The 57,671-nt window shown below is 72.3% G+C and carries 48 protein-coding genes, 1 tRNA gene and 1 pseudogene (1 of these 50 running past the window's edge); 28 read left to right on the forward strand and 22 right to left on the reverse strand.

The genetic code is table 11. From position 1 onward, the window contains the following. Positions 1-270: pseudogene (locus tag GT045_RS15920) on the reverse strand (hypothetical protein); the annotation flags it as partial. A 99-nt stretch (positions 271-369) separates the two neighbouring features. Here GT045_RS15920 and GT045_RS15925 point away from each other — a divergent pair. From GT045_RS15925 to GT045_RS15935, 3 genes are all read left to right on the forward strand, one after another. Beyond that, entirely contained in the window at positions 370-1,074 is a 705-nt protein-coding gene (locus GT045_RS15925) for a response regulator transcription factor (RefSeq protein WP_202514894.1), read from the forward strand. Further along, complete coding sequence (locus GT045_RS15930; protein ID WP_161334558.1) at positions 1,071-2,474, forward strand: HAMP domain-containing sensor histidine kinase; 1,404 nt, start codon at positions 1,071-1,073, stop codon at positions 2,472-2,474. Before GT045_RS15925 ends, GT045_RS15930 begins: the two co-directional genes overlap by 4 nt. Before the next feature lie 134 nt (positions 2,475-2,608). Then, positions 2,609-4,081, forward strand: coding sequence for a cellulose binding domain-containing protein (locus GT045_RS15935; protein WP_161334559.1), 1,473 nt, complete (start codon positions 2,609-2,611; stop codon positions 4,079-4,081). Between the two features lie 148 nt (positions 4,082-4,229). Here the strand turns inward: GT045_RS15935 and GT045_RS15940 are convergent, their stop codons facing one another. Then, positions 4,230-5,279 (reverse strand): LacI family DNA-binding transcriptional regulator, encoded by a 1,050-nt coding sequence (locus GT045_RS15940; RefSeq protein WP_161334560.1) that lies wholly within the window; start codon positions 5,277-5,279, stop codon positions 4,230-4,232. A 503-nt stretch (positions 5,280-5,782) separates the two neighbouring features. Between GT045_RS15940 and GT045_RS15945 the strand changes: the two genes are divergently transcribed. From GT045_RS15945 to GT045_RS15965, 5 genes are all read left to right on the forward strand, one after another. Next, positions 5,783-7,099: an ABC transporter substrate-binding protein gene (locus GT045_RS15945; protein ID WP_161289227.1), complete on the forward strand. Its 1,317-nt coding sequence runs from the start codon at positions 5,783-5,785 to the stop codon at positions 7,097-7,099. Between the two features lie 102 nt (positions 7,100-7,201). After that, positions 7,202-8,194 carry a sugar ABC transporter permease gene (locus tag GT045_RS15950; RefSeq protein ID WP_161289229.1) on the forward strand — a complete coding sequence of 331 codons (993 nt, stop codon included), beginning with the start codon at positions 7,202-7,204 and terminating at the stop codon, positions 8,192-8,194. Positions 8,195-8,208: 14 nt separating this feature from the next. Further along, positions 8,209-9,129 carry a carbohydrate ABC transporter permease gene (locus GT045_RS15955; RefSeq protein ID WP_161334561.1) on the forward strand — a complete coding sequence of 307 codons (921 nt, stop codon included), beginning with the start codon at positions 8,209-8,211 and terminating at the stop codon, positions 9,127-9,129. A gap of 69 nt (positions 9,130-9,198) precedes the next feature. Next, complete coding sequence (locus GT045_RS15960) at positions 9,199-10,641, forward strand: GH1 family beta-glucosidase (RefSeq protein ID WP_161334562.1); 1,443 nt, start codon at positions 9,199-9,201, stop codon at positions 10,639-10,641. 125 nt (positions 10,642-10,766) lie between these two features. Beyond that, the gene (locus GT045_RS15965; protein WP_161289235.1) at positions 10,767-11,822 is read left to right on the forward strand and encodes a LacI family DNA-binding transcriptional regulator; all 1,056 of its coding nucleotides are present in this window, start codon (positions 10,767-10,769) and stop codon (positions 11,820-11,822) included. 100 nt (positions 11,823-11,922) lie between these two features. Here GT045_RS15965 and GT045_RS15970 read toward each other — a convergent pair. The 4 genes from GT045_RS15970 to GT045_RS15985 all read right to left on the reverse strand — a co-directional run bounded on the left by GT045_RS15970 (position 11,923) and on the right by GT045_RS15985 (position 14,698). Continuing rightward, positions 11,923-11,995, reverse strand: a tRNA-His gene (locus GT045_RS15970). A gap of 106 nt (positions 11,996-12,101) precedes the next feature. Further along, complete coding sequence (gene orn / locus GT045_RS15975; RefSeq protein ID WP_161334563.1) at positions 12,102-12,704, reverse strand: oligoribonuclease; 603 nt, start codon at positions 12,702-12,704, stop codon at positions 12,102-12,104. Positions 12,705-12,829: 125 nt separating this feature from the next. Next, on the reverse strand, positions 12,830-14,050 hold the full coding sequence (locus tag GT045_RS15980; RefSeq protein WP_161334564.1) for a helix-turn-helix domain-containing protein: 1,221 nt from the start codon (positions 14,048-14,050) through the stop codon (positions 12,830-12,832). Positions 14,051-14,428: 378 nt separating this feature from the next. Then, the gene (locus GT045_RS15985) at positions 14,429-14,698 is read right to left on the reverse strand and encodes a hypothetical protein (RefSeq protein ID WP_202515043.1); all 270 of its coding nucleotides are present in this window, start codon (positions 14,696-14,698) and stop codon (positions 14,429-14,431) included. 314 nt (positions 14,699-15,012) lie between these two features. On the opposite strand from GT045_RS15985, the gene GT045_RS15990 reads away from it, so the two are divergent. Beyond that, positions 15,013-15,540: a universal stress protein gene (locus GT045_RS15990; protein ID WP_161334565.1), complete on the forward strand. Its 528-nt coding sequence runs from the start codon at positions 15,013-15,015 to the stop codon at positions 15,538-15,540. Between the two features lie 194 nt (positions 15,541-15,734). Next, complete coding sequence (locus tag GT045_RS15995; protein ID WP_161287438.1) at positions 15,735-16,295, forward strand: GPR1/FUN34/YaaH family transporter; 561 nt, start codon at positions 15,735-15,737, stop codon at positions 16,293-16,295. Between the two features lie 85 nt (positions 16,296-16,380). Here the strand turns inward: GT045_RS15995 and glmS are convergent, their stop codons facing one another. Both glmS and GT045_RS16005 read right to left on the reverse strand, forming a co-directional pair. Continuing rightward, positions 16,381-18,198, reverse strand: a complete 1,818-nt coding sequence (glmS, locus tag GT045_RS16000; protein WP_161287439.1) for a glutamine--fructose-6-phosphate transaminase (isomerizing) — start codon at positions 18,196-18,198, stop codon at positions 16,381-16,383. Positions 18,199-18,243: 45 nt separating this feature from the next. After that, positions 18,244-18,501, reverse strand: a complete 258-nt coding sequence (locus tag GT045_RS16005) for a hypothetical protein (RefSeq protein ID WP_161287440.1) — start codon at positions 18,499-18,501, stop codon at positions 18,244-18,246. Between the two features lie 165 nt (positions 18,502-18,666). Between GT045_RS16005 and GT045_RS16010 the strand changes: the two genes are divergently transcribed. Continuing rightward, positions 18,667-20,232, forward strand: coding sequence for a metallophosphoesterase family protein (locus GT045_RS16010; RefSeq protein ID WP_161334566.1), 1,566 nt, complete (start codon positions 18,667-18,669; stop codon positions 20,230-20,232). Positions 20,233-20,434: 202 nt separating this feature from the next. Beyond that, entirely contained in the window at positions 20,435-22,033 is a 1,599-nt protein-coding gene (locus GT045_RS16015; RefSeq protein WP_161334567.1) for a beta-N-acetylhexosaminidase, read from the forward strand. 61 nt (positions 22,034-22,094) lie between these two features. On the opposite strand, the gene GT045_RS16020 is transcribed toward GT045_RS16015, so the two are convergent. The 10 genes from GT045_RS16020 to GT045_RS16065 all read right to left on the reverse strand — a co-directional run bounded on the left by GT045_RS16020 (position 22,095) and on the right by GT045_RS16065 (position 35,069). Next, a complete protein-coding gene (locus GT045_RS16020) occupies positions 22,095-23,864 on the reverse strand; it encodes an IucA/IucC family siderophore biosynthesis protein (protein ID WP_161334568.1) in 1,770 nt (589 codons plus the stop codon). Next, positions 23,861-24,385, reverse strand: a complete 525-nt coding sequence (locus tag GT045_RS16025; protein WP_161334569.1) for a GNAT family N-acetyltransferase — start codon at positions 24,383-24,385, stop codon at positions 23,861-23,863. The genes GT045_RS16020 and GT045_RS16025 overlap by 4 nt, the downstream gene beginning before the upstream one ends. Beyond that, positions 24,382-25,668, reverse strand: a complete 1,287-nt coding sequence (locus tag GT045_RS16030) for a lysine N(6)-hydroxylase/L-ornithine N(5)-oxygenase family protein (protein WP_161297878.1) — start codon at positions 25,666-25,668, stop codon at positions 24,382-24,384. The genes GT045_RS16025 and GT045_RS16030 overlap by 4 nt, the downstream gene beginning before the upstream one ends. Then, the gene (gene desA, locus GT045_RS16035) at positions 25,652-27,094 is read right to left on the reverse strand and encodes a lysine decarboxylase DesA (protein WP_161334570.1); all 1,443 of its coding nucleotides are present in this window, start codon (positions 27,092-27,094) and stop codon (positions 25,652-25,654) included. The genes GT045_RS16030 and desA overlap by 17 nt, the downstream gene beginning before the upstream one ends. 115 nt (positions 27,095-27,209) lie before the next feature. Then, positions 27,210-28,067 (reverse strand): siderophore-interacting protein, encoded by an 858-nt coding sequence (locus GT045_RS16040; protein ID WP_161334571.1) that lies wholly within the window; start codon positions 28,065-28,067, stop codon positions 27,210-27,212. Between the two features lie 42 nt (positions 28,068-28,109). Beyond that, entirely contained in the window at positions 28,110-29,156 is a 1,047-nt protein-coding gene (locus tag GT045_RS16045; RefSeq protein WP_161287455.1) for an ABC transporter substrate-binding protein, read from the reverse strand. A 234-nt stretch (positions 29,157-29,390) separates the two neighbouring features. Continuing rightward, positions 29,391-30,551 carry an acyl-CoA dehydrogenase family protein gene (locus GT045_RS16050; RefSeq protein WP_161334572.1) on the reverse strand — a complete coding sequence of 387 codons (1,161 nt, stop codon included), beginning with the start codon at positions 30,549-30,551 and terminating at the stop codon, positions 29,391-29,393. 5 nt (positions 30,552-30,556) lie between these two features. Further along, complete coding sequence (locus tag GT045_RS16055; RefSeq protein WP_161334573.1) at positions 30,557-31,513, reverse strand: hydroxymethylglutaryl-CoA lyase; 957 nt, start codon at positions 31,511-31,513, stop codon at positions 30,557-30,559. Further along, the gene (locus GT045_RS16060; RefSeq protein WP_161287458.1) at positions 31,510-33,441 is read right to left on the reverse strand and encodes an acetyl-CoA carboxylase biotin carboxylase subunit; all 1,932 of its coding nucleotides are present in this window, start codon (positions 33,439-33,441) and stop codon (positions 31,510-31,512) included. The genes GT045_RS16055 and GT045_RS16060 overlap by 4 nt, the downstream gene beginning before the upstream one ends. A gap of 11 nt (positions 33,442-33,452) precedes the next feature. Further along, positions 33,453-35,069, reverse strand: a complete 1,617-nt coding sequence (locus GT045_RS16065; RefSeq protein ID WP_161334574.1) for a carboxyl transferase domain-containing protein — start codon at positions 35,067-35,069, stop codon at positions 33,453-33,455. Between the two features lie 97 nt (positions 35,070-35,166). Between GT045_RS16065 and GT045_RS16070 the strand changes: the two genes are divergently transcribed. The 4 genes from GT045_RS16070 (at position 35,167) to GT045_RS38925 (ending at position 38,713) form a co-directional block, all read left to right on the forward strand. Continuing rightward, the gene (locus GT045_RS16070) at positions 35,167-35,766 is read left to right on the forward strand and encodes a TetR/AcrR family transcriptional regulator (protein ID WP_161334575.1); all 600 of its coding nucleotides are present in this window, start codon (positions 35,167-35,169) and stop codon (positions 35,764-35,766) included. 164 nt (positions 35,767-35,930) lie between these two features. Then, positions 35,931-37,088 carry an acyl-CoA dehydrogenase family protein gene (locus GT045_RS16075; protein ID WP_161287461.1) on the forward strand — a complete coding sequence of 386 codons (1,158 nt, stop codon included), beginning with the start codon at positions 35,931-35,933 and terminating at the stop codon, positions 37,086-37,088. A 34-nt stretch (positions 37,089-37,122) separates the two neighbouring features. Then, positions 37,123-38,004: an acyl-CoA thioesterase II gene (locus GT045_RS16080; RefSeq protein ID WP_161287462.1), complete on the forward strand. Its 882-nt coding sequence runs from the start codon at positions 37,123-37,125 to the stop codon at positions 38,002-38,004. A gap of 301 nt (positions 38,005-38,305) precedes the next feature. Then, positions 38,306-38,713, forward strand: a complete 408-nt coding sequence (locus GT045_RS38925) for a hypothetical protein (RefSeq protein WP_202528217.1) — start codon at positions 38,306-38,308, stop codon at positions 38,711-38,713. A gap of 67 nt (positions 38,714-38,780) precedes the next feature. On the opposite strand, the gene GT045_RS16095 is transcribed toward GT045_RS38925, so the two are convergent. Further along, the gene (locus GT045_RS16095) at positions 38,781-39,569 is read right to left on the reverse strand and encodes a phosphatase (protein WP_161287463.1); all 789 of its coding nucleotides are present in this window, start codon (positions 39,567-39,569) and stop codon (positions 38,781-38,783) included. Positions 39,570-39,647: 78 nt separating this feature from the next. After that, positions 39,648-41,267, reverse strand: coding sequence for a PucR family transcriptional regulator (locus GT045_RS16100; RefSeq protein WP_161334576.1), 1,620 nt, complete (start codon positions 41,265-41,267; stop codon positions 39,648-39,650). Positions 41,268-41,457: 190 nt separating this feature from the next. Here GT045_RS16100 and GT045_RS16105 point away from each other — a divergent pair, with 190 nt between their 5' ends. The 3 genes from GT045_RS16105 to GT045_RS16115 all read left to right on the forward strand — a co-directional run bounded on the left by GT045_RS16105 (position 41,458) and on the right by GT045_RS16115 (position 45,713). Continuing rightward, entirely contained in the window at positions 41,458-42,918 is a 1,461-nt protein-coding gene (locus tag GT045_RS16105) for a sodium:solute symporter (protein ID WP_161334577.1), read from the forward strand. Positions 42,919-42,974: 56 nt separating this feature from the next. Further along, positions 42,975-43,943, forward strand: coding sequence for an agmatinase (speB, locus tag GT045_RS16110; RefSeq protein WP_161287913.1), 969 nt, complete (start codon positions 42,975-42,977; stop codon positions 43,941-43,943). An 84-nt stretch (positions 43,944-44,027) separates the two neighbouring features. Next, entirely contained in the window at positions 44,028-45,713 is a 1,686-nt protein-coding gene (locus GT045_RS16115; protein WP_161334578.1) for a thiamine pyrophosphate-binding protein, read from the forward strand. A gap of 157 nt (positions 45,714-45,870) precedes the next feature. On the opposite strand, the gene GT045_RS16120 is transcribed toward GT045_RS16115, so the two are convergent. Then, entirely contained in the window at positions 45,871-46,722 is an 852-nt protein-coding gene (locus GT045_RS16120; RefSeq protein ID WP_345942660.1) for a methyltransferase domain-containing protein, read from the reverse strand. Between the two features lie 561 nt (positions 46,723-47,283). Between GT045_RS16120 and GT045_RS16125 the strand changes: the two genes are divergently transcribed. From GT045_RS16125 to GT045_RS16135, 3 genes are all read left to right on the forward strand, one after another. Continuing rightward, positions 47,284-48,045: an ABC transporter ATP-binding protein gene (locus tag GT045_RS16125; protein ID WP_161287915.1), complete on the forward strand. Its 762-nt coding sequence runs from the start codon at positions 47,284-47,286 to the stop codon at positions 48,043-48,045. Next, positions 48,042-49,412: an FtsX-like permease family protein gene (locus tag GT045_RS16130; RefSeq protein WP_161334580.1), complete on the forward strand. Its 1,371-nt coding sequence runs from the start codon at positions 48,042-48,044 to the stop codon at positions 49,410-49,412. Before GT045_RS16125 ends, GT045_RS16130 begins: the two co-directional genes overlap by 4 nt. Positions 49,413-49,527: 115 nt before the next feature. Continuing rightward, on the forward strand, positions 49,528-50,751 hold the full coding sequence (locus GT045_RS16135) for a sensor histidine kinase (RefSeq protein ID WP_161334581.1): 1,224 nt from the start codon (positions 49,528-49,530) through the stop codon (positions 50,749-50,751). On the opposite strand, the gene GT045_RS16140 is transcribed toward GT045_RS16135, so the two are convergent. Beyond that, complete coding sequence (locus tag GT045_RS16140; protein ID WP_161287918.1) at positions 50,723-51,424, reverse strand: response regulator transcription factor; 702 nt, start codon at positions 51,422-51,424, stop codon at positions 50,723-50,725. The genes GT045_RS16135 and GT045_RS16140 overlap by 29 nt on opposite strands. 108 nt (positions 51,425-51,532) lie before the next feature. Between GT045_RS16140 and GT045_RS16145 the strand changes: the two genes are divergently transcribed. The 6 genes from GT045_RS16145 to GT045_RS16170 form a co-directional block, all read left to right on the forward strand. Further along, positions 51,533-51,955 carry a hypothetical protein gene (locus GT045_RS16145; RefSeq protein ID WP_161334582.1) on the forward strand — a complete coding sequence of 141 codons (423 nt, stop codon included), beginning with the start codon at positions 51,533-51,535 and terminating at the stop codon, positions 51,953-51,955. Positions 51,956-52,148: 193 nt separating this feature from the next. Continuing rightward, on the forward strand, positions 52,149-53,492 hold the full coding sequence (locus tag GT045_RS16150) for a VanZ family protein (RefSeq protein ID WP_345942661.1): 1,344 nt from the start codon (positions 52,149-52,151) through the stop codon (positions 53,490-53,492). Positions 53,493-53,691: 199 nt separating this feature from the next. Then, positions 53,692-54,615 carry a serine hydrolase gene (locus GT045_RS16155; RefSeq protein WP_161334583.1) on the forward strand — a complete coding sequence of 308 codons (924 nt, stop codon included), beginning with the start codon at positions 53,692-53,694 and terminating at the stop codon, positions 54,613-54,615. A 287-nt stretch (positions 54,616-54,902) separates the two neighbouring features. Continuing rightward, positions 54,903-55,820 carry a serine hydrolase gene (locus GT045_RS16160; RefSeq protein ID WP_161334584.1) on the forward strand — a complete coding sequence of 306 codons (918 nt, stop codon included), beginning with the start codon at positions 54,903-54,905 and terminating at the stop codon, positions 55,818-55,820. A 76-nt stretch (positions 55,821-55,896) separates the two neighbouring features. Next, a complete protein-coding gene (locus GT045_RS16165) occupies positions 55,897-56,925 on the forward strand; it encodes an esterase-like activity of phytase family protein (RefSeq protein ID WP_161298292.1) in 1,029 nt (342 codons plus the stop codon). A 231-nt stretch (positions 56,926-57,156) separates the two neighbouring features. Next, positions 57,157-57,671 carry the 5' portion of an ABC transporter ATP-binding protein gene (locus tag GT045_RS16170; RefSeq protein WP_161334585.1) on the forward strand. 3,205 nt of this gene lie beyond the right edge of the window, so only the first 515 of its 3,720 coding nucleotides appear in the window; its start codon is at positions 57,157-57,159; its stop codon lies beyond the right edge, outside the window.

Here is a 57,671-nt window from a genome sequence, read left to right on the forward strand (position 1 = left end):
GGGGGAGGGGGGCCGGGTGCGGGCGGGGGTGCGGGTGGGCGCCGGCGCCGTGCGGGCCGGCCGCTCGTGCGAGGGGGTGGCGGAGGCGGAGGGTGTCCGGGGCGCGGCGGTCCGGTCCGGCGCCACCGCGTCGGCGGCGGTGACCGGCAGGGCGCGCGGCGGGTCGTACGCCGTCCCCGCCATCACCGTGTGCACGCCCCACCACGACAGCGTGACCGCCGCTCCCGTCGCGAGCAGCCAGGCCAGTACGTGTACGAGTCCTCTGCGCATCGCGGGCCATACTGCCCCAGGGACACCGCCGTGCGCACATGGCCCGGGTTGTCCACAGGCGCCCGCCCGGTGGTGCCCGTATGGCGTACGGTGCGGCGCATGGCAAGTGTGCTCGTGGTCGAGGACGACCAGTTCGTACGCTCGGCGCTCATCCGGCATCTGACCGACGCCGCTCACACCGTGCGCAGCGTCGGTACGGCACTGGAGGCGCTGCGCGAGGTCGCCCATCTCCGCTTCGACGTGGTCATCCTGGACCTCGGACTGCCCGATCTGGACGGTTCCGAGGCCCTGAAGATGCTGCGCGGCATCACCGACGTGCCGGTCATCATCGCCACCGCCCGGGACGACGAGACGGAGGTCGTCCGGCTGCTCAACGCAGGCGCCGACGACTACCTGACCAAGCCGTTCTCCGTCGAGCACCTCTCCGCCCGGCTCGCGGCCGTGCTGCGCCGGTCCCGCTCCGGCGGTGCCGAGGCCGCGCCCCCGGCCGTGCTGCGCGTCGGCGGCCTGACCGTCGACCCGCTGCGCCGCCAGGCCGAGCTGGACGGCGCCCGCCTCGACCTCACCCGCCGGGAGTTCGACCTGCTCGCCTTCCTGGCCGCCCGGCCCGGGGTCGTCGTGCCCCGCAGGGAACTCCTCGCCGAGGTCTGGCAGCAGTCCTACGGAGACGACCAGACCATCGACGTCCATCTGTCCTGGCTGCGCCGGAAACTGGGGGAGACGGCCGCCCGGCCGCGCTATCTGCACACGCTCCGGGGTGTCGGTGTCAAGCTCGAACCCCCTGCCGACGGGGAGCCGCGATGAGGTGGGCGCTGGTCAAGGTCTGCCTGGCGGTCACCACGATGGTCGTGGTCGCCTTCGCCGTGCCGCTCGGTCTGGTCGTCAAGGAGATGGCCCGCGACCGCGCCTTCTCCAGCGCCGAGCGGGAGGCCGCCGCGGTCGCGCCCGCCCTGTCCATCACCACCGACCGGGACAAGCTGGAGCGGGTGGTGGCCTCGGCCGGCGCCGGCTCCGGGATGGCCGTCCACCTGCCGGCCGCCGACGGCCGGGCCGCGCTCGACCTCGGCCGCCGGCGCGCCGCCGACGGCGACATCCGCACCGTGCGCAGACTCGGCCGGGCCTCCACCACCACCGTGCCCGGCGGCTCCACCCTGCTCCAGCCCGTCGCGCTGGGCTCCGGCGCCATCGCGGTGGTCGAGGTGTACGTGCCGGAGTCCGAGGTGACCAACGGCGTCGGCACGGCCTGGGCGGTGCTCGCGGCCGTCGGCCTCGCGCTGATCGTCGGCTCGGTCGCCGTCGCCGACCGGCTCGGGGTGCGCATGGTGCGCCCGGCCAGGCGGCTGGTCGCGGGCGCCCACGAGCTGGGCGAGGGCAAGCTGGGCGCCCGGGTGCCGGAGGAGGGCCCGACCGAACTGCACCTGGCGGCCGTCGCGTTCAACTCCATGGCCGACCAGGTCGTGCAACTCCTCGCCAACGAGCGCGAACTGGCCGCCGACCTCTCGCACCGGCTGCGCACGCCGCTCACCGTGCTGCGGCTGAACGCCGCCTCCCTCGGCGCCGGACCGGCCGCCGAGCAGACCCGGGCCGCCGTCGCCCAGCTGGAGCGCGAGGTCGACACCATCATCCGCACGGCCCGGGAGGCCAAGCCGCAGACGGCCGCCGCCGGTCCCGGCGCCGGCTGCGACGCGGCCGAAGTGGTCCGCGAGCGGATGGAGTTCTGGTCCGCGCTCGCCGAGGACGAGGGCCGCAAGTGGCGGGTGGCCGGCGTGGAACGGCCGGTGCGGCTGCCCGTGGCCCGCGCGGACCTGGCCGCCGCGCTCGACGCCCTGCTCGGCAACGTGTTCCGGCACACCGCCGAGGGCACCGCCTTCGCGGTCGACGTGCACAACGGGGAGGACGCGGTGATCGTGCTCGTCTCCGACGCGGGCCCGGGCATACCCGACCCGGCGGCGGCCATGGCCCGCGGCCGGGGTTCCGGCACCACCGGCTCCACCGGCCTCGGCCTGGACATCGTCCGCCGGCTCGCCGAGTCCACCGGCGGCGACGTCCGCATCGGCGCCTCGGTGCTCGGCGGCACCGAGGTGCGGATCTGGTTCCAGCTCGACGGGCGGGGGCCGTTGGGCCGAGGGCACCGGAGCGCGGTGCGGCGTCGCCGGCCGGGCCGGCTGGTCTCCACCTTTAACCGACCCCGATCGCTCCCTTAAGCGGACCATAAGCTCCGCGACCACCGTCCCGAACAAGCCGATTGTCCGAATCGGGCTCGCTAGCGTGCTGCCGCACCCCACAGGGCCGACCGACCCCTGTGCACCCCCCGTGAGCAGTGAAAGCAGGCACGCGCATGAGCACGCACCGGCGCAGGATCAGTGGCAGGAACAAGGCGATAGGCGGCCTGGTGGCCGCGGCCGTGGTCGGCGGCGCCGCGGTCCTGCTCACCGGCACCGCCAACGCGGCCGGCGTGAACGCCGCCTACACCAGGACCAGCGACTGGTCGAGCGGCTACACCGCCCAGTACGTCGTCACCAACAACAGCGGCGCGGCCGAGAAGACCTGGACGCTGGAGTTCGACCTCCCGGCGGGCGCGCGGCTCAGCTCCCTCTGGAACGGCGAGTCGAGCGTCAGCGGCCGGCACGTCACCGTACGGCCGGCCACCTGGGACACCGACGGCCTGGCCCCCGGCAAATCGGTGACCGTCGGCTTCGTGGTGAGCGGCAGCGGCGACCCGACCGGCTGCCGGATCGACGACGCCCGGTGTTCCGCCGACGGCGGCGCCACGCCCGAGCCGAGCGGCCGGCCGTCCGAGCCCCCGTCACCGGCCCCCACCCGGACGGACACCCCGGCGCCCACCGGAACCGCCACCCCCACGAAGAGCGCGACCCCGACGCCCACGGGCAGCACCGGCACCGGTACCGGCACCACAGCCTCCGCCGGCTTCGCCCCCTACGTCGACACCTCCCTGTACCCGGCCTTCGACCTCCTCGGCACGGCCGACGCCACCGGGGTGAAGAACTACAACCTCGCCTTCCTCACCGACGGCGGCGGCTGCACCCCCAAGTGGGGCGGCGTCACGGACCTCACCGGCGACGGCGTGGCCGCGCAGATCGGCGCGCTGCGCGCCAAGGGCGGTGACGTCCGCGTCTCCTTCGGCGGCGCCTCCGGCTCCGAGCTGGCCACCACCTGCTCCTCCGCGGACGCGCTGGCGGCGGCGTACGGCAAGGCGATCGACGCCTTCAAGCTCACCAAGGTCGACTTCGACATCGAGGGCGGCGCGCTGCCCGACACCGCCGCCAACACCCGCCGTGCCCAGGCCATCGCCGAGCTTCAGGCCCAGCACCCCGGCCTGGACGTCTCCTTCACCCTGCCGGTGATGCCGGAGGGCCTCACCCAGGACGGTGTGAACCTCCTCGCCGACGCCAAGGCCCACGGCGTGCGGACCGGCACCGTCAACATCATGGCCATGGACTACGGCGCCTCCTACAGCGGTGACATGGGCGCCTACGCCGAGCAGGCGGCGACCGCCACCCAGGCGCAAATCAAGAGTGTGCTGGGTCTGTCGGACTCCGCCGCCTGGAAGACGGTCACGGTCACCCCGATGATCGGCGTGAACGACGTCTCCTCCGAGGTCTTCACGGTCGAGGACGCCGGCCGGCTGGCGGACTTCGCGAAGGCGAAGGGACTGGGCGGGCTGTCCATGTGGTCCGCGACCCGCGACAAGCAGTGCGCGGGCGGCAGCAAGCCCACCGCCGACGCCACGTGCAGCTCGATCGCCCAGGACCGGTTCGCCTTCTCGAAGGCGTTCGCGGCGTTCCACTGACCCGGCACCGACGGGTCGCCCGAGCGGGGGCGCGGTACTCCGGGGGGAGGGCCGCGCCGCGCCCCTTCGGGCTGCGGCCCCCCGGCCGCAGCCCGGCCCCCCGGCCGCAGCCCGGCCCCCCGGCCGCACCCGGCACCCCCCCCGGCCGTCACGCTGACTCGCGTACCACCAGCTCGGTGGGCAGCACCACGCCCCGTCGGCCGGTGCCCCGGTGGGCGATCTCCTCCAGCAGCAGGCCGGCCATCGCCCGCCCCATCTCCTCCAGCGGCTGGCGGACACTGGTCAGCGGGGGATCGACGTGCCGGGCCACGACCGAGTCGTCGAAACCGACCAGTGCGACGTCCTCCGGCACCCGCCGCCCCGCCGCCCGCAGTTCCCGCACCGCGCCGAGGGCCATCACGTCGGAGGCGGCGAAGACGGCGTCGAGATGCGGGCGCCGGCGCAGCAGTTCCCGCATGGCCGCGCGTCCGCCCGACTCCGTGAAGTCGCCCGCCGCGACCAGATCCTCCTCGACCGCGGCACCGCTCTCGCGCAGCGCCTCGCGGTAGCCGTCGAGCCGTGCCCTCGCCACCTCCATGTCCAGGGGGCCCGTGATGGTGCCGATGCACCGGCGTCCCCCCGCCAGCAGATGCCGTACGGCGAGCCGGGCACCGCCCCGGTTGTCCGCGCGGACGTGCCCCAGCCGTTCCCCGTCGTCGCGCCGCCCGGCCAGCACGGTCGGCACGGCCAGTTCCTCCAGCCGGTCGGGCAGGGTGTCGTCGCCGTGGACCGCCATCATCAGCACACCGTCCACCCGGTGGGCGGCGAGATACGCGGCGAGCCGGCCGTGCTCCGAGTCGACGCCCGCGAGGACCAGCAGCAACTGCAGCCCGGCGTCGGCGAGTCCGGCGGAGACGCCCTGGATGATCCCCGAGAAGTACGGCTCGGAGAAGAGCCGGTTCCCGGCGTCGGGCACGACCAGGGCGACCGCGTCCGTGCGGCGCGTGGCCAGTGAGCGGGCGGCGCGGTTGGGGACGTAGCCGAGTTCCGCGATGGCCCGCTCGACGGCCGCCCGGGACCGGTCGCTGACCTTCGGTGAGCCGTTGATGACCCGCGAGACCGTGCCCCGGCCCACGCCGGCCCGGGCGGCCACGGCGTTCAGGGTCGGACGCCGGGCCTCCGCGTTCCTCGGCGGCCGCGGTGGTTCGGCAGGGCTCATCGTTCACCTTCCGGTGTGTCGTGGACGGAGCGCTCCATTCTGGCCCAGCACCGGCCCCGCCCGTCCGCCAACCGGCAAGGGAACGACCCAAGTTGTCGGCAGCGGACGTCCACCGCGCCGTGACCTGCTCCGACGCGATGGCCGAACACCGGGCGGCGCGGCGGTCGGACGGAGGCGCGCGACACGTCCGCGTGACGCGCTGAACACGCTTGCGCAACAAGGGCGTCTTCAAGTCTTGACACCCGGCCCGGCACCGACGAGTCTTCCGGCAGGCCGCGTGGGAGCGGTCCCACGGGGTGACCCGGGGGCGTTCCCGGGCGGCTCGTACCGCCCACGGCCTTGCCCTCCGCCTCGTACGTCACGCCGTTGACCAGCACCTTTGCCGAGCACGTCCCGGTGCCTCGGGCCGGTCGCCGCGCGGACCGGGGAGGACAGGTCCGGACCGCCGTGCCCGGCGGCCCGATTCCCGAGGTCCCGTTCCCCCTGGAACAAGGAGTAGTGGAATGCGCATCACCCGTACCGGCGGTGGCCGCGGCCGCAGAGCGGCGACCGTGACCACGACGGTCCTGACGGCCTCCGCCCTGCTGCTGACCGGCTGCAGCAGCGACGACTCGGACACCTCGGACGCCGACGGGAACATCACCCTCACGGTGGCCGACTTCGGGCAGTTCGGCTACAAGGAGGCCGGCCTGTTCGCCAAGTACCACCAGCTGCACCCGGACATCACGGTCAAGGAGGAGACCACCGCCAACGAGCAGGACTACTACCCGAAGCTCCTTCAGCAGCTGAACACGGGCAGTGGCCTCGCGGACGTCACGGGTATCGAGGTGGGGCGCATCAAGGAGGTCGTCGACACCCAGGCGGCCAGGTTCACCGACCTCGGCAAGGCGATCGACGTGAACGACTGGGTGTCCTGGAAGGAGAAGCAGGCCACCGCCGGGGACGGCACGGTGATAGGCGCCGGCACCGACATCGGGCCCATGTCCCTGTGCTACCGCAAGGACCTCTTCGAGAAGGCCGGCCTGCCCTCCGACCGCGAAGCCGTCGCCAAGGCCGTCGCCGGCGGCTGGGAGGACTACCTGGCACTCGGTGAGCGGTACAAGAAGAAGGCGCCCTCCGGCACCTACTTCATGGACTCGGCGTCCGCGATGTACAACGCGGTCGTCAGCTCCTCCGCCGAGCAGTACTACGACGCCGACGGCAAGCCGGTGTACAAGGACAGCCAGTCGGTGAGACAGGGCTGGGACCTGGCCGCCGAGGCCGCCGACAAGAAGCTGTCCCAGGGACTGCCGCAGTTCACCGACGCCTGGAACGCGGCGCTGCGCAAGGGCACCGTGGCCACCGTGGCCTGCCCGGCGTGGATGGCCGGCCAGATCTCCGTCAACTCCGGTGACGACTACAAGGGCAAGTGGGACATCTCCCGCGCCCCCGGCTCGACCGCGGCCAACTGGGGCGGCTCCTTCCTGGCCGTCCCCAAGAGCGGCAAGCACGTCAAGGAGGCGACCGAGCTGGTCAAGTGGCTGACCGCACCGGAGCAGCAGGCCGCGGTGTTCAAGGCGATCGGTGTCTTCCCGTCCAACAAGGGCGCCTACGACCTGGCCGACGTGAAGAACGCCAGGCTCCCGTACTTCGGCGACGCCCCCATCGGGCAGATCTACGCCGAGGAGGCCAAGTCCATCCCCGAGGCGGTGCTCGGCCCGAAGGACGGCGTCATCAAGGACACGATCTCCACCCAGATCAACAACATGGAGCAGCGGGGGACCAGCTCCGCCGACGCGTGGGACGCCGCGACCGAGTCGATCGACAAGGCACTCGGCTAGCCGTCCGGGTCCCGGCGGCCGGCGCCGTGAGGGGCGGGCCGGCCCCGGCCCCGGACGCACCCGCCGCCCACCCGGCCGCAACCCCCAGGGAAGGACTCCCCCGTGGCAACGACAACCCCCGCCCCGGGCGCCTGCACCCCGCCACCAGGCGGCACCGGTGCCGCGCCGACCGGACGCGGCGCATGGCGCGCCCGGCTGTGGCGCTTCGACGACAAGGCGTCCCCGTACGCCTACATCGCCCCCTTCTTCCTGATCTTCGGCGCCTTCGGGCTCTACCCGCTCCTCTACACCGGCTGGATCGCCCTGCACCGGGTGGAGATGACGAGCCTGGACCAGTCCCAGTGGGTGGGCTGGGACAACTTCGCCAGGATCCTCCAGGACTCCGAGTTCTGGACGGCCGTGTCCAACACCTTCGTCATCGGGGTCCTCTCCACCGTGCCGCAGCTGCTGGTGGCGCTGGGCCTGGCCCACCTGCTCAACTACCGGCTGCGGGCCAGCACCTTCTGGCGGACCGTCATCCTCACCCCGTACGCCACCTCGGTGGCCACGGCCGCCCTGGTCTTCGCGCTGGTCTTCCGCGCCGACGGCGGCATCCTCAACTGGGTGCTGCACTTCTTCGGCGCCGGCAACACCGAGTGGGGCAACGGCGAGTGGACCTCGAAGATCGCCATCTCGGTCATCGTGATCTGGCGCTGGACCGGCTACAACGCGCTGATCTACCTGGCGGCGATGCAGGCGGTCCCCACCGACCTGTACGAGGCCGCCTCGATCGACGGAGCGTCCCGCTGGCAGCAGTTCCGCAAGGTGACCGTCCCCTCCCTGCGGCCGACGATCCTGTTCACCATCGTCATCTCCACCATCGGCTCGATGCAGCTGTTCGGTGAACCGCTGCTGCTGCAGGGCGGCACCCTCGGCTCGATCGGCGGCAGCGAGCACCAGTACGAGACGCTCAGCATCTACCTCTTCAACTACGGCTGGAAGCTCGGCCACCTGGGCCCGGCCGCGGCCGTGGCCTGGGCCATGCTCGTCCTGCTGCTGCTCATCGCCCTGATCAACTGGATCGTCGGCCGGTTCACGCGCGACAACGCGGCCTGACGGGAGCGACATCGATGACCACGACCAGTCCCACCACGACCGTGCCCGGCCCCGCTCCGGCACCGCCCGGCACCGCCCCCGCCAAGGGCCCCGGCCGCTTCCGGGTCGGAGCCGGCGGGCAGCTGCGGGGCGGCCCGTTCACCTACGCCGCCCTGATCGTCGTCGGCCTCGGCTCGGTCCTCCCGCTGTACTGGACACTGGTGGCCGCCTCGCACGACCAGCAGCGTGTCCTGGACAGCCCGCCGCCGCTCGTGCCGGGCGGCAGACTGTGGAGCAACCTCCAGGCGGCCTGGGACCAGGCCCACCTCGGCAAGGCCATCGTCAACAGCGTCGTCGTAGCCGGCTGCATCACGGCCGCCACCCTCTTCTTCTGCACCCTCGCCGGCTACGCCTTCGCCAAGATGCGCTTCCGCGGCCGTGGCGTACTGATGACCGCGGTCGTCGCCACGCTGACGATCCCGCCGCAGCTCAGCGTCGTCCCGCTGTTCATGATGATGTCGGACATCGGGTGGGGCGGCCGGCTGGAGTCGGTGATCTTCCCGACCCTGGTCGGCGCCTTCGGGGTCTTCTTCATGCGCCAGTACCTGGTCGAGGCCCTGCCGTACGAGCTGATCGAGGCGGCCAAGATGGACGGGGCGAGCAACTTCCGCATCGTGTGGAGCGTGGTCCTCCCGGTGGCCCGGCCCGCCATGACGGTGCTGGGCATGCTCACCTTCGTCCAGGCGTGGAACGACTTCTTCTGGCCCTTCCTCGCGCTGAACCAGGAGAACCCCACCATCCAGGTGGCACTCGGCCAGCTCAGTGCCTCCTACACCCCCGACCAGAGCATCGTCATGGCCGGAGCGCTGATCAGCACCCTGCCGCTGCTGGTGGTCTTCGTCGTCTTCGGCAAGCAGATCGTCGGCGGGATCATGGCCGGCGCGGTCAAGGGCTGAGACCCGCACCGCCGCACCGCTGGACCACCGTCCGCCGCCCGTTTCTCACCCCTTGGGAGCGTTCTCACCATGACCGCCGTACGACCCGAGACCACGGCCCAGCCCGCCTCGGCACCGGCCTTCCCGGCCGGTTTCGTCTGGGGTGCCGCCACCGCCGCCTACCAGGTGGAGGGCGCCGCCGCCGCGGACGGCCGCACCCCGTCCATCTGGGACACCTTCAGCCACACCCCCGGCAGAGTCCGCAACGGCGACACCGGCGACATCGCCGCCGACCACTACCACCGGTACCGCGACGACGTGGCGCTGATGAAGGACCTCGGCCTCAAGGCGTACCGCTTCTCCGTCTCCTGGTCCCGGGTCCAGCCCACCGGACGCGGACCCGCCGTCGAGCGCGGCCTGGACTTCTACCGCCGCCTCACCGACGCACTCCTGGAGGCGGGCATCACCCCGGTCGCCACCCTCTACCACTGGGACCTCCCGCAGGAACTGGAGGACGTGGGCGGCTGGCCGCACCGGGACACCGCCGACCGCTTCGCCGACTACGCCGACCTGGTGGCCCGCGCCCTGGGGGACCGGGTCGGGACGTGGACCACCCTCAACGAGCCGTGGTGCTCGGCGTTCCTGGGGTACGGCTCCGGTGTCCACGCGCCGGGGCGGACCGACCCGGCCGCCACCCTGCGCGCCGCGCACCACCTGAACCTGGCCCACGGCCGGGCCGTCGGCGCGCTGCGCGCCGTCCTGCCGGCCACCGCCCAGACCTCCGTCACCCTGAACCTGCACCAGGTGCGCCCGCTCACCGACAGCCCCGGCGACGCCGAGGCGGCGCGCCGCATCGACGCCGTCGGCAACCGGATCTTCACCGGCCCCCTCCTGGACGGCGCCTACCCCGAGGACCTGCTGGCCGATACCGCGCACCTCGTCGACTGGCACCGGCTGGTGCGCGACGGGGACCTGGCGGAGATCTCCCGGCCCATCGACGTCCTCGGCGTCAACTACTACTCGCCGACCGTGGTCTCCCTGCCCGCCGACGGCGCCGCGAGCACCAGGAACGACGGCCACGGCGCGAGCGAGAACTCACCGTGGACCGGCTCCGAGCACGTCGCCTTCCACCTCGCCAACAGCGACCTCACCGCGATGAACTGGGCCATCGACGCGGACGGACTGCACACGCTGCTGACCGCGCTGGCGGCCTCCCACCCAGGGCTGCCGCTCATGGTCACGGAGAACGGCGCCGCGTTCGACGACTACGTCTCCCCCGAGGGACGCGTCGCCGACCCGCAGCGGATCGCCTATCTGCACTCCCACCTGGCGGCCGTCCACCGGGCCATCGCCGACGGGGCCGACGTGCGCGGGTACTTCCTGTGGTCGCTGCTGGACAACTTCGAGTGGTCCTACGGCTACTCGAAGCGCTTCGGTGCCGTCTACGTCGACTACCCCACCCAGCGCCGCATCCCCAAGGCCAGCGCGCACTGGTACGCCGAGGTCATCCGCGACAACGCCCTGCCCGGCTGACCTGCGCCGGACGGTGGGCGGGGCCCCGGGGGCGGTCCCGCCCGCCGGGGCCGGCGACGGCGCGGGCGCCCGCGGCGCGGCTGTTACATTCCTCGCCTGACGGCGGTGAGCGGAAGGCGGCGACCATGGCGGGCAGCGGTGTGAGAGGCCGGGGCGGCCGACGGCCGACCCTGGAAGAGGTCGCCGCCCGCGCCGGGGTCGGGCGGGGCACGGTCTCCCGGGTGATCAACGGCTCGCCCCGGGTCAGCGACGCCACCCGGGCCGCGGTCGAGGCGGCCGTCGCCGAACTCGGCTACGTCCCCAACACCGCCGCCCGCGCCCTGGCCGCCAACCGCACCGACGCCATCGCCCTCGTCGTCCCCGAGCCGGAGACCCGGTTCTTCGCCGAGCCGTACTTCTCCGACATGCTGCGCGGGGTCGGCGCGGAACTCTCCGACACCGAGATGCAGTTGCTGCTGATCTTCGCCGGCAGCGACCGGGAACGGCAGCGCCTGGCCCAGTACCTCGCCGCCCACCGTGTCGACGGCGTCCTGCTGGTCTCGGTGCACGCCGACGACCCGCTGCCCGACCTCCTGGCCCAGCTGGGGATCCCGGCGGTGATCAGCGGACCGCGCTCGGCCGCCGAGTCGCTCACCTCGGTGGACTCGGACAACTACGGCGGCGCCCGCTCGGCGGTGGAACACCTGCTGAGCCGGGGCCGGCGCCGGATCGCGCACATCACCGGCCGGCTGGACGTCTACGGCGCCGAGCGGCGGGTCGCCGGCTACCGCGACGCCCTGCGCGAGGCGGGCCACACGGTGGACGAACTCCTCGTCGAACCGGGCGACTTCACCGAGGAGGGGGGCCGCCGCGCGATGGCGACCCTGCTCGCGCGCCACCCCGGTCTCGACGCGGTCTTCGCCGGCTCGGACGTGATGGCGGCCGGCGCCCGGCAGGTGCTGCGCGAGGCGGGCCGCCGCATCCCCGACGACGTCGCCCTGGTCGGGTACGACGACTCCGCCATCGCCCGCCACATGGACCCGCCGCTCACCAGCGTCCGCCAGCCGATCGAGGAGATGGGCCGGGCGATGATCGACTTCCTGCTCACGGAGATCGCCGGCCGCCGTCCCGCCACGGCCCGTGAGCCGGAGCGGCGGCAGGCGGTGCTGCCGACGGAGCTGGTGGTCCGGGCGTCGTCGTGAACGGCGTGCGCCGGGCCGACCGCCCCGGCGCACACCACCCCCGGAAAACGCAGCAGCCGGCGACCCCGTCCTGCGACGGAATCACCGGCTGACTACTCAGGGTGAGTGACGGGACTTGAACCCGCGACTTCCTGGACCACAACCAGGTGCTCTACCAGCTGAGCTACACCCACCACGACCGGCGGTGGAACTTGTCGTTTCCCCGACCGGCCGAGAAGAAGTCTACATGGTCCGAAGGGGTGCTCGCGCACACGTTTTCGCGCGGGCCCCGCGGGCGGGCTACCGCGCGGGCAGGACGTGCTTGGCGGCGATCGCCTTCGCGGTGTCGGAGTCCGGGCCGGGCTGCGGCACGAAGACGGCCTCGCGGTAGTAGCGCAGCTCCGCGATCGACTCGCGGATGTCGGCGAGGGCCCGGTGGTTGCCGTTCTTCTCCGGGCTGTTGAAGTACGCCCGCGGGTACCAGCGGCGGGCCAGCTCCTTGACCGAGGACACGTCGACGATCCGGTAGTGGAGGTAGCTCTCCAGGGCCGGCATGTCCCGCAGCAGGAAGCCCCGGTCGGTGCCCACGGAGTTGCCGCACAGCGGCGCCTTCCCGGGCTCCTTCACGTACTCCTTCACATACGCCAGCACCTGCGCCTGGGCGTCCTCCAGAGTCGTGCCGGCGTCGAGCTCGGCGAGCAGCCCGGACGCGGTGTGCATCTGACGCACCACCTCCGGCATCGTCTCCAGGGCACGGGCCGGCGGCCGGATGACGATGTCCACCCCTTCGCCGAGTACGTTCAGCTCGGAGTCGGTGACGAGGGCGGCCACCTCGATGAGAGCGTCGTCGGACAGCGAGAGGCCGGTCATCTCGCAGTCGATCCACACCATGCGATCGTTCATGTGTCTCACCTTACGGCGAGCCGCGCTGAGCTGGACCGACCGTGCGCGACCTCGCGGTGCTCGGACCGGGCGAAGGGGGCGGAGTCCGGCTCCGCCCCCTTCGCCTTCCGTGTCCGGCCGTCCGCTCAGCTGCCGCTGCGCGGGCCGGGCAGCAGCCCCACCGCGCCGGCCGCGGCCCGGCGGCTCTGCATCGGCACGCCGCCGTCCCGGTGGTCGTGCAGCAGGGCGGGCGGCGGGGGCACCGGTCCGGGACCGGTCAGCCCCGCGGGCGCGCCCGGCTGCCCGGGGGCCGGCATCGCCGGCTCCACCTCACCCGGCCGGTCACCCTGCGGCCTGCGGGCCCGGTAGGCGGCCCGGTAGGCGGCGGGGGACGAGCCGAGCTGGCGGCGGAAGTGCCCGCGCAGCGCGACGGGGGAGCGGAAGCCGCACCGGCCCGCCACCTCGTCCACGGAGTAGTCCGACGTCTCCAGCAGTCGCTGCGCCTGGAGCACCCGCTGGGTGATGAGCCACTGCAGCGGGGCGCTCCCGGTCAGCGAACGGAACCGACGGTCGAACGTGCGGCGGCTCATGTAGGCGCGTGCCGCCAGTGTCTCCACGTCGAACTGCTCGTGGAGATGTTCCAGCGCCCAGGCGACGACCTCGGCGAGCGGGTCGGCGCCGATCTCCTCCGGTAAAGACCGGTCGAGATAGCGCTCCTGACCGCCCGACCGGCGCGGTGGCACCACCAGGCGCCGGGCGAGCGCGCCGGCCGCCTCGTTGCCGTGGTCCGTCCGCACGATGTGGAGACAGAGATCGATTCCGGCCGCCGTACCCGCCGACGTGAGCACGTCGCCGTCGTCGACGAACAGCTCTCGCGGATCGACGTGCACCGACGGATAGCGCTTGGCCAGCGTCGGCGCGTACATCCAGTGGGTGGTCGCCGGGCGGCCGTCCAGCAGTCCGGCCGCCGCGAGCACGAACGCGCCCGTGCACAGCCCGACGATGCGGGCGCCTTCCTCGTGTGCCCGGCGCAGCGCGTCGAGTGCCTCCTCCGGCGGCGGTGACGTGATCGAACGCCAGGCCGGTACGACGACCGTCCCGGCGCGGGAGATCGCCTCCAGTCCATGTGGCGCGGTGAGTTCCAGGCCCCCTGTGGTCCGCAGCGGGCCTTCCTCGCCGGCACACACCAACAGGCGGTAGCGCGGCACGCCGGCGTCCTGGCGGTCGATCCCGAACACCGACAGCGGAATGGAACTCTCGAAGATGGGGCCGCCGCTGAACAGCAGCACCGCGACGATCTCCTTGCGGCGTCGCCCGGAGAGTTTCCGGGCCGCGGCATCCGGCGTGGCAGTGGAGTCGTGGCTCATACTGCTAAGCCCCCCTCGGTGGTCGCGGCTCCTCGGTTGTGTCGCTCCTGCACGTTTCCCCTCGGTCCTGCACGAGTCCCCCGCCGTACGACAGTCAAGATCGAATCTAATGGCTCCCGCGATCTCGCGGTGACCAGTTCGACACGCCGGACATTGTCGACATGACAACTTGGCGTGAAGCATTCGATCACGAAGCGTTGCACTCGGGAGGCGTGCAGGGAAGTACGCCTTGTCGCAGTGGCCAAACCGCGTAGGGTGCGCAGCGGCTCCTGGACCCTTTCCGTGCAGGTGGAACGGGGGTTGGGGGGTGGTCGAGGCCCCTCTTGGTCGATATCCAGAAGTTGGCTGAAAACCAGCGTTCAGAGGCGCGGAAACAGGTCAGTCGACCGGTGTCTGTCCGCGCGTGTGACGTCCGCCTCTTTGCGCGGTGCAACGCCCGGCCCCCCGCTCCGAGCGGCGCAGCAGCACCCGGCACGCGGCCGTGACGGCGGCCAGGCCCAGCGCGGTTCCCGTCGCGCCGGCCAGCGAGGTGCCGTACCAGAGGAGCACCACGGGCACGAGCACGCAGCTGAACGCGGCCCAGCGGATCACGTCGCCCGCCGTGTCCGGTGCAGGGCGCGGCTCGCTGCTGGATCGGGGTCCGGGCATCTCGTACTCCCTGTGGCGGTGGCTCACCCCGGTTCAACGTCCGTCCGACCGGTCGGTCACCGGCCGTACATCTGTGAACCCCGTGCAAACCGCCTGTACGGGGCAGCAACCATTGCGTTACGGGCGCGGCTCGTGCATGCTCCGGTGAACCCCTGCGGACGTCGGGGGGCCGCTCACGGAGCGTGCGCGGTATCTGGGCTCAGGAGGCGTGCCGCCGTACCCTTGGGGGTATGGCCTTGGGAAGATGTTTCCCGGACACAGCTCCGCCGCACACTGTCGTCCCTCCCATAAAGGATCACAACGCCGAGACAGCCATGGCCGGTCACGAATTCTTCGAACCCGCGGACCGCAAGCGACCGGTCGCCGATCCCACGGCGGCCGAGCCCCAGGCGGCGGAAGAGTCACGCCCCTCCTGCGACCCCGCCTTCCGGCACGGAGTCGTCGTCGGTTTCGACGGCTCCACCTCCAGTGAGCGGGCCCTCGCCTACGCGATCGGCATGGCTCACCGCTCCCGCTCCGGCCTGATCATCGTGCACGTGGCCAACCGGTTGCCCACCACCGTCTGGGCCGGCTGCGAGCCGCCCGTCTTCGTCGACGTGCCGGACCACCGCACCGAGGTCCTGGGGCTGGAGCTGGCCTGTGCGGACTACCTGGCCGAGGTGCCCTGGATCCTGGTCGAGCGGGGCGGGGACATCTGCCACGAACTCGAAGAGGTGGGCCGGGAGTACGAGGCGGACGCGATCGTCGTCGGCTCCACGCACGGCATCGTCGGCCGGATCTTCGGCTCCGTCGCGGGGCGGCTCGCCAAGCGGGCCCGGCGCCCCGTGATCGTCATCCCCTGATCGCTCCCGCCTCCTGATCGCTCCCGCGTTCCGCCCGCTCCCGCCTCCTGATCGCTCGCGCCTTGCGTCCGCTCCCGCCTCCTGCCCGCTCCCTTCACGCAGCGCGAAACTACTCGTGCGTAGAGGTGGGTTGTGCCCTTGTGAAGGGCATATACCGGTCACCGCACAACTGCACGGTACGAAGGGAGCCCGCCGTGGACAACGAAGTCTCCGCGGGAAGCGGAACCACCATCGTGGCCGGCCGACTCGCCCTGGGTGTGACCCTGTTGGCGTTCGGACTCGGTACGACCGGTGTCATCGACGGTGTGGCCGCGTCCGACGCGGTCTCAGTCGCCCACTACGTGGGCGGAGTTGCCCTGTTCCTCGTCGGCCTGCTGGCCTTCCGTGCCGGCGACGGCGTGTCCGGCACCGGCTTCGTGGCCCTCGGCGCGCTGTGGTTCACCTGGGCGGTCGGCGGTCACTCGTCCGCTCACGCGGCCGGGCTCTTCCTGCTCCTGTTCGCCCTCGTGGCCCTGACCCTGACGCTCGCGGGCGGGGACGGTCTCGGACAGGTCGTGCACGGTCTGCTGTTCCTGGCGATGGTGGTGCTGGCCGTCGCCGCCTTCGCCGGCAGTTCCGTGCTCTCCAAGGCCGGGGGCTGGCTGGCCGTCCTGTCGGGGGCGGTGGCCTGGTACGCGGCGACCGCGGCACTCGCGCACTGGCCGACAGTCCTTTCCGGGCGTGCCGCCGGCCGGGGGGTGACGGCCACCGGCTGACTCTCAGCGGCACCGGAAGGACCCCCACGTGTCTGGTGGCACACGTGGGGGTCCGTTCCGTCGTCCGCGTCCGCGCGGACGCGTCCTACTCGACCGTCACCGACTTCGCGAGGTTCCGCGGCTTGTCGATGTCCCGGCCCAGGGCCTTCGCCGTGTGGTAGGCGAGGAGTTGGAGCGGGATGCCCATGAGGATCGGGTCCAGTTCGTCCTCGTTCTTCGGGACGACGATCGTCTGGTCCGCCTTCTCCTGGTCCTGGTGGGCCACGGCCAGGATCTTGCCCTCGCGGGCCTTGATCTCCTCCAGGGCGGCGCGGTTCTTCTCCAGCAGGTCGTCGTCGGGGACGATCGCGACCGTGGGCAGGGCCGGCTCGATGAGGGCCAGCGGGCCGTGCTTCAGCTCGGAGGCGGGGTAGGCCTCGGCGTGGATGTACGAGACCTCCTTGAGTTTCAGGGACGCCTCGCGGGCCACCGGGTAGCCCCGGACCCGGCCGATGAAGAGCATCGAGCGGGCGTCGGCGTACTTCTCCGCCAGCTCCTTGATGTCCTCTTCCCGCTTGAGGATCTCGGTGATCTGCTCGGGCAGCTTGCGCAGGCCCTCGATGATCCGCTTGCCGTCGCGCACGGAGAGGTCACGGGTGCGGCCCAGGTGCAGGGCGAGCAGGGCGAAGGCGACCGTGGTGTTGGTGAAGCACTTGGTGGAGACCACGCAGACCTCCGGGCCCGCGTGCACGTAGATGCCGCCGTCCGCCTCGCGGGCGATCGCCGAACCGACCACGTTGACCACGCCGAGGACCCGGGCGCCCTTGCGCTTCAGCTCCTGCACGGCCGCGAGGACGTCGTAGGTCTCACCGGACTGGGAGACCGCGATGTACAGGGTGTCGGGGTCGACCACCGCGTTGCGGTAGCGGAACTCGGAGGCCGGCTCGGCGTCGGCGGGGATGCGCGCCAGTTCCTCGATCATCTGGGCGCCGATCATGCCCGCGTGGTACGAGGTGCCGCAGCCGAGGATCTTCACGCGGCGGATCTGCCGGGCCGCGCGGGCGTCCAGGTTGAGACCGCCCAGGTGCACGGTGGAGAACCGGTCGTCGATGCGCCCGCGCAGCACGCGGTCCACGGCCTCGGCCTGCTCGTGGATCTCCTTGTGCATGTACGTGTCGTGGCCGCCCATGTCGTAGGAGGCCGCCTCCCACTCCACGGTGGTCGGCTCGGCGGTGGTGCGGGTGCCCTCGGTGGTGTACGTGCGGAAGTCGTCGGCCTTGAGGGTGGCCATCTCGCCGTCGTCGAGGGTCACTATCTGCCGGGTGTGGGTGACCAGGGCGGCGATGTCGGACGCGACGAACATCTCCTTCTCGCCGATGCCGAGGACGACCGGGGAGCCGTTGCGGGCCACCACGATGCGGTCGGGGAAGTCGGCGTGCATCACCGCGATGCCGTACGTGCCCTCGATGACCCGCAGGGTCTCGCGGACCTTGTCCTCCAGCTTCTCGCCGCCCGAGCGCGCGATGAGGTGGACGAGGACCTCGGTGTCGGTCTCGGAGAGGAACTCGACGCCGTCCGCCACCAGCTTGCGGCGCAGGTCGGAGGCGTTGTCGATGATGCCGTTGTGGACGACGGCGACCTTGCCGTCGGCCGACAGGTGCGGGTGCGCGTTCTCGTCGGAGGGGGCGCCGTGGGTGGCCCAGCGGGTGTGGGCGATGCCGGTGGTGCCCTTGAAGCGCGCCGGGACCTTGGCCTCCAGGTCGCGCACCCGGCCCTTGGCCTTGACCATCCTCAGGCCGGGCGTCTTCGGGGAGGTGACGACGATGCCCGCGGAGTCGTAGCCGCGGTACTCCAGCCGCTGCAGGCCCTCCAGCAGCAGAGGGGCGACGTCACGCTTCCCGATGTAACCGACAATTCCGCACATATATAGAGGTATCCCTTGGCTGTCGCTGGTCCGGTCCGGCTGATCTCAGCCGTAGACCATGCGGCGCAGCTGCCTGAGCGTCAGCTCCGGCGGCGCCACCGCCCGGTATTTCAGGTCCGCCTCGATCCGTTCGAAGATCTCCGCGTTCACCAGGCCCTGCGCCTGGAGCTCGCGGTGGCGGCGACGGACGAAGTCTGGGGTCGTCTCGTCGAAGTAGGCGAGCACGTCCTGAACCACCCGCAGCGCCTCGCCCCGGTTCAGGGCCGTGGACCGCGTCAGATGATCAACGAGTTCGTCGTGCACCCGGTAGATCCTGGGGCACCGGCGGCCGTTTCGCAAGAATCATGCCCGATTTCGGGCAGAGGGTTGTTGAAACTCTCATTGATCTTTGTTCGCGGACTGTCCATCCTGCGTCCTGCATCTCGTTGCCCGAACCGACGAGTTTCAGACGCCATGGACATTCCTCGTATGGGCGTTCCCGAGAAGCTGGCCGAGCGCATGAGCATGGCCGAGCAGCATGAGTACCTGCGCGCCAGATTCTCGCGGCGCACCATGATCAGGGGCGGCGCCGTCACGCTGGGCGCCGTCACCGGCGGCGCGTTCGTCCCGGGCGGCACCGCCCGGGCCGCCGAGCCGGCCCGGCACGCCTCGCCCGCCGCCGAGCGGTTCGACGGCGCCCTCGTCGCCCCCTTCGGCCGCCACCTGGCCTGGGGCAACGACCCCCGCACCGAGATCACCGTCTCCTGGCAGGTCCCGGTCGCCGTCAAGAAGCCGTTCATCCGCATCGGCGCCCACCCGTGGGACCTCTCGCGCAAGATCGAGGCCGAGGTCCGCACCCTCCACACCCCGGCCGGTGTCGGCGCCAGCGGCGACCACACCCAGTACTACCTGCACGCCGAGCTCACCCACCTGCGTCCCGGCAGGACCTACTACTACGGCGTCGGCCACCAGGGCTTCGACCCGGCCGAGCGGCACCTGCTGGGCACGCTCGGCACCTTCACCACCGCGCCCGACCACAAGGCGCCGTTCACCTTCACCGCCTTCGGCGACGAGGGCGTCGGCTACCACGGCCTGGCCAACAACGCCCTGCTCCTCGGCCAGAACCCGGCCTTCCACCTGCACGCCGGCGACATCGCCTACGGTGACCCCTCCGGCGCGGGCAAGACCACCGACACCGGCTTCGACTCGCGCACCTGGGACCAGTTCCTCGCGCAGACCGAGTCGGTCGCCAAGCAGGTGCCGTGGATGCCGGCGTACGGCAACCACGACATGGAAGCCTGGTACTCGCCCAACGGCTACGGCGGTGAGGAGGCCCGCTGGAACCTCCCGGACAACGGCCCCGACCGGAAGAACCTGCCGGGCGTCTACTCCTTCGTCTACGGCAACACGGCGGTCATCTCGCTCGACGCCAACGACATCTCCTTCGAGATACCGGCGAACCTGGGCATCTCCGGCGGAACCCAGACGAAATGGCTGGAAGCCCAGCTGAAGAGGTTCCGGGCGTCGAAGGACGTCGACTTCGTCGTCGTCTTCTTCCACCACTGCGCCTACTGCACCTCCACCGCACACGCCTCGGAGGGGGGCGTGCGCCAGGAGTGGGTCCCGCTGTTCGAGAAGTACACGGTGGACCTGGTCATCAACGGCCACAACCACCAGTACGAGCGCACCGACGTGATCAAGGGCGACAAGGTCACCAAGAAGCTGCCGATCGGCGGCACCGCCTACCCCGAGACCGAGGGTGTGGTCTACGTCACCGCGGGTGCGGCGGGCCGCAGCCTGTACGCCTTCTCCGCCCCGGACTCCTACGAGGGCCACGAGCACGAGACCGACTCCGTGGCCTCGTTCGTCAACACCAAGGACGGCAAGGTCGACGAGACCGTGGCCTGGTCCCGGGTGCGCTACCTGAACTACTCCTTCCTGCGCGTGGACGTCACGCCCGCGCCCAGGGGACGCCAGACCGCGCTGACGGTGTCGGGCATCGCCGAGACCGGCGACCGCATCGACCACTTCACCGTGTCGCGCAGGGCCAAGTAGGCGTCCGGGGCGGGCGGGCCTCGCGTGCGCCCGGGGGCCGCCCGCCCGCCCGACGGACCGGGTGCCGTCCCTCCGGATGATTTCCGCCGTGCGGGGACCGTTCCACCGGATCTGCGGGACAGTGGTCCCTACCATGGCTGACGGCCGGCCATGTGACGTTCCGTCACATGGTGCGTCCGGCCTTCGTCCGAAGGGAGCGCATGTGAGACGGAACCACAGCACGACTCCCCGAACCCCTCGCGTCCTCGGGGCCCTGCTGCTCGCGGCGGCCGGCGTCCTCACCCTCGGCGCGGCCCCCGGGGCACGGCCCGCCGCCGCCCCGGTCCCGCTGGGCCGCGTGGTCCCGGCACCCGCCTCGGTCACGCCGGGCGGGACGCCGTACCACATCACCCGCGCGACCGGCATCCACGTCGACGGCTCCGCCGGGGTCCGCGGGGTCGGCGCCTACCTGGCCGGCCTCCTGCGGCCCTCCACCGGCTACCCGCTCCCGGTCACCGACCACGGCAGCGGAGGCATCCGACTGCACCTGGCCGCGGGTGACTTCGGTGCCGAGGGATACCGGCTGCACAGCGGTGCCGGTGGCGTGACCCTCACCGCGAGAACCCCCGCCGGGCTCTTCCACGGCGTGCAGACCCTGCGCCAGCTCCTCCCGGCGGCAATCGAGAGGAGAACCGTCCAGCGCGGGCCGTGGCCGATCGCCGGAGGCACCGTGCAGGACCGCCCCCGCTACGCCTACCGGGGCGCCATGCTGGACGTCTCCCGGCACTTCTTCACGGTCGCCCAGGTCAAGCGCTACATCGACCAGCTGGCCCTGTACAAGATCAACGAGCTGCACCTGCACCTCAGCGACGACCAGGGCTGGCGCATCGCCGTCGACTCCTGGCCGCGGCTGGCCTCCTACGGCGGCTCCACCCAGGTCGGCGGCGGCCGGGGCGGCCACTACACCAAGGCCGACTACCGCGAGATCGTCCGGTACGCGGCCTCCCGCTATCTGGAGGTCGTGCCCGAGATCGACATGCCCGGCCACACCAACGCCGCCCTCGCCTCCTACGCCGGGCTCAACTGCGACGGCACCGCGCCCCCGCTGTACACCGGCACCCAGGTCGGTTTCAGCTCCCTGTGCGTGTCCAGGGCGGTCACCTACGACTTCGTGGACGACGTGGTCCGGGAGCTGGCCGCCCTCACCCCGGGCCGCTACCTGCACATCGGCGGCGACGAGGCGCACTCCACCTCCCACGCCGACTACGTCACCTTCATGGACCGCGTGCAGCCGGTCGTCGCCCGGTACGGCAAGAAGGTCATCGGCTGGCACCAGCTCACCGGCGCCCGCCCGGCCAGGGGCGCCCTCGCCCAGTACTGGGGCCAGGACGGCACCGGCGCCGCGGAGAAGGCCCAGGTGGCCGCGGCGGCCCGGAACGGCACCGGGCTGATCCTGTCCCCGGCCGACCGGTTCTACCTCGACATGAAGTACACGAGGAGCACCAGGATCGGCACGGACTGGGCGGGTCTGGTGGAGGTGAAGCGGTCCTACGACTGGAACCCGGGCGCGTATCTCGCCGGGGTCCCCGCCTCGGCGGTGAAGGGGGTCGAGGCGCCCCTGTGGACCGAGACGGTGAAGTCCTCCGCCGACATCGAGTACCTGGCGTTCCCGCGGCTCGCCGGAGCGGCCGAGCTGGGCTGGTCGCCGGCGGCGGCGCACGGCTGGAACGGCTACAAGGTGCGGCTGGCCGCGCAGGGCCCGCGCTGGACCGCCCTCGGCATCCGCTATTACCGGTCGCCGCAGGTGCCCTGGCCGAGCTGACCGGATGCCGACGGGCACCCCGGAGGACCGTACTCCGGGGTGCCCGTCCGTCTGCGGTGGGTCAGAACCCGGCGATGGGGTTCTCCAGGGTCCCGACCAGCTGGAGCGCGCCCGCGGGGTCGGCGAGGTCCACCATCTGCCTGTTGTCGCGCAGCTGGAGCCGGTTGAGGCAGGACAGCGCGAACTCGGGGGCGAACATGTCGTACCGGGCGAACTTGCCGGCCAGTTCGGGGTGCGCCTCCTGGTACTCGCGGGTGACCTCGGCGACGGTGCGCCAGAAGCCGTCCTCCTCCAGGACGCCCTCGGCGGCGAGGTGGGCGGCGAGGAAGCGGAAGAAGCAGTCGAACACGTCCGTGAAGACGGACAGCAGTTTCTTGTCCTCCGGGACCTCGACGCGGATGCGCCGGACCGCGGGCGGCAGGGCCGCGTCCGGGTCCATGACGGCGATCTCCTCGGCGATGTCCTTGTAGACGGCCCGCTGCACCACACCGTCCTTCAGCACCAGGATGACGTTCTCGCCGTGCGGCATGAACACCAGGTCGTAGGCGTAGAAGCTGTGCAGCAACGGGGTGTAGTAGGCCCGCAGATAGGCGCGCAGCCACTCGGTGGGCGCCAGGCCCGAGCGGGCGATCAGCGCACCGGCGAACGAGGCGTCCTGGTGGTCCAGGTGCAGCAGGGAGGCCATCGTCGCGAGGGACTCGCCGTCCCGCAGCGAGGGCACCGGGCTCTCCCGCCACAGCGCGGCCAGCATCTTGCGGTAGGGCGAGTAGCGGTCGGTGGCCCGCTCGTACTCCAGGTGCCGGTAGCCGACGGCGGCCCGCTCGCGGATGATCGTCAGCCCGGTCGACTTCAGCACCGGGTCGTTCTCGACGAGCTGGGCCAGCCAGTCGTTGATCGCCGGGGTCGCCTCCATGTAGGCGGCCGACAGACCGCGCATGAAGCCCATGTTGATGACCGACAGGGCGGTCTTCACGTAGTGCTTGTGCGGGGCGCTGCTGTTGAAGAAGGTCCGGATCGACTGCTGGGCCAGGTACTCGTCGTCGCCCTCGCCGAGGCAGACGAGGTGGCCGCGGGCGACCTCGGCGGCGAACGTGACGCTGAGCTTGTTCCACCACTGCCAGGGGTGGACGGGGATGAACAGGTAGTCGGCGGGGTCGAGTCCCTGCCCGGTGAGGACGGCACGGAACCGCCGCACCGTCTCCTCGCCCAGCTCCTCGCGCAGGAAGGACTCGTACTCGATCCCGGCGCCCGCGGTGAACGCGGCCCGCGAGCGGTGGGCGGCCAGCCACACCAGCCGCACGGGGCTCGCCGTCTCGGGCGCGTACGACAGGTACTCGTGGATGCCGAAGCCGAGCCGTCCGTTGTTCGCGACGAAGCACGGGTGGCCCTCGGTCATCCCGGTCTCGATCGCCTGGAAACCGCTTCCGGCCAGTTCCGCGGAGGTGAGGCGGGGCTTGGTGAGCTTGTAGCAGGTGCCCGAGAGGGTGGAGGAGATCTCCTCCAGGTAGACCGGCAGGATCTCGTCGCTGAGCCCCAGGGCCCCCTTCATCTCGATGAAGAAGTCCAGGGCGGCCAGCGGGAGGTCACCGCCGTCGCGCTGCCTGGTGATCGAGCCGGCGTCGATCTGCCAGTGGTCCAGGGCCCGGCGCACGGCGGTGAACCGGTAGGAGGTCAGCTTGTCGTCGCTGCGGACGACGTAACCGTCGCCGTCCGCCTCCGGGACGAGCAGGCGCTCGTGCGCGAACTCGGCGAGCGCCTTGCGCAGCAGCAGCCGGTTGGCGGCCGCCCAGCGCTCGGGGGACAGGTGGGACACGGCGTCGGCGAGGGTCATGCGGTCACCGCCTTCTCGAACTGTTCGCGGGTGCAGAAACTGAGCAGGGCACGCTTCTCCGGCTTGTCGATCTCCCGCTCGGCCACGAAGCCGACGGCCTCGTTCAGGGCGTGCACGGGCTTGTTGCCGACGTCCGGCTCGACGACGACGCGCTCCACGGCCGGGTCCGCGAAGAGGTGGGCCATGACGGCGGTGATGACGGCCTTGGTGAACCCGTGCTCGGGGGTGTCCGTGGCCGGGGTCAGGAAGTGCATGCCGACGTCGCCGGGCCGCGGTTCGTACAGCCCGACCAGCTCCCGGTGCGCGGGGTCGTACTTCTCCATCAGGAACGCGGGCTCGCCGTCGCGCAGCCCGAGCAGCGCGTGGTGGTGCTCGTCCGCCGCGATCTCCATGTAGGCGCGTTCGACGTCCTCGAGTTTCGCGTCCTGCATCATCCAGAAGGCCGCCTTGGGGTGCGTCACCCAGGAGTGCAGCAGTTCGCCGTCCTTCAGGGGATCGACGGTACGGAAGGTGAAAGTCATACGGCGAACTCCTGGAACGCGATGGTCTTCTCGACCGGGTAGTACTCGGTGCCGAGCAGCTCGCGGATGATGTACGAGTTGCGGTACGCCCCCATGCCCAGGTCCGGGCTGGTGATGCTGTGGGTGTGGACGCCGGCGTTCTGGAGGAAGACGCCACGGCCGGTGACGTCGATGGCGTAGTTGCGGGCGACGTCGAAGCGGCCCTGGCCGTCGAAGCGCAGGCGGTCGCGGAGCGGGTCGAGGAAGGCCGGCGGGGTGTAGTGGTAGCCGGTGGCCAGGACCAGGCCCTCGGTACCGATCTCGAACTCCTTGCCCTGCTCGTCCTGGTGGAAGCCCAGGGTGTACGCGCCGTCCCGGTAGGCCGCCGTGCGCAGCGTGGAGTTGGTGAGCAGCCGGGTCGCGACCGGCCGGTCGCCGCTTGCCACGTGCTTCTGGTAGAGCAGATCGAAGATCGAGTCGATCAGGTCCGCGTTGATGCCCTTGAACAGGCCCTTCTGCTGCTTCTCCAGCCGGTACCGGGTCTCCTCGGGCAGCGCCCGGAAGTAGTCGATGTAGTCCGGGGAGGTCATCTCCAGGGTGAGCTTGGTGTACTCCAGCGGGAAGAACCGCGGGGAGCGGGTGACCCAGTTGAGCTGGTAGCCGTGGACGTCGATCTCGGTGAGCAGCTCGTGGTAGATCTCGGCCGCGCTCTGGCCGCTGCCGACGACCGTGACGGACTTCTTCTTCTGCAGCTCCGCCTTGCGGTGCATGTACTGGGAGTTGTGCAGGAAGTCCCCGTCCAGACCCCGGCAGGCCGGCGGGACGTAGGGGGTGGTGCCGGTGCCGAGGACCAGGTGGCGGGCGCGGTAGGTGTCACCGGCCTCGGTGCGGACGGCGTACAGCTCGTCCTCGTACGTCACCTCGGTGACCGTGGTGCCGAACCGGACGCTGCCGAGCTTGCCGGCCGCCCAGCGGCAGTAGTCGTCGTACTCGACCCGCAGCGGGTAGAAGTTCTCGCGGATGTAGAACGAGTACAGTCTGCCCTTCTCCTTCAGGTAGTTCAGGAAGGAGTACGGCGAGGTCGGGTCGGCCAGGGTGACCAGGTCCGACATGAACGGGGTCTGGAGGTGGGCGCCGTCCAGGAACATGCCGGCGTGCCACTCGAAGTCCGGCTTGGACTCCAGGAAGACGCCGTCCAGCTGGTCGATCGGCTCGGTGAGGCAGGCGAGGCCGAGGTTGAAGGGGCCGAGCCCGACACCCACGAAGTCGTAGGTCTTGGTCGGGCTTTCAGGACGCGCGGTCAAGGGACACTCCCAGGTACTGCTCGGCATGGCCGGCGATCAGGTCGAGGACGGCGGCGATGTCGGCCGTCGTGGTCTCGGGGTTGAGCAGGGTGAACTTCAGGTACTGGCGGCCGGCCACCTCGGTGCCCGCGACCACGGCGTCGCCGGAGGCGAACAGGGCCTTGCGGGCGTAGAGGTTGGCCCGGTCGGTCTCGGCCGGGTCGGTGACGGCCGGCGGTACGTAGCGGAAGACGAGGGTGGACAGGCTGGGCTCGACGACGACGTCGTAGCGGGGGTCGGCGGCCAGCAGCCGCCAGCCCTCCCGGGCGAGGTCGCAGACCTCGTCGAAGAGCTGTCCGATGCCGTCGGCGCCCATCGTGCGCAGCGTGAGCCACAGTTTGAGGGCGTCGAAGCGGCGGGTGGTCTGGAGTGACTTGTCCACCTGGTTGGGAATGCGTTCCTGCACCATGCGGCGCGGGTTGAGGTACTCGGCGTGGTAGGTGGCGTGCCGCAGGGTCGCCGCGTCCCGGACCAGCACGGCGGAGGAACTGACGGGCTGGAAGAAGGACTTGTGGTAGTCGACGGTGACGGAGTCGGCGCGCTCGATGCCCTCGATGCGGTCCCGGTACTTCACCGAGGCGAGCAGGCCGCAGCCGTAGGCCGCGTCCACGTGCATCCAGACGCCGTGGCGGGCGCACAGTTCGGCGATCTCCGGCAGCGGGTCGATGGAGCCGAAGTCGGTGCTTCCGGCGGTGGCGACGACGGCCATGGGGACCAGGCCGTCCTTCGCGCAGCGCTCCAGCTCGCGGGCGAGGGCGAGGGTCCGCATGCGCTTGTCGTGGTCGACGGGGATCGAGACGACCGCGTCCGGGCCGAGGCCGAGCAGTTTCGCGGACTTCTGCACGCTGAAGTGGCTGACCTCGGAGGCGAAGACGCGGAGCCGGCCGAGGCTGTCGCTCTTGGCCTCCTCCCGGGCGAGCAGGAGCGCCTGGAGGTTGGACTGGGTGCCGCCGGAGGTGAAGACGCCGTCCGCGGCCGGGCCGAGGCCGATGCGGGCGGTGGTCCAGTCGATCAGCTTGCGCTCGATGAGGGTGCCGCCCGCCGACTGGTCCCACGTGTCCAGCGAGGAGTTGACCGCGGAGAGCACGGCCTCGGCGAGCACCGCCGGGATGACGACCGGGCAGTTGAGGTGGGCGAGGTAGCGGGGGTGGTGGAAGTAGACCGCGTCCCGCAGGTAGACGTCCTCCAGTTCGTCCAGGACGGCGGTGGTGTCGCCCAGGGGGCGGTCCAGGTCGATCGCGTCGATGCGGGGGGAGAGGGTGTCCACGGTGACGCCGGTGAACGGACGTTCGGTGGTGGCGAGTTTGGCCGCCACCCGCTCTACTCCTTCGGTCACGGAGCGGCGGTAGTGCTCCGCGGTGAGGCCATTGAGCAGGTGCGAACGCATGTGGGGGTCCTCCGGGGGACGGTCCGTGCGGGGTAACTTAGGTTAGCCTAACCTAAGTTCGCGGCATCGAATCCTGCCTGTGAAGTGACCGGCGTCACTTGGGGGTGGGCTGCGGTTACTCGGCGGCCCGGAGCTGTTCCTCCGTCATGCCCTGCCGCCAGTAGCCGACGAAGGTGACACTGCGCCTGTCCACGGCGCACTCTCCGACGAAGTACCGCCGCAGCGCCTTGACCTGACCGGACTCGCCGGCGATCCACACGTACGGCCGTCCGGCGTCCGGCAGCCGGGCGGCCCGTACGGCGTCGACGGCCATGGGGGACCCGTCGTGCCGTACGAGCCACGTGATCCGCGCGTCCGCCTCGGTGCGCACGTCCTGGATGTCACCGGCGTGCGGTACCTCCAGCCAGGCCCGGACCCGGGTGCCGGCGGGGAGCGACTCCAGGATGGCGGTCGCGGCCGGTACGGCCGTCTCGTCACCGCACAGCACGACGAGGTCGGTGCCCGCGGGCGGACGGAAGCGGATCGCGCGGTTGTCGGCGACGGCCGGTCCGAGCAGCAGGACCCGGTCACCGGCGGCGGCGCGCGCGGCCCAGCGGGAGGCCGGCCCGGCGGGCGCGGGGGAGGCGCCCGGCGCGACGCCGTGCAGGGCGAAGTCGATGTCGATCTCGGCCGGGTGGCCGTGGGCGTCCCGCCGCAGGGCCCGCAGGGTGTAGGAGCGCATCACCGCCCGTACGTCGTCCGGCAGTTCGCGCCAGCCCTGCCACCAGCCGTCGCCCAGCTCCAGCGGGACGACCGGCTCGGACTGGCCCGGGTGCGGCAGGAACAGCGAGAGCGACTGGTCGTGGCCGTCGGAGTGGAAGGCGTGCAGATCGGCACCGGCGAAGGTGACCCGGAGCAGGGACGGGCCGAGCCGCCTCGTCCGTACGACCTGGAGGGAGAAGAAACGGAACGGGGCGGCTACGGCCGTCGTCATCTGGGGCTCCTGAGGAACGGGGTTCAGGACTTCGTCAGGGGGTCAGCCGACCTTCTTGGCCTTCTCCAGGGCCTCGGCCAGGTTGGTGAGCAGCGGCACGCACTTGTCGTAGGACAGGATCGGCTCGGGGGAGCGGGGGATGACCTGGCCGGCCCTGACCGCGGGCAGCTTCTTCCAGGTCGCCTTGGTGATGTCGGCGGGCTGGATGGCCGAGGTGCGGTCGTCCATCATGATGATGTCGGCCCGGTACTTGTCGACGTTCTCCCAGCTGAGCGACTCGTACCAGCCGCCGCCCTGCTTCTTGGCGCTCGCCGGCGGCTCCACGAAGTTCACGCCGAGCGCCTTGAAGTACTCGAGGTCGACGGAGAGGTCGGTGCCGGAGACGTAGAACAGCTGGTCGCTGGCGCTGCCGGCCATCACCTTGATGTCGGGCTTGGCCTTGGCCGCGGCGCGCAGGCGGGCGGCGGCGTCCTCGAACCGCTTCCTGGCGTCGGTCACCTTGGCGGCCTTCATGTCGGCGCCCAGCGACTCGGCGAGGTCCCACATGCGCTGCAGCGGCCGGGTGAGCTGGCGGTCGTAGACGGAGATGCCGACGCTCGGGGCCAGCTGGGCGATCTTCTTCTTGGACTCGTCCGGGACGTACCAGAGGGTGCCGGCGTCGTCGAACATCGTCGAGATCAGCACGTCCGGCGCGAGGGACGCGTACTTCTCGATGTTGAACTGGCCCCAGGTGTTGCCGAGGACCGTCACCTTGCTGATGTCCATGTCGCCGGCCTGGACGTCGGGCTTGCCGGCGGTGGTCTTCGTCGGGCCGAAGACGCCCTTGACCTGGATGCCGTAGTCGAACAGCGCGGCGCCCACGCCGGTGAACGCGACGATGTTCGCGGGGGTCTTGTCCAGCTTCACGGCCGTGCCGCGGTCGTCCTCGAAGGTCCAGGGGCCGGACTTGCCGCTCGCGCCCGCCGTGCCCGAGCCGCTGTCTTTGCCCTTGTCGTCCCCGCAGGCGGCGAGCGCGGCGCCGAGGCCGAGGGCGCCGCCCGCGGCGAGGAGGCCGCGGCGGGTCAGGTGGGTGGCACGGGCTTGGGGCATGGGTATGACTGCTTTCGAACGGGGCGGGCTGCCCGCCGGACGAGTTCAGAGGTCAGGTTAGCCTAACCTCATTAACCGTTCCAGAGTCCGGGTCCCGCCCGGGGCGGTCACCCCCGGGCCGGTCGGTGACCGTGATCGAATCCCCTTGTCCCCCTGAACGCGCCGGTGTTGCGTCCCGGGCACGCCGACGGCCCGGACGGTCCCTCGCGGGCGTCCGGGCCGTCGGTCGTCCTGTCAGCCGGCGAGCCCCAGCTCCCGGGCGATCAGCAGCCGCTGGACCTCGCTCGTGCCCTCGCCGATCTCCAGGATCTTGGAGTCGCGCCACATACGGGCCACCGGGTACTCGTTCATGAAGCCGTAGCCGCCGTGGATCTGCGTGGCCTCCCGGGCGTTGTCGACGGCGACCGTGGAGGAGTAGAGCTTGGCCAGGGCCGCCTCCTTCTTGAACGGATCGCCGGCCACCAGCCGGGAGGCGGCGTCCCGCCAGGCCAGGCGCGCCGTGTGGGCCTTCATCTCCATGTCGGCGATCTTGAACTGGATGGCCTGGTTGGCGCCGATCGGCCGGCCGAAGGCGTGGCGCTCCTTCGCGTACTTCACCGACTCGTCCACGCAGCCCTGCGCAAGGCCCGTCCCGAGCGCCGCGATCGCGATCCGGCCCTCGTCCAGGATGCGCAGGAACTGCGCGTAGCCGCGCCCCTGCTCGCCGAGCAGGTTGGCCGCGGGCACGCGGACGTCCTGGAACGAGAGTTCACGGGTGTCGGAGGCGTTCCAGCCGACCTTCGAGTACGGCGCCGCCACCGTGAAGCCCGGCGTGCCGGACGGGACGATGATCGCCGAGATCTCCGGGCGGCCGTCCGGCTTGCGGCCGGTGACCGCGGTGACCGTGACCAGACCCGTGATGTCCGTGCCCGAGTTGGTGATGAAGCACTTCGTGCCGTTGATCACCCACTCGTCCGTGTCCGGGTCCAGTCGGGCCGTGGTGCGGGTCGCGCCGGCGTCGCTGCCGCCGTCCGGCTCGGTCAGGCCGAACGCGCCGAGGATCTCGCCGGCGCACAGCCGGGGGAGCCACTCGCGCTTCTGCTCCGGCGTGCCGAAGAGGTGCAGGGGCATCGCGCCCAGCGAGACGCCCGCCTCCAGCGTGATGGCCACCGAGGAGTCCACCCGGGCCAGTTCCTCCAGCGCGATGCCGAGCGCCAGGTAGTCGCCGCCCATCCCGCCGTACTCCTCCGGGAACGGCAGCCCGAACAGGCCCATGCGGCCCATCTCCCGGACGATCTCGTACGGGAACTCGTGCCGCTCGTAGAAGTCGCCGATCTTCGGCGCCACGACGTCGTGCGCGAACGCCTCCACCGTACGGCGGAGTTCCTCCAGCTCGGGGCTGAGACGGTGGTCCATGCTGATCACTGGTCCTTGTGGGGCTGTGTCGTTTTACCGAGGGCGCGGACGGTTCGGGACGGGCTGGGCCGGTCCAGATGGGCGGCCATCCACACGCTCGTGGCGGTCAGACGGCCGAGATCGACCCCGGTCTCGATGCCGAGGCCGTGCAGCATCCATACGAGGTCTTCGGTGGCGAGGTTGCCGGTGGCGGACTTGGCGTACGGGCAGCCGCCGAGGCCGCCCGCGGAGGCGTCCACCGTGGTCACGCCGTGCTGGAGGGCCGCCAGGGTGTTGGCGAGCGCCTGGCCGTAGGTGTCGTGGAAGTGCACGCCGATCACGTCGGTCGGCACACCCGCCTCGTTGAGCACGGAGAGCAGTTCCAGGACGTGCCCCGGGGTGGCCACCCCGATGGTGTCGCCGAGGCTCAGCTCGTCGCAGCCCATGTCCCGCAGCGCCGTGCAGACGCGGGCCACCTGGTGCAGCGGCACCGCGCCCTCCCACGGGTCGCCGAAGCACATCGACACGTAGCCGCGCACGTGCACGCCCTCGTCCTTGGCGTGCCGCACCACCGGTTCGAACACCGCGAGCGACTCGTCCAGCGTGCGGTTGAGGTTGGCCTTGGCGAAGGACTCCGTGGCGCTGGCGAACACGGCGACGCGGTCGGCGCCGAGGGCCAGCGCCCGGTCCAGCCCGCGCTGGTTGGGCACCAGCACCGGCAGGGCGACTTCCAGGTCCCGGACGAGGGGGAACAGCTCCTCGGCGTCGGCGAGCTGGGGCACCCACTTCGGGTGCACGAAGCTCGTCGCCTCGATCGTGGTCAGGCCCGCGCCGGCCAGCCGGCGGATGAACTCCGCCTTGATCTGCGTGGGCACGGCCGACTTCTCGTTCTGCAGCCCGTCGCGTGCGCCGACCTCGTGGATGCGGACCCGGGCGGGCAGATCCTGGGCCGGTACGACCATGGGCAGTCCTCCCGCGGTCACGGGGCCACCTCCTCGTGCGGTGCGATGACGGCCAGCACCTGGTCCATGGCGACCGTGGTCCCGGGGGTGACGTCCAGCTCGGCGACGGTCCCGGCGTGCGGGGCGGAGATGACGTGCTCCATCTTCATGGCCTCGACGACCAGCAGGCTCTGGCCCGCGGCCACCTCGTCGCCGACGGCGACCTTCACGACGGTCACCGTGCCGGGCATGGGCGCGGTGAGCGAGTCGGCGCCCGCGTGCGCGGACCGGGTGAGGGAGGCGGCCACCGGGTCGTGGTCGCGCACCTGCCAGGCGTCGCCGTCCCGGCCGATCCAGTCGCCGGCCCGGTGGAAGGCGTGGCGCACGCCGTCGAGGGTGACGCTGACCGCGGCGTCGGTGACGGCCGCGCTGCCGCGCGGGGTGTACGTCACCGGTTCGTGGACCCGCAGGTGGAAGGCGGGCGGCTTCGGGGTGCCGCCGAGCCGCCAGCCGCTCGGCACCGAGAAGGGGTCGGTCCAGCCCTCGTCCCGGGGCCGGAGCGCCTCCAGCCGTACGGCCGCCGCCGCCTCGTAGACCTCGTCGGGGACGTCGGTGGAGACCAGCTCGTCCACCACCCGCTCCACCAGCCCGGTGTCCAGGTCGCCCGCCACGACCGCCGGATGCGCCAGCAGCCGCCGCAGGAAGCCCGCGTTCGTCTGCACGCCCAGCGTGACCGTCCGGGCCAGAGCCGCCCGGAGCCTGCGCAGCGCCGTCTCCCGGTCGGGGCCGTAGGCGATCACCTTGGACAGCATCGGGTCGTACAGGCTGCCGACCTCGGTGCCCTCGCTGAGCCCGGAGTCGGTGCGCACCCCCTCGCCCTGCGGCTCGTCCAGCAGCAGCACCGTGCCGCCGGAGGGGAGGAAGCCGCGTGCGGGGTCCTCCGCGCAGATCCGCGCCTCGACGGCGTGCCCGGTCAGCCGGACGTCCTCCTGCGCGAAGCCCAGCCGCTCACCGGCCGCCACCCGCAGCTGCCACTCCACCAGGTCCAGCCCGGTGACGAGTTCGGTGACCGGATGCTCCACCTGGAGGCGGGTGTTCATCTCCATGAAGTAGTACGAGGACGGGTCCCCGCCCGGCACGATGAACTCCACCGTGCCCGCGCCCCGGTACCCGCACGAGCGGGCCGCCTGCACGGCCGCCTCGCCCATCGCGGCCCGGGTCGCCTCGTCGAGGAGCACGCTCGGCGCCTCCTCGACGACCTTCTGGTGGCGCCGCTGCAGCGAGCACTCGCGCTCGCCGAGGTGGACCACGTTGCCGTGGCCGTCGGCCAGCACCTGGATCTCGATGTGCCGGGGGCGGTCGACCCACCGCTCCACCAGCAGGGTGTCGTCGCCGAAGGAGGCGCCGGCCTCGCGGCGGGCGGCGGCGACCTCCTCCTCCAGCGCGGACAGCTCGCGCACCAGCCGCATGCCCTTGCCGCCACCGCCGGCCGACGGCTTCAGCAGCACCGGCACGCCGATCTCGCGCGCGGCGGCGGCGAGCTGGGCGTCGGACAGGCCGCTCCCGCTGGAGCCGGGGACCACCGGGACCCCGGCCGCCTGCACCGTCTCCTTGGCCCGGATCTTGTCGCCCATGAGCGCGATGGCGTCGGCGGGCGGTCCGATGAAGACCAGCCCCGCCTCCTCGCACGCCCGCGCGAAGCCGGCGTTCTCGGCGAGGAACCCGTACCCCGGGTGGACGGCCTGGGCGCCGGCGCGGGCGGCGGCGTCGAGCAGCCGCTCCACCGACAGGTAGCTCTCCGCGGCCGGCGCCGGGCCGATCCGTACCGCCGTGTCGGCCTCCCGGACGTGCCGCGCGTCGGCGTCGGCGTCGGAGAAGACCGCCACCGAGCGCACGCCCAGCGAGCGCAGCGTACGGATCACGCGGACGGCGATCTCGCCCCGGTTGGCCACCAGCACTGTGTCGAACACGGTTCCCCTCCTCACATCCGGAAGACGCCGAACTGGGGGTCTCCCAGCGGCGCGTTGGCGCAGGCGGTCAGGGCGAGGCCCAGCACCTGTCGGGTCTCCAGCGGGTCGATGACGCCGTCGTCCCAGAGGCGGGCCGAGGCGTAGTAGGCGTTGCCCTGGTGCTCGTACTGCGCGCGGATGGGCGCCTTGAAGCTCTCCTCCTCCTGCGCCGGCCACTCCTCGCCCCGGGCCTGGAGCTGGTCCCGCTTGACGGTCGCGAGGACAGAGGCGGCCTGCTCGCCGCCCATCACGGAGATCTTGGCGCCCGGCCACATCCACAGGAAGCGGGGGGAGTAGGCCCGGCCGCACATCGAGTAGTTGCCCGCGCCGTACGAGCCGCCGACCACGACGGTCAGCTTCGGCACGCGCGTGCAGGCGACCGCCGTCACCATCTTGGCGCCGTGCTTGGCGATGCCGCCGGCCTCGTAGTCCTTGCCGACCATGAAGCCGGAGATGTTCTGGAGGAACACCAGCGGAATGCCGCGCTGGTCGCACAGCTCGATGAAGTGCGCGCCCTTCTGGGCGGACTCGGAGAACAGGATGCCGTTGTTGGCGACGATCCCGACCGGGTGGCCGTGGATGCGGGCGAAGCCGGTGACCAGGGTCTGCCCGAACTCGGCCTTGAACTCGGCGAACCGCGAGCCGTCGACCACCCGCGCGATGACCTCGCGGACGTCGTAGGGGGTGCGGGAGTCGACCGGTACGGCGCCGTACAGCCCGTAGGGGTCCACCTTCGGCTCGACCGGGCGGGTCACCTCCCAGGGCAGCGGCCGCCGGGCCGGGAGCGTGGCCACGATGTCCCGGACGATCCGCAGGGCGTGCGCGTCGTCCTCGGCGAGGTGGTCGGTGACCCCGGAGACCCGGGAGTGCACCTCGCCGCCGCCCAGCTCCTCCGCCGTGACGACCTCGCCGGTCGCCGCCTTCACCAGCGGGGGGCCGCCGAGGAAGATCGTGCCCTGGTTGCGGACGATCACCGCTTCGTCGCTCATCGCCGGCACGTAGGCGCCGCCCGCCGTGCAGGAGCCGAGGACGGCGGCGATCTGCGGGATGCCGGCGCCGGACATCCGGGCCTGGTTGTAGAAGATCCGGCCGAAGTGGTCACGGTCGGGGAAGACCTCGTCCTGCATCGGCAGGAAGGCCCCGCCGGAGTCGACCAGGTAGAGGCACGGCAGCCGGTTGTCCAGGGCCACCTCCTGGGCGCGCAGGTGCTTCTTGACCGTCATCGGGTAGTACGTGCCGCCCTTGACCGTGGCGTCGTTCGCGACGATCACGCACTCGCGTCCGCTGACCCGGCCGATCCCGGCGATCACGCCGGCGGCCGGGGCCTGTCCGTCGTACATCCCGTCGGCCGCGAGCGGGGCCAGCTCCAGAAAGGGCGAGCCCGGGTCGAGCAGGGTGTCCACCCTGTCCCTGGGCAGCAGCTTGCCGCGCGCCGTGTGCCGGGCCCGCGCCTTCTCGCCGCCGCCGAGGGCCGCCGCGGCCAGCTTGCCGCGCAGCTCCTCCACGAGCGCGAGATGGGCCTGTTCATTGGCCCGCCAGGCTTCCGACGCGGGGTCTGCCGCGCTGTGAAGCTCCGGTGCCTCCTGCATCCTGCGGTTCCCCTCACCGGTGATCGAACCTGTTAATGAGCGTTAACCATCGCCTTCAGGTTAACGACCGCTAACGTCGCTGTCTAGAATCGACCCCATGGCCAGCAGAACCGACGCACCCACCCGCCGCGAGCAGATCCTGAAGGAGGCCGCGCGGCTCTTCGCCGAGCGCGGGTTCCACGGTGTCGGCGTCGACGAGATAGGCGCCGCGGTCGGCATCAGCGGCCCCGGGCTGTACCGGCACTTCCCGGGCAAGGACGCGATGCTCGCCGAGCTGCTGGTCGGGATCAGCGGACAGCTGCTCACCGGGGCGAAGCGGCGCCTGGCGGAGGCGGACGGGGGCAGCGGCGCCCCGGCGGTCCTGGACTCGCTCATCGAGGGCCACATCGACTTCGCGCTCGACGACCGCCCCCTGATCACCCTGCACGACCGGGAGCTGGACCGGCTGCGGGACAGCGACCGCAAGCTGGTGCGGCAGCTCCAGCGGCAGTACGTGGAGCTGTGGGTGGAGGTGGTCCGCGAGGTGTACCCGGCGCTGACCGAACCGGCCGCCCGCTCGGCCGTCCACTCGGTCTTCGGCCTGCTGAACTCCACCCCCCACCTGGGCCGCGCCGGCACCCTCCCGGGCCGGGCGGTCACGGCGGAACTCCTGCACCGGATGGCCCGGGGGGCGTTCGCCGCGGCGGGGGCGGGGTGACGGGGGTCTCCGGCACCGGGGGCCCGGGGCGGCGGGGTGGCGGGGGTCTCCGGCGCCGGGGGCCCTGGGCGGCAGGGTGGGGTAGCTCACCCTGGACGCAGGACCGTACTCGCCGGTATCTTCGAGTCTGAGCAAGCGCTTAGACAGACGCGGAGGTGGGCGGCGTGCGCCGTACGGTGTTCAACGAGGATCACGAGGCGTTCCGGGAGACCCTTCGCGCCTTCATCGAGGCCGAGGTCGTGCCGGTGTACGACGAGTGGTTCGCCGCCGGCCAGGCGCCGCGCGACTTCTACTACAAGCTCGGCGAGCTGGGCATCTTCGGCATCAACGTGCCCGAGGAGTTCGGCGGCGCGGGCATGGACAGCCACAAGTTCGAGGCCGTCCTGTACGAGGAGACCGCCCGCGCGGGCGTGCAGTTCGGCGGCTCCGGCGTGCACGTGCTGCTCGCCCTGCCCTACATCAACATGCTCGCCACCGACGAGCAGAAGAAGCGCTACCTGCCGAAGTTCGTCACCGGCGAGGAGATGTGGGCCATCGCGATGACGGAGCCGGGCACCGGTTCCGACCTCGCGGGCATGAAGTCCACCGCCAGGCTCTCCGAGGACGGCACGCACTACGTCCTCAACGGCGCCAAGACCTTCATCACCGGCGGCGTCCACGCCGACCGCGTGATCGTGTGCGCCCGCACCGCCGCGCCCACCGCCGAGGACCGCCGCCACGGCATCTCCCTGTTCGCGGTGGACACCAAGTCCGAGGGCTACTCCGTCGGCCGCAAGCTCGACAAGCTCGGCCTGAAGACCTCCGACACCGCCGAGCTGGCGTTCGTCGACGTCAAGGTGCCGGTCGAGGACCTGCTGGGCGAGGAGAACAAGGGCTTCTACTACCTCGGCCACAACCTGGCCTCCGAGCGCTGGGGCATCGCCTTCGGCGCCTACGCCCAGGCCAAGGCCGCCGTCCGGTTCGCCAAGCAGTACGTGCAGGAGCGCACCGTCTTCGGCAAGCCGGTCGCCCACTTCCAGAACACCAAGTTCGAGCTGGCCGCCTGCCAGGCCGAGGTGGACGCCGCCGAGGCGGTCGCCGACCGCGCCACGGAGGCCCTGGACGCCGGTGAGCTGACCCCCGCCGAGGCCGCCTCCGCGAAGCTCTTCTGCACCGAGGTCGCCCACCGCGTCATCGACCGCTGCCTCCAACTGCACGGCGGCTACGGCTACATGAACGAGTACCCGATCGCCCGCCTGTACGCGGACAACCGCGTCAACCGCATCTACGGCGGCACCAGCGAGATCATGAAGACGATCATCGCCAAGGACATGGGCCTGTAAGGCCCCGCAGCCACCGGCCGGTACCACCACAGCCATGAGCCAGGCACTCGACGATCTCCTCGATCTGCTCGACCTGGAGCAGATCGAGGAGAACATCTTCCGCGGCCGGTCCCGCTCCGCCGTCGTCCCCCGGGTCTTCGGCGGACAGGTCGCGGCGCAGGCGCTGGTCGCCGCCGGGCGGACGGTCCCCGCAGACCGGCCCGCCCACTCGCTGCACGCGTACTTCCTGCGCCCGGGCGACCCCGGCGCGCCGATCGTCTACACCGTGGACCGCATCCGCGACGGCCGGTCCTTCACCACCCGGCGGGTGGTCGCCGTCCAGCACGGCAAGCCGATCTTCCACCTCTCGGCGTCCTTCCAGGCGGACGAGGAGGGGCTGGAGCACCAGGAGCCGATGCCGGCCTCGCCCGACCCGGCGACCCTGCCCACCTCCCAGGAGCGGCTGCGCGGCTACGGCCACCTGGCCCCCGAGGTCGTCGAGCGGTTCCTGGAGGCCCGCGAGGCGATCGACCTCCGCTACGTGGACGAGCCGCCGTACGGGCAGTACGGCGAGCCGCGCGAGCCGCACTCCCAGGTGTGGTTCCGCACCAACGGCAAGCTCCAGGGCGCCGTGGACGAGCCCCTGCTGCACGTCGTCCTCGCCACCTACGTCTCCGACATGACCCTGCTCGACTCCGTGCTGCTCGCACACGGACGCGGCGGCTGGGCCGTCGGCGACGTCGTGGGCGCCTCACTGGACCACGCGATGTGGTTCCACCGGCCCTTCCGCGCCGACGAGTGGCTGCTGTACGACCAGGAATCGCCCTCCGCGCACGGCGGCCGCGGCCTGGGTCAGGCGCGGATCTACACCCAGGACGGGCGGCTCGCCGTCACGGTCATCCAGGAGGGCGTGGTCCGGGTTCCGAGACAGCCGTGACCGGTGTGCCGTTCGAGATGACGTGTGACGCCAGCGGGACTAGGCTCACTGAGTGAAAGCCGCAGCGAACGGCATGCCCCGTACACGGGCTTCCGGACCTCGGGATCCCGGGACGCAGCACCCGCAGGCGCTCTCGCGCACGGGTGGGCTGTGAGGGTATCGGTGAATGCGCCGTTTCGCTCAACTCCGCTGCGGTACACCTGAAGACCGCGCCGCAATCTTCCGCAACCGCGGCGACGGCCATCACCTCGCGCGTTCCGTACGGGAGCCGCGAGAGACGATGGAGATGGAAGGTATTCCCATGCGATCACAGCGCACGAGGCGTCTTGTCGCGTTGTCCGCCTCCGGGCTGCTGCTGGCCGGCGGAGCCGCTCTCGGCACGGCCGGGAACGCGTTCGCCTCGGACCACAGCGACCACGGTTCCTACAGCAGCGACTACCGCGGTGACCACGGTGGCGGCGGCTGGTGGGGCGACGACGATGACGACGACTGGGGCTACGGTGGCGGCGACCACGGTGGCTACGACAACGGCGACCACGGTGGCTACGACAACGGCGGCTACGGCGGCGACCACGGCGGCTACGGCGGTGGCGGCGACCACGGCGGTGGCGGCGGCTACGGCGGTGGCGGCGACCACGGCGGCGGTGGCGGTGGCCACGGCGGCGGCGGTGGCGGCGGTCACGGCGGTGGCGGAGGTGGTGGCCACTGACCCGACCCGCGGGTGAACACGGTGTGCGGCTCCGTCCACGGAGCCGCACACCACGCGTTCCGGCGCGTCAGGCCAGGTTCGCCGCGGCGAGCAGATACGCCGTCATGGGGTCGTAGTGGCGCGGGCTGACCACGTGGTCGTCGAGGGGCACGGCCACCTGCACGGTGCCCTCGGCCTCGGCGAGGAACAGCGCCGGGTCGTTGCAGTCGGCGTACCCGACGGAGTCGACGCCGTGCCGGCCCGCGTACCCCGCCCAGCCGTGGTCGGCCACGACCAGGTCCGGCAGCGGGCGCCCCGCCCGCTCGAGACCGGTCAGAACGGCCCGCATCGGCTCCCCTGAGTGGGTGTGCCACAGCGTCGCCCCGTGCTCCAGGACGGCCACGTCGGCGAACTGCATCACGTAGCCCTCGTCCGTCTGCAGCCCGTCCGGGATGACCACGATCTCGCAGCCGGCGGCCCGCAGCGCGGCGGCCGTGGCCCGGTGCACGTCCAGCAGGCCACCAGGGTGGCCGGTCGCGAACAGCACCCGCTGGCGGCCCTCGGCCGCCTTGCGCAGCCGCGCGGCCAGCCGCTCCAGCGCGTCCACCGTCAGCTCGGGGTCGATGGTGTCCTGCCCGTGACGGTACTCGGGGTCGTCGTTGACACCCACCCGCTCGGCCATCACCGCGAGGACGTCCTGCTCGTCGGTCCAGCGGTCGCCCAGTTCGAGGCCGAACCAGAAGTTGCGGACACCGTTGGCGAGCTGACGGTAATGGGAGAGGTTGTTCTCGCGGGGCGTGGCGACGTCCCCCGCGATACGGGTTCGCACCAGGTGTTCGATCAGCTGGGCGCGGCTGGGTGTCCCGGATATCGGCATGTCCTCCATTGTGGGGCAGGGTGGCGCCGCGGTCTTCGGCATACCGCCCGCTGGGACGGGTCTCACTCGCCCCTGCCGTCAGTCCCGCCGCAGTGCGAACCACAGCTCCATGCGGACGTCCGGATCGTCCAGGTCGGCGGCCAACAGCCCCGTGCAGCGGGCGATCCGCTGCCGCACGGTGTTGCGGTGCACACCCAGTGCCACCGCCGTGCGGTCCCAACTGCCGTGCAGCGACAGCCATGTACGCAGGGTCTCGGTGAGCGCGGGCTGCCCGGCGAGGGGGGCGAGCAGGGTGCGGGCGTGCGTCTCGGCGTCCGCCCCCGGCACCAGGTCCGCCAGCGCCGGCCGCGCCGCGTGCCGGAGCAGCGGGGTGCGGGTGGCGCGGGCCCGGGCAAGGGCGCGGGCGGCCTGGGCGTCGGCGGCCGGCCAGTCACCCGGCCCGGCCGGTGCGCTCACACCGAGGGTCCAGCCGGGCTGCGGAGCCGGTTCCCGGTCCGCCGGCACCAGCACCCGGACGACCTCGCGGCCGAGGTCGACCAGCGGTGAACCGAGGGCGGCGCCGAGCGCGGAGGCGGCGACCGGGTCCGGCGCCTGGGCCTCCGGCCGGGCCTGCACGACGAGCCACCGCCCGGTCCCGAGCAGTGGGGCCACCTCGTCGGGCGTGGCCCCGAGCAGCAGCCGTACGAGCGCCGAGGAGCGCGCCGCGCCGGCCCCGCTGTGGTGCTCCCCGGTGAGCAGCGCCAGCAGGACGGAGGCGACGGAGGCGATGGTGTGGTCACCGGGCTCCCGGCGGGACGCGGCCACCCCGAGCACGAACCCCTCACCGGCGCCGAGCGCGTACACGGCGAGATGGGTGTCGCCGAGGGTGTCCGTGGCGGAGGTGGGCTGCGGGGCCGGCGTGGCCGTGGGGCGGCCGGGCCGGGACGCCGGTCCGACCACGGCGGCCAGCCGGGCCAGCGCCGCCGTCGCGCCCCGCGGTGCCTCCCGGCCCGCCGTCGCGACCTCCGTGCCGTCCGGGCCGTACAGCACCGCGCGACCGCCGAGGCGCTGGGCCAGCTGGCGCAGCACCGAGGGCACCGGATCCGGCCGGGCGGCGGCCGCGGCGAGGCTCTGCTGGGCCTCGGTGACGCGGCGCAGCTCGGCCAGCCGGGCCTGCGCCATCAGCTGCCAGACCGCGCGGGCCACGCCGGAGAACGTGGTCTGCGGCGGGACCTCCAGCAGGGGCAGGCCGAGGCGGTCGCAGGCGGCGACCAGGGCGGCCGGGACCGTGTCGTGCACCGGGGCCACCCCGAAGCCGAGGGCGGCGCCGCCCGCCGCCACGATCCGCGAGACGTAGCCGTCGAAGTACGCGCCGAGGCCGGGATCGGTGCCGGTGCCGGTGCCTGTGTCCGAGCCGGTGCCCGTCCCGGTGCCGGTGCCGGTGCCAGTGCCCGTCCCGGTGCCCGAGCTTGCGCCGGTGTCCGTGCCGGTGCCCGTGCCCGGCGTCTCCGGGATGTGCACCCCGGCCGTGAGCAGCAGCTCACCGCCGAGCAGATACGGGTACGGGTCGGCCATCTCCGAGGTGTGCGCCCAGTGGATCACCCTCTCCGGGCCGGCGGGCCCGGCGATCTGCCGCAGGGCGAGGTCCTCCCGGGCCAGCAACGCCTGGAGCGTCACCGGTGGGGTCGGCGGGACCGCTGGGGCGATCGTCTCCGGCATGGTGTGCGCTTCCTCCATCCCACCCCGTGCATATGGATGAAACGTACACTTCGCAGTCGCTTTCCGGCCACCTACTGTCAAGTGAGCACGGCAGCCGCGGGTACGGGCGGATGTCCCCGCGAGCCGCTGCCGACACACCCGAAGCATCTGCACGACACGCCACCGGACAGTGCGCGAAGGAGGGCCCCACATGGCCGTCGACTACACAGTGATCGTCGTCTATCTCGCCGGCATGCTGGCCATGGGCTGGTGGGGCATGCGCCGCGCCAGGTCCAAGAGCGAGTTCCTGGTGGCCGGCCGGCGCCTCGGCCCCGCCATGTACTCCGGCACCATGGCGGCGATCGTCCTCGGCGGCGCGTCCACCATCGGCGGTGTGGGCCTCGGCTACCAGTACGGCCTCTCCGGCGCCTGGATGGTCTTCACCATCGGCCTGGGCCTGCTCGCCCTGTCGGTCTTCTTCTCCGCGCGCATCGCCCGCCTGAAGGTCTACACCGTCTCCGAGATGCTCGACCTGCGCTACGGCGGCCGGGCCGGCGTGATCTCGGGCGTGGTCATGTGGGCGTACACCCTCATGCTCGCGGTGACCTCCACCATCGCCTACGCCACGATCTTCGACGTCCTGTTCGACGTGAACCGCACGGTAGCGATCGTCATCGGCGGCTCGATCGTCGTCGCGTACTCGACCCTCGGCGGGATGTGGTCCATCACGCTGACCGACATGGTCCAGTTCGTCGTGAAGACCATCGGCGTGCTGCTGCTCCTGCTGCCGATCGCGGTCGTCAAGGCGGGCGGCTTCGCCGAGATGAAGGCCAAGCTGCCGACCGAGTACTTCGACCCGCTGGGCATCGGCGGCGAGACGATCTTCACCTACGTCCTGATCTACACCTTCGGCATGCTGATCGGCCAGGACATCTGGCAGCGCGTGTTCACCGCCCGCAGCGACCGGACCGCCCGCTGGGGCGGCACGGTGGCCGGGACGTACTGCCTGGTCTACGCGGTCGCCGGCGCGGTGATCGGCACGGCCGCCAAGGTGCTCTACCCCGAGCTGGGCTCCCCCGACGAGGCCTTCGCCACCATCGTCAAGGACGAACTCCCGGTCGGCGTGCGCGGTCTGGTGCTGGCCGCCGCCCTGGCCGCCGTGATGTCGACCTCCTCCGGCGCCCTGATCGCCTGTGCCACGGTCGCCAACAACGACATCTGGTCGCGGCTGCGCGGGGCCGTGCGGCGGGACGGCGAGGACCACGACGAGGTCGCGGGCAACCGTGCCTTCATCCTGGTCATGGGCCTGGCCGTGATCGGCACGGCGATCGCCCTGAACAACGTGGTGGAGGCGCTGACCCTGGCCTACGACCTCCTCGTCGGCGGCCTGCTCGTCCCCATCCTCGGCGGCCTGCTGTGGAGGCGCGGCACCGTCCAGGGCGCCCTGGCCGCCGTCGCCGTCGGCGGCCTCGCCGTGATCGGCCTGATGGCCGGCTACGGCATCCTCGCCAACGAGCCCGTCTACTACGGCCTGCTGGCCTCCCTCGTGGCCTACGTCGCCGTCTCCCTGGCGACGAAGCCCACCGACGAGACCGTCCTCGCCGCCTGGCGCGAGCGCCTCGCCGGACGATCTCCCGAACTCGCGTCCGAACCGGTCCCGGCTCACCAGTAGAGTCGTACGGAAAGCAGTACATGCGCGACGAAGCGCAAGAAAGAAGGCATTCGACCATGAGCAGCAACGAGACGCCCCGCGGCCCCGTCGACTCCTCCCGCATCCCGCGGTACGCCGGTCCCGCGACCTTCGCCCGGCTGCCCCGCCTCGACGAGGTCGGCACCGCCGACGTCGCCGTCGTCGGCGTGCCGTTCGACTCCGGCGTCTCGTACCGGCCGGGCGCCCGCTTCGGCGGCAACGCCATCCGCGAGGCGTCCCGGCTGCTGCGCCCCTACAACCCCGCGCAGGACGCCTCCCCCTTCGCCCTCGCCCAGGTCGCGGACGGCGGTGACATCGCCGTGAACCCGTTCAACATCAACGAGGCCGTCGACACCATCGAGGCCGCCGCCGACGACCTGCTCGGCACCGGCGCCCGCCTGATGACCCTGGGCGGCGACCACACCATCGCGCTGCCGCTGCTGCGCTCGGTCGCCAAGAAGCACGGCCCGGTCGCCCTGCTCCACTTCGACGCCCACCTGGACACCTGGGACACCTACTTCGGCGCCGAGTACACCCACGGCACCCCGTTCCGCCGCGCGGTCGAGGAGGGCATCCTCGACACCTCCGCGCTCTCCCACGTCGGCACCCGCGGCCCCCTCTACGGCAAGCAGGACCTCACCGACGACGAGAAGATGGGCTTCGGCATCGTCACCTCCGCGGACGTCTACCGCCGCGGCGCGGACGAGGTCGCCGACCAGCTGCGCCAGCGCATCGGCGACCGCCCGCTGTACATCTCCATCGACATCGACTGCCTCGACCCGGCCCACGCGCCCGGCACCGGCACCCCGGAGGCGGGCGGCATGACCTCCCGCGAGCTGCTGGAGATCCTGCGCGGGCTGGCGTCGTGCAACCTGGTCTCGGCGGACGTCGTCGAGGTCGCCCCCGCGTACGACCACGCGGAGATCACCTCGGTCGCGGCCTCCCACACGGCCTACGAACTGACCACCATCATGAGCCGCCAGATCGCGGCGGCCCGCAACGCCTGACGCTCCGTACGACGCCGCGGGCCGCCGGCCCGCGGCGCCCGGCGCCCGGCGCTCCTTACGACGCTCCTTAGGGGACCGAGAGCAGTGACTCACGACCACGACCTGGTACTCCGCCCGACCGCCGCACAGACGGAGGCCGCGCTGAACCCGCCCCCCGGCCGCAACGGCGGAGACCTGGTCGTGGAGACCCTGGCCGGGCTGGGCGCGACGACCGTCTTCGGCCTGCCCGGCCAGCACGCCCTCGGCATGTTCGACGCCCTGCGCCGCTCCTCGCTGCGCTACGTCGGCCTGCGGGTGGAGAACAACGCGGGCTTCGCGGCCGACGCGTACGGCAGGATCACCGGTGAGGCGGCCCCGCTGCTGCTGTCGACCGGTCCCGGCGCCCTGACCTCGCTCGCCGCCCTCCAGGAGGCGGCGGCCGCCTCCGCCCCCGTCCTGGCGATCAGCAGCCAGATCCCCACGGCGGGCCTGGGCGGCGGCCGGCACGGCTACCTCCACGAACTCCCCGACCAGGCGGCCTCGTTCCGGGGCGTGGTGAAGTCGGTGCACACCGTCCGCACCCAGTCCCAGATCCCCTCCGCCATCGCGGCGGCCTGGCAGTCGGCGCTGACGGTCCCGCACGGCCCGGTGTGGGTGGAGATCCCCCAGGACGTGCTCCTGGCGCACACCGCCCTGCCGGTGGTGACCGCGATGGACGCGACCCCCGACGACGTGGTCCCGCGCCCCGAACTGACGGCGCTCGCCGCCGACCTGCTGTCCCGCGCGTCCCGTCCGGCGATCATCGCGGGCGGCGGGGTCGTACGCTCCGACGCCTCGGGCAAGCTCCGGGCGCTGGCCGAGAAGCTGAACGCCCCCGTCGTCACGACCTTCGGCGGCAAGGGCGCCTTCCCCTGGCGGCACCCCCTCTCCCTGCAGTCCTGGCTGGAGGACCGGCACACCACGGACTTCCTGGAGGACGCCGACGTACTCCTGGTGGTCGGCTCCGGCCTCGGCGAACTCTCCTCCAACTACCACACGTTCAAGCCCCGGGGCCGGATGATCCAGATCGAGGCCGACCCCGGCAAGCTGGAGTCCAACCACCCCGCCCTCGGTGTCCACGCCGACGCCCGCCTGGCGCTCCAGGCCCTGCTGGAGACGGTGACGGAGCGCCCGGACGAGTCGGCGGCGCAGCGGGTGCGCGAGGTCCTGGCCAAGGTCGGCGACCGCATCGCCGCCCAGGAACTCACCCTGGAACAGGACGTCCTGGCCTCGGTCCGCCGCGCCCTCCCGTCCGGCTCCCCGTCCTTCTGGGACATGACGATCCTCGCGTACTGGGCCTGGTCGGCGTTCGACCCCCAGGGCGCCAACACCATGCACTCGGCCCAGGGTGCCGGCGGCCTCGGCTACGGCTTCCCCGCGGCGCTCGGCGCGGCGGCGGCCGACCCGTCCCGCCCCGTGCTGGCGGTCTCCGGCGACGGCGGCGCCCTGTACTCGATCGCCGAGCTGGCGACGGCGAAGCAGTACGGCCTGGACGTCACCTGGCTGATCGTCGACGACGGCGGCTACGGCATCCTCCGCGAGTACATGACGGACGCCTTCGGCCAGGCGACGGCCACCGAACTGGCCCGCCCGGACTACGTGTCCCTGGCGGAGTCCTTCGGCGTGCCGGCGGTGCGGACGACTCCGGAGACCCTGTCGGACGACCTGGCGAAGTCCCTCGCCTCGCCCGGCCCGTCGGTGGTCGTACTCCCGGCACTGCTCAGGATGTTCGCGGCCACGCACCTGGACTAGGCGGAGGACGGCAGCGCCGCCCCGGCGCAGTCGTGGCGCACCGGGGCGGACCTCTGCTCGGGAAAGACCTCTCCGGACCCCTACGGGGGGAATGCGCCGTCGACGCCGGGCGTGCCTGTCGCTCGTCGGTCAGGCAGGCGCATGCGCCCGCTCTTGGTCACCGAGGCCGGTAGGCGGTGGCCAGCACGGAGACGGTGACCTGATCGGGCAGGACACCGCCGTCGTTCAGGTCTGCACCGCTCACGTGGCGTGCGCTCGGCGTCATCGCCACGAGGTCCAGCACGTCCGGCCTGGTCAAGGACGCGGAGTACTCCACCTCTTCGGTCACGACGACCTCGAAGAGGGGGTCGAGTGCCCGGTGCAGGCGCTGTTCCTTGGCCGGGTCGATCGTGACCATCGCGGGCACCTGGTCGCGCAGCTCGGCCAGGTGCCGCCCGGTGGGTCGGATCACGATCAGCCGGCCGGCCGGGCGCAGTACTCGGTGGAACTCGGCCGGATTGCGGGGGGCGAACACGTCCAGCACGACATCGGCTGCCCCGTCGGCCAGTGGGAAGGGGCGGAAGACGTCCCAGGCCACCGCGGCGGCACGGTCGTGGACACGGGCTGCCGAGCGCAGCGCGCGCACCGATGTGTCCAGCCCCAGGCCACGAGCGCCGGGCAGCTGATCGAGTACGCCGGCCAGGTAGTAGCCCGTGCCGCACCCCGCATCCACCACCGTGCCCCGCCCGGACACGGCGTCGGCCGCGAGGCGGGCCCCGACTTCGCGGATGGGCGCGTAGGCGCCGGTGGCCAGGAACCGGTCCCGGGCCCGGACCATGGCTGCGTCGTCGCCGCTGGTGGCGCGGGTGCCCGTGCGCAGGCCGGCATAGCCGTGGCGGGCGATGTCGAAGGTATGACCTCCCCGGCAACGCAGTGCACCGTGGTCGTGGTGCAGGCGACGCGTACGACACGTCGGGCAGCGCAACAGGTCGAGGGAGAGGCCGAGGGCAGGGGGAAGCGACACGGGCACGAGGCACTCCTGGCAGAAGTGAAGGGAAGGGAGGGGATCGTGCCTGCGCGATCAGCGCGTCACTGCCTCAGAAAGGGACGGGCAGCGTCGGCGAGGTGAGGGACGCAGCAGGCACACCGAGGAGGGCGACGCCGTCCGGCATCGCCCTCAGCGCCTTCCGGTCACAGGAAGCAGCAGTGCGGGGTGCTCATGAATGCCACGTCACAAGTCTACGAGCGCGGTGAGGTCCTTCCTCGCCCGGGAGTCGGGAGGTTCGGCCCCGGTCGTCTCCGCGGAGCCGGGGGAGCGGGGGAGGGGCGTGGGCAGCGGTACCCGGCCTGATGCAGGGGCCGCCGTGCGGACGAGAGCCGTGGAGTCCCGGCCCGGTGCAGGGCCCGCCGTGCGGACGAGAGCCGCGGCACCGTCCTGGGATCCATGGCCTCACCGGGATCAGCGGCCGGGAGTCAACCGCCGTCCCGTCCCCTGAGGCCGGTGCCGGCGTCCGGGGTGCGGTTTTCCGAACCGCCGATTCGGGGGTGGGCACGATCGACCGCCCTCCTCCGTCCGGCCGAGGATGAGGGCATGGCTGAGACAGCGACGGACACCGGGACGAGCACGACCGCCCGAGCGGAAGACCTGCACCGTGAGTACGGACGCGGCGGCGCCGCCGTGCGGGCGTTGCGCGGGGTGTCGGTGGCCTTCGCGCCCGGGACGTTCACGGCGGTGATGGGGCCGTCCGGCTCCGGCAAGACCACCTTGCTGCACTGCCTGGCGGGGATGGACCGACCCACGCGGGGCTCCGTCTGGTGGGGCGGTACCGAGGTGTCCCGACTGCCCGAACGGCGGCTGGCGGCACTGCGGCGCGGTCGCGTCGGGTTCGTGTTCCAGGCGTTCAATCTGATGCCCGCGATGACGGTCGAGCAGAACGTCGAACTTCCCGGCCGGCTGGCCGGCGAGCGGCCCGACCGGGGCCGGGTGCGGGACGCGCTCGCCCGGGTGGGACTGGCCGGGCGAGAGCGACACCGGCCGGGGCAGTTGTCCGGTGGGCAGCAGCAGCGGGTGGCGATCGCCCGGGCACTGGTCTCCCGTCCCCCGGTGCTGTTCGCCGACGAGCCGACCGGCGCGCTCGACCGCGCCACCGGCCACGAGATCCTCGCCCTGCTGCGCGCCGGTGTGGACGAGGACGGCGGGACCTGCGTGATGGTGACCCACGATCCGGTGGCCGCCGGATACGCGGACCGGGTGCTGATGCTCGCCGACGGCGTGGTGGTGGACGCGCTCGACCGGCCCACCGCCGCCCAGGTCGGCGCATGCCTGAGCCGGCTGGGTGGAGGAGGGCAGTGATCTTGCTCGCGCTCGGGCAGCTGCGCCGCCGTCCGGCTGCCTTCGTCGGTCTGGCGGTCGCGCTCTTCCTCGCCGTCGCCACCCTGACGCTGTTCGGCTCGCTGTTCGCCGCCCACATCACCACCCCGGCGGCAGCCCGGGAGGCGACCACTGGGCCCGGCCTGATGGTGATCGCCGGCGCCTTCGGCGAGATCGCCGTGCTGGTCGCGTTCTTCGTCGTGGTCAATGCGCTGGGGTTCGCGCTGCGCCGGCAGCACCGGGAGCTGGCCCTGCTGCGCACCATCGCGGCGACACCCCGCCAGGTGCGGCGTCTGGTCCGTGGCGAGGTCGTCCTGACCACGCTGTTGGTGGCCGTGCCGGGCGGGGCCGTCGGCACGGCGGCGGCCCAGGGCTTCCTCACCGAGTTGCAGCGGCGGGAGATGGCGGCGCCGGGCGTGCGGGTGCCGGGGACCCCCGTACCGGTGTCGGTGGCGCTGGCCGTCGCACTGGCCGTCGGCCTGACGGCCTCGGCCGTGGCGGCGCGGCGGATCTCCCGGATCGCGCCCGCGGCCGCCCTCACGGCGAGTGCGACCGAACACGGGCGGGCGGGTGCACCGCGTCTGCTCGCCGCGGTCGGCGTGCTGGTGGGCGGTGGCCTGCTACTGCGGCTGGCCGCGACGCGGACAGCGGAGCAGGTCGACAAGGCGGGTCAGGCCGCGTTGCTCGGTTCGCTGGTGCTGCTGGTCGCGGTCGCTCTTGCGGGGCCGCTCGTGGCGCGCGTCCTGGCGGCGGGGCTGGGCACGCCGGTACGGGTGCTGGCACCCAGTGCGGGATGGCTGGCCGACGCCAACCTCCGCGGGTACGCGCGCCGGCTGTCGTCCGCCGTGGTGCCGGTCGCACTGCTCGTGGGTCTGTCGGGCACCATGCTGATCATGACCAGTACCGCTCGGCACGCCGCCGGCACGGCAGCGTCCAGCGTCACTTCCGCCACGGATGTCTGGCTGCGTCAGGCCGAGTTGGCGTTGCTCGTCTGCTTCGCCGCCGTCTCCACCGTCAACACCCTGGTCGCCGTGACCGCCGAACGGCGTCGCGAGTTCGCGCTGCTGCGGCTGGTCGGCGCGACCCGGTCGCAGCTGCTGCGCATGCTGACCGCGGAGGCGGTGCTGACCACGGCGGTAGGGGTCCTGCTCGGCATGACGGTCGCGGGCGCCGCGTCGGCGGCGTTCAGCACGGCGGTGAACGGGTCGCCGTCGCCGTCTCTCCCCGTGGCCGACTGCTGGTGGATCGTCGCGGGCGCGACGGTGCTGACCGTCCCGGGCATCCTGGCCACGGGCCTGTGGGCGGTGCGCGGTCCGGCGGCGGAGCTGGTGGGAGGCGGCGGTGACTGAACGCGGCGAAGGGTCGGCTGCCGAGGGCGCGGGCGGGGGACAGACACCCACCCGGACACGGTGGAGGGTCCGCCGGCCGCCTCGGGCGGCCCTGCCCGGGTCCCCGGAGCCGGCCGTGGCCGAGCAGCGGCGTTACCTCTCCGTCCGGGGTGGCGAATGGACCTTCGCCGCCGCCGGACTGCCGCTCGCCCTGCTCGGCGGGAGCTATGCGCTCGCCGTCCTCTACGCGGGGACGCTGCTTTCGCTCACCGTGCTCGGGCTGCCCTTCGTGGCCGCCGCGCTCCTGGGTGCACGTGGTCTCGGCGCGATGCACCGGCGGCTGGTGGGCCGGTTGCTCGGCGAACATGTGGAGACGCCGGCCAGGCTGCCCCGCCCGGTGGGCGTGGTCGCCCGTGGGCGTGCCGTGCTGACCGACCCGGTCGCCTGGCGGGCGCTGCTCTATCTGGTGCTGCGGCTGCCCCTCGGCGTGCTGGGGTTCACCGCAGCCGTGGCGCTACCCCTCGGCTGCGGCTGGCTGATCGGCTTCCCGCTCTGGGCACGCCTGCTGGAACCGGACGCGCGGCCCGCCACCTGGCCGGTTGCCGTCTCCGTGCCGCTGGGCCTGGTGATCCTGTCCGCAGTGCCCGGCGCGGTTCGGGTGCTGAGCGGAGCGAACCGACGGCTGGCGCGGCTGCTGCTCGGCCCGGCCCGTGCCCAGCGGCGCGTCCGGGAGCTGGAGACCGCCCGCGCCACCCTGCTGGCGCAGAACACCGACGAGCTGCGCCGCCTGGAGCGTGACCTGCATGACGGCACCCAGGCCCGGCTGGTCGCCCTCGCGCTCACCCTCTCGCTGGCCGAAGACGCGCTCGCTCACGCCTGCGGCCCGGACCTCGTACGGCTGCGCACCCTGATGGGCCGCGCCCGCGGCCAGACCGACGACACCATCACGGAGCTGCGGCGGCTCACCCGGGGCATTCACCCGGTGGCACTGGACGGCGGCCTCGGCGAGGCGCTGCCAGGACTTACCGCCACCTCGCCAGTGCCGGTCACGGTCCGCCTGAACCTGCCGGAGCGCCCGGACCAGGTGGTCGAGCGGGCCCTCTACTTCTGCACTGCCGAGCTGCTCACCAACGTCGCCAAGCACAGCGGTGCCCGCTCGGCCGAACTCGAGGCGAGTGCGAGCGACGGCCGGGTCCGCCTGTCCGTGCGCGACGACGGCCGCGGCGGTGCGGCGCTCGGCGTCGGCACCGGCCTGACAGGACTGGCCGAGCGGCTCGCGGCGGTGGACGGGGCTCTGCGGATCGACAGCCCGCCCGGCGGACCGACCGTGGTCACCGCCGAACTGCCGATGCGTCTGTGACGGTCGATCGGCCCCCGTCCTCCGCCAGATAGGCGAGGACGGCCTTCACCCGGCGGTTGTCCGTGTGTGTCGCCCGCAGACCGAACTTGGTGAAGACGGCGGCGACGTGCTTCTCCACCGCCCGTTCCGACACCACCAGCAGCGCGGCGACGGAGCGGTTGGAGTGGCCCTGTGCCATCAGCTCCAGCACCTCACGCTCGCGAGGCGTCAGGGTGTCCACCCGGCTGCGGTGTCCCCCGCGCATCAGCTGGGTGACGATCTCCGGGTCGAGCGCCGTACCCCCCTCGGCGACCCGGTGCAGCGCGTCCACGAACTCGCAAGTGCGCGCGACGCGTTCCTTCAGCAGATACCCGATGCCCGCCGCCCCGTCCGCCAGCAGACGGGAGGCCCAGACGGTCTCGACGTGCTGAGAGAAGACCACGATGCCGACTTCGGGCGTCCTCGCACGGATCTCCACGGCGGCGCGGATGCCCTCATCGGTCCGGGTGGGCGGCATCCGGATGTCCACCACGGCCACATCGGGCCGGTGCTCACTCACCGCGGCGAGCAAGCCAGGGGCCGTCCCGGTGGTGGCCACCACCTCACACCCACGGGCGTCGAGCAACTCGACCATGCCGTCCCGCAGAACGACTGAGTCCTCGGCCAGAACCACGCGCAGACGCCTGTTGCTCACGTCACCCATTATCTGCCGGCGCGGATGCCGTGGACCCCGCCCGGTGCCCCGGGGCGCGGGACGCCTGGGTGACCGCCGGTTCCGGCCGGCTCGCATATGATCATGTGCATGTCCGCACTCCGTGAGCGTTCGGCTATGGCGCAACTGGCCCCCGGCGAGCGGCTCCTGGCCTACGGAACCGTCGTCCCCGCCAAGAGCGCCAAGGGCGTCGGTATCGGCGGAGCCGCCGCGACCCGCCTGGTCAACACCGTCGGCGCCGGGTCCGACGGGGCCGGCAGTATCGCCGCGGGGATGCCGCGCACCTCGGGGGCGCTGCTGCTGCGGGTGACCGACCGACGCGTCGGCCTGGTCCAGCCGCTGGACGGCACCCCGGTGTGGGAGGTGCCGCGGGCCTGGGTGACCCGGGTCGAACGCAGGCCCCGGACGCAGGCGATGGCCCGCTTCAGGCTGCACTACGCCGACGGTTCCTGGCTCGCGTTCCTCACCATGCGGCGCCGCACGATCGACGGGTTCCGCACCCACATCGGCTGAACCCCCCTGCTCCTGTCCGCGGCACCCCCCACCCGTCTCACGAGGTGGTCCGCGAAGAGGTGACCGCGGGAACCAGGTGACCCCGCGAACTCCGGGCGGAACTGGGCGGCCCGGACGGTCGTCCTTCGTGGTGTTCAAGATCGCGCGGCCCCGACCAGGCCGTGCGGGCCGGCACCGCGGGGGAGTGCGAGACGTGTTCGATGCTGTGTTCGGCGACGACTACGGGTTCCTGACCGGACTCACCGTCGTCGCGGCCCTGTCCGGCGGGGCGGCGTGGTGGGGGGCCCGGCGGTGGCGGGCCGGACATGCCGTCTGGTGGCTGCCGTTCGTCTTCTGTCTCACCGGCGTCCTCGGAGTCACCCTCGCGCTGCGGTCCGGCGAGGGCGGCGGTGCCGCCGCGTGCGTGATCGACCATGAGGTCACCGAGCCGCTGCACACCACCCAGGGCCGGTGGAACCTGGCCATGTTCGTGCCGGTGGGACTGTTCGGCGTACTGGCCCTGCGGCGGCCCCTGCCCGTGCTGGCCGGGGTCCTGGCGCTGCCCTGCCTCATCGAACTCGCCCAGGCCCTGGCGCCGTTCACGAGCGGCATCTGCGACAGCGCCGACCTGGAGATGAACGCCGCCGGGGGAGTCCTCGGCCTGTCCGCGGGGCTGCTGCTGGTGCGCGGCCGCGTCGGCTGGCGGGCCTGGGGCAGGCCCACCCTGATCGCGGCCGGGGCCCTCGCCCTCGTCGGCGCCACCCTCGTACGGACCTCGGTCACCCTCGACCACGTGGACGGCTCCAGCGTGCGGGACGCGCACGGTGACGAACGGGCCGTCGCCGAGCGTGCCGTACGGCAGGCGTTCGGCGGCCGGTACCAGGTCGGCCGGGTCCAGATCAGTCCGGGTTTCGACGGCTACAACGGGACGATGTACGTCCAGTTCTCCGGAGGGGGCTCGGCGGAGCTGATGTGGCCCGGTGGGCGCCGGATCACCGTCGACTTCCCGGGCGACCTCGCCGCGGGCTTCACCGTCCCGGGTGCCACCCCGCCGCGCGACGCCGCGGGCGCGTTCCGCATCGGCCGCACCTACATGCACGCCCACTACCCGTGGGCCGGGTCGGCCACCCGGCACACGACACGGCCGGTCGCCGAGGGCCAGGACGGGGAGGGGTGGGTCACCTCCTGGCGCTTCGTGGAGCACGGCGTCGCCATGCCCCGCAGTCTCGACGTGCGGATCGACCGGGCCGGGCACGTGCACGGACTGGCGGCCGACCTCGGCCCCACGCACGTGGACCTCCCGGCCGGGCTGCTGTCGGCCCGGCAGGCGGAGGACGCCGTCGGGACACAGGAACGGAAGAGCGGGGCCGACACGGGGAGGCTGCGGATCCACGCCGACGAACTGACCACGCGACGCACCAAGGGCGACCGTGGCCCTTGGCGTGCCGTGTGGTCCGTGGAGGTCGCCGACCCGGGGTGCAGGCCGGACGGGCAAGGAGACGGCTGCGACCCCTACGTCGTGGCCGTGGACGCCGCGACCGGGCGCTACGCCGACTGACGCGTCCCGGCGGCGGTGCGCCGGATCGCGTCCGCCGCCGTCCGTGCCACCGCCCGCACCCCGGTACGGATCTCGAACTCACGCCCTGCGAACATGCGTACAACTTTCGGCACCCCTGGCGAGTCCAGTCAGGCAGCGCACAGCTGCGCTCGACGGCGTTCAGGGGGACGCCCGTACCACGTTCTAGGGGGAACCTTTCATGACCCACCGGATACCCGGACGCACCGGCACGCTCGCGCTCGCCGTCAGCGCCGCGCTGCTCGTGCCGGCCGTCACGGCCGCCACCCCGGCCGCTGCGGCCACCCCGGCCGTGACCTGTACGTCCGGCAAGGCCGGCCTGGCCGCCAAGCTGAAGAAGGACATCACCACCGCCCTGCAGAACCGCAAGGGCACGGTCGCCGTCGGCCTGTACGACCGCAGCACCAGGACCACCTGCACGCTGCGCGCCACCAGCGCCTACGACTCGGCCAGCACCGTCAAGGTCACCGTGCTCGCCACGCTGCTGTGGGACGCCAGGAAGCACAACCGGTACCTGACCACCACCGAGCAGTCGCTCGCCACGGCCATGATCACGAGGTCCGACAACGACGCGACCAGCAGGCTGTGGAAGCAGCTCGGCCTGACGAAGATCAAGGGCTTCCTGTCCGCCGCCGGCATGACCAAGACCGTGCCGGGGGCGGGCGGTTACTGGGGACTGACCCGGGAGAACGTCACCGACGAGCAGAAGCTGCTCAAGCTCGTCACGGCCAGGAACAGCGTGCTGAGCGACAACTCCCGGGCGTACATCCTGAAGCTGATGGGCAAGGTCGTCACCGACCAGCGCTGGGGCACGCCCGCCGGCGCGCCGTCCACCGTCGCCGTGCACGTCAAGAACGGCTGGCTGCAGCGCTCCACGCACGGCTGGCGGGTGCACAGCCTGGGCACGTTCAACGGCGCCGGCCACGACTACATGATCAGCGTGCTGACGCAGGACAACAGCACGATGGGCTACGGCGTCACCACGATCCAGAACGTCGCCAAGGCCATCCACAAGGACCTCGTGCCGACCAAGTCCACCAGCAGGCTCTACGCCCCCACGGACCGGCCCGGCGAGGCGCTCGTCCCGGTCCCGCCGCAGGGCTGAGGCGGGGGACCCGCGACGGACGAGGGCGCGGCCGGCCCGCGCCCTCGTCCGGGCGCTCCTGGCCGGCCGGCACCGTGAGCACCACCGTGTCGCCGCCGGTCACGGCTGCCTGACCCCCGTCAGCACACCGGGCTGCGAAGAGCCGGTCCCGCCGATTCCTCGAATTCCCGTACTGCGAACATCAGTACAGCCGTCGCACGCTCCCGGCAGCCGCGCCCGGCGGCGTGCGGGGGCCGCCCGGCGGCAGCGACCGAATGCCCGAACGACGTTCCAGGGGGAACCACTTCATGACCCACCGGATATCCGGCCGAGCACTGGCGACCACCCTCGGTGCCACGCTGCTCCTGCCGGCCCTCGCCGCCTCCCCGGCCGCGGCGGCACCGACGCCGGCCGTCAGCTGCACCTCCGCCAAGGCGGGCCTGGCCGCCAAGCTGCAGACGGACATCACCGCGGCGCTCGCCGGCCGCACCGGCACCGTCGCCGTCGGCCTGTACGACCGTTCCACCGGCACCACCTGCACGCTGAACGCCACCACCGCCTTCGACTCGGCCAGCACCGTCAAGGTCACCGTGCTCGCCACGCTGCTGTGGGACGCGAAGAAGACCGACCGCTACCTCACCGACACCGAGGCCGAACTGGCCACGGCCATGATCACCCAGTCGGACAACGACGCGACCAGCAAGCTGTGGAAGCAGCTGGGCCTGGCGAAGATCAAGGGCTTCCTGGCCGCCGCCGGGATGACGAAGACCGTGCCGGACGAGGAGGGTTACTGGGGGCTGACCCAGGAGAACGTCACCGACGAGCAGAAGCTGCTCCAGCTCGTCACCGCCAGGAACAGCGTGCTGAGCGACAACTCGCGTGCCTACATCCTGAAGTTGATGGGCCAGGTCGTCGCCGACCAGCGCTGGGGCACGCCCGCCGGCGCGCCGTCCACCGTCGCCGTGCACGTCAAGAACGGCTGGCTGCAGCGCTCCACGCACGGCTGGCGGGTGCACAGCCTGGGCACGTTCAACGGCGCCGGCCACGACTACATGATCAGCGTGCTGACCCAGGACAACAGCACGATGGACTACGGCGTCGCCACGATCCAGAACGTGGCCAAGGCCGTCCACAAGGCCCTCGTGCCGACCACACCGGCCACCAGGCTGTACACCCCGACGGGCAGGCCGAGCGAGGCGTTCGTCCCGGTGCCGCCGCAGGGCTGACCCCTCGGCACACGCGCGGCCGGGGCTTCACGGGACGGTCTCCCGCCGGACACCGTCCCGTCCTACGGTGACGCTCATGCGCCTGAGAACCGTACTCGCCACCCTGACCGCCGTCCTGGCGGCGGCCGGCTCGCTGACCGCCGCCGGCCCCGCCGGTGCCAACACGCCGACGCAGAAGTCCTGTTCGGCCACCGTGTCGATCGACCGCTTCTCCGACGCGCTCGACAAGACGACGTACGACGGCACCTTCGTCGGCAACTTCTCCGCACTCGCCGTGGACCGGGACGGCTCGCTCGCCGCCCTGAGCGACCGCTCCTCGCTGTTCCGCCTGGACGGCCGGACCCTCCGGCCACGGGCGGCCGTCGCTCTCGCCGACGAGAAGGGCGCCGCGCTCGACAGCGAGGGACTGGCCGTCGACGGCGACGGCACCCGGCTGGTCACCTCCGAGACCGAACCGTCCGTCCGCCGCTACTCCCGGGCCGGAAGGATCCTCGACCGGCTCCCGGTGCCGGCCTCCCTCCAGGTCGCCCCGGCCGGCCGCGCCGCCTTCAACCTGACCTTCGAGGGCCTGACCCTGCTGCCCGGCGGCCACACCCTGCTGGCCTCCATGGAGGCACCGCTCTCCGGTGACGCGCCGGACATCGACCGCTTCCAGACCTGGACCCGGACCGGGGGCGGCCGCTTCCGGCTCGCCGCCCAGTACGGCTACCGTGCCGACGCCCCGCTCGGCGTCTCCGAGGTCCAGGCCGTGCCCGGGGGCCGCCTGCTCGTCCTGGAGCGCGGCTTCACCCCCGGCGTCGGCAACACGGTCCGCCTCTACCTGGCCGACCCCCGCCACGCGACCGACACCGGCCGCGTCGAGAACCTGACGGGGCAGAGCGGGGTACGGCTGATCAGGAAGACCCTGCTGGCCGACCTGGCGGCCTGCCCCTCCCTGGGCGCCACGGCGAAGCAGCCGCAGCCGAACCCCCTGCTGGACAACATCGAGGGGATGGCGGTCACCGGCCGCGACCACCGGGGAAGCCTGCGGGTCCTCCTGGTGAGCGACGACAACCAGAACCCCGCCCAGACGACCCGCTTCTACTCCCTGCGCGTGCGGATCTGACACCCGTGCCGTGAGCCCGGCCGACGGGGTCCCGGGGACCGGCGCGACCCTCCCGGGCGGCCCCCCGACCGCGCCCCGGCATCGCTTCGGAGGGGCGCGGGGCGGGTGCGCACCGGCCGGACGGCGCCGGCTGCGCCGCCCGCCCGCGCCCCCATTGTGAACGCGGGATGAAATCGGCCGCCGCCGGCGTTGGTGCCTTCCGGACGAGCAGGCCGACAGGAAGGGATCCGCGTGGCACCGCGACGGGGATGGGCAGGACGGCTGGCGAGCTACGCCTGGCGCTACCCGAGGAACGTGATCCTGGCCCTCGGGGCCTCCCTGGCGGGCATGGCCGTACTGGCCGTCGTGCCGCTGATCACCAAGGTGATCATCGACGACGTGATCGGCGGCCACAGCCGCGCCATGGCTCCGTGGGCGGGCGCCCTGGTCGGCGCCGCCGTCGTCGTCTACGCCCTGGCGTACGTCCGCCGCTTCTACGGCGGCCGGCTCGCCCTGGACGTCCAGCACGACCTGCGGACCGAGATGTACGACGCGATCACCCGGCTGGACGGCCGCCGCCAGGACGAGCTGTCCACCGGGCAGGTCGTCGGCCGGGCCACCAGCGACCTGCAGCTGATCCAGGGCCTGCTCTTCATGCTCCCGATGACCATCGGGAACGTCCTGCTCTTCCTGATCTCCCTGCTGATCATGGCCTGGCTGTCCGTGCCGCTGACCCTGGTCGCCCTGGCCGTCGCACCCGCCCTCGG

The organism is Streptomyces sp. SID486 (assembly GCF_009865385.1).
In the GTDB taxonomy this organism is placed as follows: Bacteria; Actinomycetota; Actinomycetes; order Streptomycetales; family Streptomycetaceae; genus Streptomyces.

Bases quoted from the DNA above. Each gene is read 5' to 3' on its own strand.
- GT045_RS15925 (WP_202514894.1), top strand. From the start codon at position 370: ATGGCAAGTGTGCTCGTGGTCGAGGACGACCAGTTCGTACGCTCGGCG.
- GT045_RS15930 (WP_161334558.1), top strand. From the start codon at position 1,071: ATGAGGTGGGCGCTGGTCAAGGTCTGCCTGGCGGTCACCACGATGGTC.
- GT045_RS15935 (WP_161334559.1), top strand. From the start codon at position 2,609: ATGAGCACGCACCGGCGCAGGATCAGTGGCAGGAACAAGGCGATAGGC.
- GT045_RS15940 (WP_161334560.1), bottom strand. From the start codon at position 5,279: ATGAGCCCTGCCGAACCACCGCGGCCGCCGAGGAACGCGGAGGCCCGG.
- GT045_RS15945 (WP_161289227.1), top strand. From the start codon at position 5,783: ATGCGCATCACCCGTACCGGCGGTGGCCGCGGCCGCAGAGCGGCGACC.
- GT045_RS15955 (WP_161334561.1), top strand. From the start codon at position 8,209: ATGACCACGACCAGTCCCACCACGACCGTGCCCGGCCCCGCTCCGGCA.
- GT045_RS15960 (WP_161334562.1), top strand. From the start codon at position 9,199: ATGACCGCCGTACGACCCGAGACCACGGCCCAGCCCGCCTCGGCACCG.
- GT045_RS15965 (WP_161289235.1), top strand. From the start codon at position 10,767: ATGGCGGGCAGCGGTGTGAGAGGCCGGGGCGGCCGACGGCCGACCCTG.
- orn (WP_161334563.1), bottom strand. From the start codon at position 12,704: ATGAACGATCGCATGGTGTGGATCGACTGCGAGATGACCGGCCTCTCG.
- GT045_RS15980 (WP_161334564.1), bottom strand. From the start codon at position 14,050: ATGAGCCACGACTCCACTGCCACGCCGGATGCCGCGGCCCGGAAACTC.
- GT045_RS15985 (WP_202515043.1), bottom strand. From the start codon at position 14,698: ATGCCCGGACCCCGATCCAGCAGCGAGCCGCGCCCTGCACCGGACACG.
- GT045_RS15990 (WP_161334565.1), top strand. From the start codon at position 15,013: ATGGCCGGTCACGAATTCTTCGAACCCGCGGACCGCAAGCGACCGGTC.
- glmS (WP_161287439.1), bottom strand. From the start codon at position 18,198: ATGTGCGGAATTGTCGGTTACATCGGGAAGCGTGACGTCGCCCCTCTG.
- GT045_RS16010 (WP_161334566.1), top strand. From the start codon at position 18,667: ATGGGCGTTCCCGAGAAGCTGGCCGAGCGCATGAGCATGGCCGAGCAG.
- GT045_RS16020 (WP_161334568.1), bottom strand. From the start codon at position 23,864: ATGACCCTCGCCGACGCCGTGTCCCACCTGTCCCCCGAGCGCTGGGCG.
- GT045_RS16025 (WP_161334569.1), bottom strand. From the start codon at position 24,385: ATGACTTTCACCTTCCGTACCGTCGATCCCCTGAAGGACGGCGAACTG.
- desA (WP_161334570.1), bottom strand. From the start codon at position 27,094: ATGCGTTCGCACCTGCTCAATGGCCTCACCGCGGAGCACTACCGCCGC.
- GT045_RS16040 (WP_161334571.1), bottom strand. From the start codon at position 28,067: ATGACGACGGCCGTAGCCGCCCCGTTCCGTTTCTTCTCCCTCCAGGTC.
- GT045_RS16045 (WP_161287455.1), bottom strand. From the start codon at position 29,156: ATGCCCCAAGCCCGTGCCACCCACCTGACCCGCCGCGGCCTCCTCGCC.
- GT045_RS16050 (WP_161334572.1), bottom strand. From the start codon at position 30,551: ATGGACCACCGTCTCAGCCCCGAGCTGGAGGAACTCCGCCGTACGGTG.
- GT045_RS16065 (WP_161334574.1), bottom strand. From the start codon at position 35,069: ATGCAGGAGGCACCGGAGCTTCACAGCGCGGCAGACCCCGCGTCGGAA.
- GT045_RS16070 (WP_161334575.1), top strand. From the start codon at position 35,167: ATGGCCAGCAGAACCGACGCACCCACCCGCCGCGAGCAGATCCTGAAG.
- GT045_RS16080 (WP_161287462.1), top strand. From the start codon at position 37,123: ATGAGCCAGGCACTCGACGATCTCCTCGATCTGCTCGACCTGGAGCAG.
- GT045_RS38925 (WP_202528217.1), top strand. From the start codon at position 38,306: ATGCGATCACAGCGCACGAGGCGTCTTGTCGCGTTGTCCGCCTCCGGG.
- GT045_RS16095 (WP_161287463.1), bottom strand. From the start codon at position 39,569: ATGCCGATATCCGGGACACCCAGCCGCGCCCAGCTGATCGAACACCTG.
- GT045_RS16100 (WP_161334576.1), bottom strand. From the start codon at position 41,267: ATGCCGGAGACGATCGCCCCAGCGGTCCCGCCGACCCCACCGGTGACG.
- GT045_RS16105 (WP_161334577.1), top strand. From the start codon at position 41,458: ATGGCCGTCGACTACACAGTGATCGTCGTCTATCTCGCCGGCATGCTG.
- speB (WP_161287913.1), top strand. From the start codon at position 42,975: ATGAGCAGCAACGAGACGCCCCGCGGCCCCGTCGACTCCTCCCGCATC.
- GT045_RS16125 (WP_161287915.1), top strand. From the start codon at position 47,284: ATGGCTGAGACAGCGACGGACACCGGGACGAGCACGACCGCCCGAGCG.
- GT045_RS16145 (WP_161334582.1), top strand. From the start codon at position 51,533: ATGTCCGCACTCCGTGAGCGTTCGGCTATGGCGCAACTGGCCCCCGGC.
- GT045_RS16155 (WP_161334583.1), top strand. From the start codon at position 53,692: ATGACCCACCGGATACCCGGACGCACCGGCACGCTCGCGCTCGCCGTC.
- GT045_RS16160 (WP_161334584.1), top strand. From the start codon at position 54,903: ATGACCCACCGGATATCCGGCCGAGCACTGGCGACCACCCTCGGTGCC.
- GT045_RS16165 (WP_161298292.1), top strand. From the start codon at position 55,897: ATGCGCCTGAGAACCGTACTCGCCACCCTGACCGCCGTCCTGGCGGCG.